The organism is Croceitalea rosinachiae, from assembly GCF_031846445.1.
Classification (GTDB): domain Bacteria; phylum Bacteroidota; class Bacteroidia; order Flavobacteriales; family Flavobacteriaceae; genus Croceitalea; species Croceitalea rosinachiae.
This window is the reverse complement of sequence record NZ_JAVRHR010000001.1, coordinates 1-57671: the sequence shown is the minus strand read 5'-3', so window position 1 is coordinate 57671 and position 57671 is coordinate 1. Positions and strand designations below refer to the sequence as shown.

Genomic DNA, 57671 nt, shown 5'->3' with positions numbered 1-57671 from the left:
AAATTAAACAACCAATCATGAGTGATAAAGAAATAGTATGGCATAAGGTATTAGATAATAAAAAGGATTTGCCTGAAGGTAGGGTCAAAACAGTAACGGCAGCACATAAAGGTATTTGTCTAACTCATTTTGAAGGTAAATTTTCGGCTTTGGACAACAGATGCCCGCACCAGGGAGGGCCATTAGGTGAAGGTTCCATTGAAAATGGAATGCTTCGTTGTCCTTGGCATGGTTGGGATTTTCACCCTTGCACAGGATTGCCTCCTGGAGGCTATAATGATGGTATCGAAACTTTTGAAGTTAAAGAAGATAGAGATTCAATATATGTAGGTGTTGAAAAAGAGAATGCCCATCAAACCACGATTTCCGATATTATGGCTGAAACCATGGTGAATTGGGGGGTGACCAAAGTTTTTGGAATGGTAGGACATTCTAATTTGGGCTTTGCCGATGCCATGAAACGCCAAGAAGAAAAAGGAAACCTCAATTTCTATGGTATCCGTCATGAAGGTGCAGCAGCATTTGCTGCTTCAGCATATGGTAAGTTAACAGGGAAACCTGCTGCATGCTTTTCTATTGCAGGCCCAGGGGCAACCAATATGTATACCGGGATGTGGGATGCTAAAGTTGATAGGGCACCGCTTTTGGCGCTAACAGGTCAAGTGGCTACGCAAGTGGTTGGTACGGGTAATTTTCAAGAAGTTGATTTGGTAAGAGGTTTTAGTACGGTTGCAGAGTTTAACCAGCGTGTTCAAAGTGATAGTAAACACGCTGAATTAATGTCCTTAGCAGTAAAAAGTGCTATTTTAAAACGTGATGTATCACATTTGACGTTTCCCGATGAGGTTCAAGAGAAAATAGCAAAACCCAACTCATCGGCACAAACCCCTGATAAGCGAATTACCGCTATGGAAATAGCTCCGCCCAAAGAAGCGGTTGATGATGCGGTTCGATTGCTTAAAAACGCTAAACGCCCAGTAATTATAATGGGTCATGGAGCAAGGGCACATAAAAAAGCAATAGTAGCGTTTGCAGAAAATTTAAATGCTGCGGTAGTAACTACTTTTAAAGGGAAAGGACTTATTGCCGATAGCCATCGTTTAGGTGGTGGAGTATTGGGACGCAGCGGCACCCCAATTGCATCTTGGTTTATGAATGAAGCTGATTTGCTGCTAGTATTTGGAGCATCTTTTTCTAACCATACAGGCATAACTCCTAAAAAACCTATTATTCAAATTGATTTTGACCCAATGGCATTGAGCAAGTTTCATAAAGTGGAAGTTGCTGTTTGGGGCGAAATTTCAAGAACACTTGAAATTTTCAATAATGAGCTCAAAGGGAAAATAAATACCGAAGATCAAACGAGTGAAATTGCTGAACGATGGAAAATATGGAAAGAAGAAAAAGCAAAGCGATTGTTAGAAACCTCTAACCAAGGCGTTAGTTCCATAGCTGTTTTTGAAACTATGAATGCGTTAACTCCTGAAAATGCAGTGATGTGTGTAGATGTTGGTAATAATGCCTATTCTTTTGGGCGTTATTTCGAACCCACAAATCAAGATTTTTTAATGTCTGGTTATTTAGGTTCTATTGGGTTTGCTTTACCCGCTGCTATAGGAGCTTGGACTGCTGTTGGTGATTCCAGACCAGTCGTTGCTGTTGCCGGTGACGGTGGCTTATGTCAATATTTAGCTGAAATCACAACATTGGTAAAATATAAGATGCCTATTAAATTGATAGTTTTGAATAATCACGAACTGGGGAAGATTTCTAAAGAACAGCGCGCTGGTGAATTTGATGTTTGGAAAACGTCGCTCTCTAATCCAAATTTTGCAGATTTTGCAAAATCGTGTGGCGCATGGGGCAAACGTGTTGAAAATCACGAGCATTTAGAAGTAGAGATGAAAAATTTATTCGATCAAGAGGGGCCAAGCGTGTTGGAAATAATGACCGATGTAAACTTAATTTAATATGGAATCGATAATTATCATTTTTCTTATGGTATTTACCATATATGCTATAATTGGACTCCTTTTCGGACTATATTTTGTTTTTGTTGGTGCTGTTAAAATAGACCCCTTGCTAAAAGATAGCAAAAAAAAGGTACGCTTGTTGTTGTTGCCAGGTACCATAGCTACATGGCCCTTTTTGATTGGAAAACTTTTTAAATCAAAATAACAATGATTGCAAGTCAAAGAAAATCACATAAATATGTTTGGCTGATCATTGCCATTGTAATTCCGGTAATGTTATTTTTTGCCATAAAAGATTTGGATTTTTCTACAACTTCCAATAATTCTAAAAAAGAACAGCTAACCGCTTCTTTTAACCATAGCAAAGTTCAAATTCAATTACGTCAGCCTTTGCAAAGTCCTTCCCCTTTAGTTTATGAATTGAATGCTAATGGAAAACCAGGCAAAATCCTCGGGCAATTGAATGGGATAGGGAATTACAAATTTTCGACCTCTTCAACAGCAAAAGGAATAGTGGTTAAAGATGGAATCAAAAATGAAGAACTTTTTAAAATTGAATTTTAATGGGACTTGATTACAAATTAGTGCTATGGAACAGGCATAAGAAAATCTATGATAAGTGGATTGCTATAGCAATGGTCTTTTATTTAGTAGTGTTTTTTGTATTAAGTTTTGTGACTAATCCTGAAATGATTGCTGAGACCATTATCATTAGGGCTTTTGGGTCTTTGGCTATTATAATGCTTCACCTAATTTTGGTAATTGGGCCATTAACGAGAATAAATGCTCAGTTTTTACCATTGCTTTACAATCGTAGACATTTGGGTGTAAGCATGTTTTTAGCAGCATTAATACACGGAATTTTTGCGACAATTCAGTTTCATGCTTTAGGCATTGTGAATCCGATTTACTCCATCTTCACATCAAATATGGATTACGGCTCGTTGACCAATTTTCCATTTCAAGTACTTGGCTTTCTGGCATTACTGATCTTGTTTGTGATGGCTTCCACCAGTCATGACTTCTTTCTACATAACCTATCTGCAAAGATTTGGAAGCGATTGCATATGATGGTTTATGTAGCTTATACTTTGATAATTATGCATGTTTTTTTAGGAGCTTTTCAACAAGAGACATCTCCCTTCACTATTGGTATTTTACTTGTTGGTTTTGTTGCTGTTTGTTCGTTGCACCTGATAGCTGCTTTTAAAGAAGGCAAAATAGATAGTTATAAAGCCAGTCAAAAAGAAGGCTGGTTAGAGGTCTGTAATATCAATGAAATTGAAGAAAGTAGAGCTAAAATTTTTACCGTTGTAAATGAACGAGTCGCTATTTTTAAAAATGAGGGAAAACTCTCAGCAGTACATAATGTTTGTAAACATCAAGGAGGTCCCTTGGGAGAAGGTAAAATTGTAGATGGCTGTATTACCTGTCCTTGGCATGGGTATCAATACTTACCTCATAATGGGCAGTCACCACCACCTTTCACGGAAAAGGTAAAAACGTATGAGCTAAAAATTATGAATGATATGGTTTATATTAATCCAGCTGCATTTGCTGAAGGAACAGAAGTAACCCCAATTTCTTGCTAGTTATGAAGAAGGATGAATTTTATATTGGGTATGTAGATGAGGTTGGTATTGGTACAAAAAAAACATTAAAGCGATTTGTCATTATTGCGATATCCGTACTGATGATTGGCGCTTTGCTTTTTGGATTTTTTCAAAGACCTGCGATAAACAGTTCATTCGATTTTGGAAATCCGACCAAAGTTTCAGGTCTTTATCATGAATCGCCATATCCGATGCTGCGAGTGGCAGTTGCAGAAAATGAATTTAAGGATCTTGTTTTATTGGGCGTGGGTAAATTTGGGCCCAATCCATATTTAAAAGAGATTCGAGAAAAAGAAGGTGGCCTGAATGGAAAGCAATTGACTATTGAAGGGCAACTGGTGTACTACAACGGTAAAACGTTGCTAGAAATAGATGATAGTCAAAACGTAAGTTTAGCTAATAGTAAAGTCAATACTTTTTCTTTTACTAAAACTTTAGGGCAGTTAACGGTTGAAGGAGAAGTCATAGACCCGAAATGCTATTTTGGAGTTATGAAACCTGGTTTTGGAAAAATTCATAGAAGTTGTGCATCACTTTGTATTGCTGGTGGAGTACCGCCAGTACTGGTTTCAAATGGCGAGAATGGGGTCGAAAACTATTTTTTATTGACCGATTTGAAAGGAAATCCAATCCATAGAGACATACTACCTTATATAGGTCAGCCTTCAAAAATTTCAGGAGCGCTTAGCGCTATAGGAGATTGGAAGGTATTGAAAATCAATGTTGACCAAATTGAAAAACTTGACAAAAAGTCTTCAATTTATTAAGATGATCAGAGTAGTAGTATTAATAGTTTTTTTAGCTGGATTTAATGGTATTGGACAATCCATAGATTACAATACTAAGAAGGGGTATGTTGCCAAAGGTTATGATGTTGTTGCTTATTTTGATAATAAGGCGACGCTAGGGGATGACAAATTTACTACAGAATATGATGGGGTGAAGTTTAAATTTTCAATCCAAGAGAACCTTCAAAAATTTAAAGATAATCCTCAAAAGTACATACCAAAGTATGGTGGATACTGCGCGTATGCCGTTGCAGTTTCAGGTAAAAAAGTAAGTGTCAACCCAGAAACATTTGAAATAAGAAACGGACAGTTGCTTTTATTCTACAACTCAGGGAAAACAAATACTTTAGAACTTTGGAAAAAGGAATCTCCTGATGAACTAAAGGTAAAGGCAGATAAAAATTGGGAGGAAATTAAAAACTAGTTAATTTTCTAGTTTGCAAATCAAGTTGATGTTTAAAGCTTTGAAACTTTTTGGTGCTGGTCTTTTAATCAGTTTTTTAGGTGCACTTCCCTTAGGAAGTTTGAATATTACAGCTTTTGATATTTCTGCATCCCAAAATGTTCAAAATGCACTTTTATTTTCTTTTGCTGCAATTTTTGTTGAGTTAACCTATGTGCGATTGACATTATGGGGAAGTCAAAAAATAAACTTAGAGGGTAAATGGACTTATATTGTTCTATCTTTTGCGATAATACTCCTGCTATATTTAGGAACTTCCAGTTTAATGTCGGTTACTAATTATGTAGATACTGGAAGTACAAAAGGAGTACTTTTTCCAAAAATAACGTCACCAATACTGCTTGGATTAATGCTTAGTGCACTTAATCCATTACAGCTTCCTTTTTGGTTGACCTGGAATAAGGTTTTAGAATCAAAAGGGATGCTCGAGCATAAAACGACATCTTTTATAACCTATATGAGCGGAATAGGCTTTGGTACATTTATAGGGTTGTTAATATTTATTTTTGCAGGCAAATTAATTGTAGCCAATTATGCGGAGTACGCTAAAATAACTAGTTTTAGCATTGGCTTAATCTATATCGGTTTTTCATTTTATCTCATGTTTATTTTATTTAAAAAACGCCTCAAACTAAAAACGCAATAAATCTATGTTACAGTCTTCAATTCAGACTATAGAACAATTTAAAACTGTATTGTCACAGCTTTCGTTGAATCAGTATGTATCACCATGTAAAGTACTCTCTAATGCTACCATTGGACAACATACAAGACATATTATTGAGTTATATCAATGTTTGATAGCAGGTTATGAAGAAGCAATGGTTTCTTATGATAAGCGACAACGCAATAAAATGATTGAAGAAGATATTGATTTTGCAATCGTTCAACTTGTTCAAATACAAGAAACCATAAAAAAACCCAATAAAGAGATTCAAATAGTTTATGAAATGGGCGATAATGAAGGTTGCTTAAAATCAAATTATTTTAGAGAAGTCCTGTATAATTTAGAGCATATGATACATCATCATGCCTTAATTAAGGTGGGTATCATTGATATGACGACAATTCAACTTCCAGACTCATTTGGTGTAGCACCTTCTACGATTAAGTATAGAAAAGCATGTGTACAGTAAGTTTTATACCGGTTAAAGAGACCGTTATCATTACGTCAAATAGGGATGAGCATATTTCAAGGCCATCAGCTTACAAACCTTGTGAAGAACTAATCAATGGGCGAAGGGTGCTTTTTCCAAAAGACCCTAAAGCTGGTGGCACCTGGTTTGCCGTAAATGAAGACAATGTGATTATTGTTTTATTGAATGGTGCTTTTCAGCGCCACACTTCAAAAGGTAACTATGCAAAGAGCAGGGGACTTATTCTGTTAGATTTGGCTAGTCATCAAAACCCAAAAGCGTACTTGGAGAAAATTGACCTTGTAAATATTGAACCTTTTACAGTATTGGTATCTCAAGAAGGGACATTAAATGAATTACGATGGGACGGGTCAGAAAAATTCTTAAAAGAACTAGATAGCTCTAAAGAACATATATGGTCTTCCGCCACCCTCTATGATAAAGAAGTGATACGTACCCGTGAAACCTTATTTGCTGATTTTATTTCTAAAGGAGTGGTTACCAAAAATGATATTATAGCCTTTCACTCAGGAAGCTCAGATGATTTAGAAAACGGGTTTATCATCGAAAGAAAGAATGGTTTAAAAACATTCAGTGTTACCCAGGCAGTTTTACAAAACGATAAAATTTCATTGGAGCATCTAGACTTATTAAATCAAACTACGCATAAAATTGATATGAACGGGAATCAACTAATTCATGATTTAGGATGACCTTAAAACTAAGATGGCATAAGTTGACGCATTGGGAGTATTGGCCACTTTGGGCTATTTATTACCCTTTGTTTCCTATTTGGGTGTTTTTTTCGATAAAGGCACGGTCATTTTTCTTTTTTAACGCGGCCAATCCTAAAATGAAAAATGGGGGTATGGCCATGGAATCAAAGAATGAAATTTATGATATGATTCCCGAAGCGCATATTCCCAAAACCATTCTGATTGAAAAAGATACTCCAGCATCAGAAATAACCAAGCGGATAAATGCTAATGGTATTGCCTATCCATTTATAGTCAAGCCAGACATTGGTATGAAAGCTTTTGGTGTGGACAAAATTCATAATCGAGAAGAACTACAAGATTATATAGATAGAACACCACAAGATTATTTGATACAAGAATTCATTCCGTATGCCAATGAAGTAGGTATTTTCTATGTTCGAATGCCTAACGAAGACCGTGGAAAAATTACAGGAATAGTGGCTAAAGAGTTTCTGTCTGTGATAGGTGATGGTAAGAGCACCATTTTGCAATTGATTAAGCAAACCCCTCGAAGTCATATGCATTTGCGTACGCTTTCTAAGAAATTTGGAAATCAACTGAATGCCGTTTTAGAAAAAAATAAAGAATTTATTCTTGTGCCATTTGGTAGTCATACAAGAGGGGCAAAGTTTATTGATAAAACAAATAAAAACAATGCCCATTTAGAAAGACTTATTGATGCTATTTGCATACAGATGCCAGAGTTCTATTATGGTAGGTTAGATGTGTTGTATACTGATTTTGAAGAACTGTCAGAAGGGAAAAACTTCAAAATCATAGAGATTAATGGTGCGGGAGGGGAGGCAACACATATTTACGACCCTAAACATTCGTTGTTTTTTGCTTGGAAAGAAATTACAAGACATTGGAACTATCTATGTAAAATCAGTATGCTCAATCATAAGAGAGGCTTCCCATATTTAAGTTTTAACGACGGTAGAACGATGTTAAAACAAAATGGAGTTTTAGAAGAAGAATTAAAATTAGTATAAGATGAAGGTTCGAATTTCTGCATTGTTGATTTTATTAAGTATGTTGTACATGAATGCTCAGACTAATTCAGATAAAAGAACGGACTTGGGTCTATCGTTACAAGTATACCCTGCAGGTATTATCCCGACGGTAAACTTGGATCATTATTTTAATGAAAAATCTTCTTTATTGGTAAGAGCTGGTTTGAATATTGTGGATCGTCAAGATTTTAGTGATGTTAATGTTACTGAAAAGGGTACTGGTTTTGGTGGGTCCGTTGGTTACCGAAAACATTTTCCCTCAGGAAAAGGAAAATTTATAGCCGGTTTGAATTTAGATGTATGGAGTTTGAATATTGATTGGACGGACCTTGTGGGTGGAGATGCTTTTGTATCCGGGAGTACTTATACCTTAGTGGTACAGCCATGGTTGGAAGGCGGTTATTTTTTGCCCATTAAAAACACAAAATCGCAGCTAGGTCTGACTTTGGGCTTGGGACGTGAATTTAATGCCATTACCAGCGGTGATGAAGTGGAACAAGGTTTTATTGGTAGTGTGTCTTTGCAATGGATGTTCTCTCTATAAGTATGTTAACATACATAACCACAAAACGTTAACTGTTATCCTTGATTGATGTAGGCTTTATAAGCTTCCTGAAAGAATTGAATGGTTTTAGACTCCATAGTGCCAGTTGTATTTAAAACAGCCCCTTTAAAACCCTCATTTTTCCATTCGCCATAGGTTAATTTAGAGAAACTGTCCGTTGCTAAGCCATCATGGCCTTTATAAACACTTATATAAAAATAATGGTCATTGACCATTGTGTCTGGTATGGCCATGCCCATACCTATAGATTTTCCTGAGCTATCATTTATAACTACAAAGGCACCTGTATCTAAGTGATGGGGCCAAATACGAATATCAGATTTCAATTTTTCACTGCTTAAAAATCCCTCTAAAACCTTTTGTGCTAAAATACGCAGTAGTAGCAATTGATTTAATTCTTCACTATTAGATAATTCGAATCTAAAATCATCTGAAAGGGTATATGGCAACTCATAATGTAAGCTGTAATTGTAAGGCTTGTCAAGTTTTGAGGCTATGGCCATTTTTGAAATCCAACTCACAATTTCTTTATGGGTTTTACCTTCGAGTGCAAATGAAATTTTACTGTCTGCCGTCCCCCATTGCAATGTAAAATGATCAAAACTAAAAGCTAGATAAGTGCCAGACTCATCTAAATGCCATGTTCTCAGGCTGTGGTCTTCGATAAAAAAACCTAGATTGGTATGGCTGTCATCATCTTTTGCATCTAAAAAACTTTTACCGGCCATAGCCAAGTACTGCGCTGCCATATGCAACTGCTTGTTCATATTACTGTTCATGATGTAATTTCTTTTGTGGTTTTTTAAGTAATATAACAGCACCAATGGTGAAGAATTCATCACTAAGTTCACTAATAACGCCTTTAAACTCTGCAAATAACAAAACCCTATTAATGCTATAATGTGTCCCTAGACCATAATTGATACCCAAAGCATTGTGTTTTTCAACTTCATCACTGTGCATTAGCGAACGTTCATTTTCATTGGTGTAGTTGAATCCACTTAAAGGGTACACTCCAAATCGATGTGCCAATTCAAACACGTAATGGGCATTAAAATTAACTTCAAAAAGGTTTGTTTCATATTCATCTGAGGTGGTTTGATAAGGAAACACCGAAACTTCAGGACCAAAACAAAATGTAGGGCTCGTACCCAAATAGGCTCTTAAATTGATTCCTGTTAGAGAGGTCGAAGAGGTGACAGTAGGTCCCATAGCAACCATCAACCCTTCTTGAGCAGTAGAAATGAAGGTGAATAGAAAGACCGCAGAAATTATAAAAGAGCGAAGTGATGACATAATATAAATGTACGATTAGTTAAATAGCTTAATCAATAGATGTATTAATAAAGTACCCACAGACTAGATACTAAGTCGTAATAAACAGAAAAGAATTACCTATTCTGAAGTATTTTGAAGAATAGCGTCAACAATTACAGGAGCATGTATTCTTGAGTTTTCAATGAACCACTTGTGGGTTTCCATGCCACCACAGATGACACCTGCCAAATAAATTCCTTTCACATTTGATTCCATCGAATCAGGGTTGTAATTAGGCAATAACTTTTCGTCGTTAGAAAGTTCAATCCCTAGTTTTCTAAGAAAGTCAAAATTGGGCATATATCCTGTAAGTGCAAGGACAAAATCATTTTCTAAGGTGATTTTGCCTTCTGTAGTTTCAATGTCAATTTCGGTTTCTCGAATTTCCTTAACCGTGGCATTATAATAGGCTTTAATACTACCTTCATTGATACGGTTTATGATATCGGGGCGTACCCAGTATTTTACCCGCTGTCCAACCTCTGGTCCGCGAATTATTAAAGTGACATCGGCACCCTTTCTATAGCATTCTAGAGCAGCATCGATAGCAGAGTTACTGGCACCGACTACAGCCAATTTTTGACTAGCGTAAAAATGGGGGTCTTTGTAGTAATGTGATACTTTTGGTAAATCTTCACCTGGTATATTCAGCGTATTGGGTAAATCATAAAAACCGGTAGCCACAATAATATTTGATGCGCTATAGCTCGCTTTACTCGTAACCACATTAAATTTTTCACTCTCCTTTTTAACTTTTTCTACTTTTTCAAAAAGTTGAATATTAAGGTTGTTCGAGGTGACAATTCTACGATAATACTCTAAAGCTTCATTGCGTTTAGGTTTTGCTTCTTTGCTGATAAAGGGAATCTCATCAATCTCTAGCTTTTCTGATGAAGAAAAGAACTGCATATTGATAGGATAATTAAAAAGGGAATTGACTATAGGCCCTTTTTCGATGATTAGATAAGAAAGCCCTTTTTTCTTGGCTTCTAAACCACAGGCAATACCAATAGGCCCTCCTCCAATAATGATAACATTAAAATCTTGCATTAGGCAATGACCTGTTTTAAGTCTTGAATAGTGTTTGTCGGATTTTCACTCTTAAAAACAAAGCTTCCGGCTACCAATACATCTGCACCAGTATCAACCAGTTTTTTAGCATTACCCGAATTTACTCCACCATCAATTTCAATGAGTGTATTTGCATTCTTTTTTGTGATGAGCTCTTTTAAAACTGAAACTTTTTGATAGGTATTTTCAATAAAGGATTGTCCTCCGAAACCTGGGTTCACACTCATGATACAGACCAAATCAATATCTTGAATGGTATCTTCTAATAAATGTATTGATGTGTGCGGATTTAAAGCTACGCCAGCTTTCATTCCTACTGCCTTTATGGCTTGTAAAGTACGATGTAAGTGCGAACAGGCTTCGTAATGTACAGTGAGAATAGCTGCCCCTAATTCTTTGAATGCGTTAATATACCTGTCGGGGTCAACAATCATCAAATGAACATCTAATGGTTTGGTTGCATGTTTTTGAATGGATTTGAGTACGGGCATTCCAAAGGAAATGTTGGGTACGAAAACTCCGTCCATTATATCAATATGATGCCAATCCGCTTCACTTGCATTGACCATTTCTACATCTCGTTGTAAATTGGCAAAATCTGCTGCTAATAAGGATGGGGCAATTAACTTTTGACTCATTTTATATACTTGCTATGCTACAAAAATACTCAATATGAATTTAGTGGAATCAGCACGAAATTATAAGTGTTATCAAATTAATCGAAAAATTGCATAACGTTAAATTAATATTTAATTAACTTTGAAGAAATATTGAAAATTTGAACAATGTCTAAGAAGAATAAACTAAAGAAAGCACTAAAGAAGACAAAGAAAGATGTTGCTTCCAAAAAAAAGGCTTTCGGAAAAGCTCTTAAAGGGCTTAAGAAATTAAAAAAGAAAAAGGCTAAAAAGAAAGCAATTAAAAAGGCTATCAAGATTGCTAAAATTCAAAAACTTGCTGTCAAAAAGGCAAATAAAAAAGCTTCTATTGCTAAAAGAGCACTAAAAAAAGCAGCTTAACTAACTCAGATTTTTTGTGTTTTTAGTGGGGGTGTTTTTCATATGCCCCCTTTTTTATTTCCCTGCGGTGTTTTTTATTCTTTTTGGATGCTATCTAAAAAAGGTGCGGTAGGCTCTTTTTTAAAACTAGACAGATTTTTGGTCGTAATTCTTATGTCGCGCCACTTAATTTTTTTATTCGCATTCGTGGAGTCTGCTCCAATACTATGAACTTGAAGTCCTATAAAGCCAGAAGATGAAGCGTTATCTTTAAGGTTCGCTGTGTTAACATCATTTACCCAAATGACCAGGTTATCACCCAGAGCTTCGATGCGGTACCGGTTCCATTCACCATTCTTAAAAGCTTTTTGACCTTCTTCGTTATTTTTTAAATCATAAAGCCAACCTCTTTTTCCTTCTTCATATATTCCGCCACTCCAGGCCCTTTTACTTGGATCTATTTCAGCCTGGTAGCCATGCACTTGACCATCATTAAATTCTGGATAACTATTACTTCTAAATTGCACCCCAGAATTAATAGTAGTGTCGACCATCACTTCAAATTCAAGAATAAAATCTTCATATTTGGTAGTTGTGCAAAGAAAAGTATTTGGTGAATTAACTAAAGTAGTTCCGATAATTTCGTTGTTTTCAACAACATATTTGGCTAGCCCATTTTTTATTTCCCAACCTTTAAGGGAGTTGTCATCAATAAGATTAATCCATTCTTGATTGGGTGATTGTTTACAGCTTAAAAACCAAAGGCAAACAATAAAAATCAAGTTAATTTTGTGAATAGTTTTTTTTGAGCTCATTTTCGGTATACATTTTATCTAAGGGTCGTGGTAAATTTCTTAAGCTATCAACAAGTTGAGTTTTTAATGATTGCGGTGAAGTTGTAAAAGCATTTCTTATATAATTTCCAATGTCTTTGATATCTTCATTTGAAATTTTTTTATCCAAACCAATGCCCGGCATTGCATTTGACATATTGAATTTTTCACCGTTCACAGAAATTGGTCCTTGCAATCCATAGAGCAATATAGCAGCCAATTTTGATGGTTCTTCCGATACATATTCAGAACTTAAAAGTGGTGGTGCCAAGCCTTTATTACCTTTTCCATCTGGCCCATGACAGGTAGCGCATTGTTTAATATATAGTACTCGGCCTTTTGTTAAGCCATCACTTTCATTTATAGCAGGTTTTTGAACCTCTGCCAATTGCTTCAAAGAATCATTTTTAATTCTAATGCTACTAAGGGCCTTACTAGAAGAATTGTTTAAGGCGTCTTCACTAAAATAAATTCCTGAAAGAACAGGTTCTAGAAACCAGTCTTTATGCTGATATCTGTCTATCAGCTTACCGAGATATGTTTCAGTGGCCCCATCTAATTTCGATGAAAGATAATAGGCCAAATAATAGTCTATCATTTCGTCGTTTTTGGAAATTAAAGCTTCTACATCTTCACTTTTTAGTTTTACTCCCATTTCAACATATAATTTTATGAGATGCGCTAGAAACTTTGGTTGGTCAAGCATTTGGGATAATTTGATATCTGAAAGGGACAGCTGTTGAAGTCCTTCGAGGACATATAATGCATGTAGTTTACTCACCTGTGTTAGATTTTTTTCAATAAGGTTCTTAAGATTTTTAGCCACAGAGATATGCTTGCCTGATATGAGTAATTGTTGCGCGTGATTTCTTATCCAAATATTTTTTGATGAGAGAGAATCAACTAGTTGAGATGTGCTTAAATCAGATATGTTAATGGCTTTATGCAAATGGTTTTTATTTGAAACTTTTAAAATTCTTCCCATGCCAACAATAGTGTCCATACCCTTTTTGATATACTTATCTCGTAAATAACTCGTCATATAAGTTTTATGCTGGATAATACCTCTATGCATATCGACAATATATAAGGCCCCATCTGGTCCATTAAAAAGGTTTACAGGTCTGAAAGCTTCGTCTGACGAACTTATAAATTCCTTGTTCTCCCAGGCTTGCTTGCCACTTATCTTTAAATTTTCAAAATCTAAAATGTTGCGCTTAATAAGATTTGCTTCTGGGGCACATACGAAGACATTACCTTGATAGTCATTTGGGAATAGTAGTCCTTCAATATATACTGGTCCGCATGCACTGGTAAACCGTTTTAACTTACCATCATCATGAAGCATATTTGGCAAGTAACCTCTATTAACTGCTGTGGCCGTTTGAGGATAAACTTTTTGGTCAGTAACTAAATTATTGCCAATAGCATATTTTGGTTGAAAGGCAGAATTCTTATTAAGAATGTTCGGCACTACCCAATCTCCCCTAATTTGGTTAGAGTTGTCATTATAGAGCAATCGACCCATATTATCACTGGAAATACCCCATTGACCTCTGAAAGAAGTTTCTTCAATTAACCACTCGCCATTTTTCAGGCGATACCTTTTCGAAGCCTTGGCACTATAAATCCAATTATCAATGTTTACGAACAGGCCATTTGGTTGGTGCTCAACATTACCGCCAATTGCATATTCTGAATCTACAACAATGGTTTTGCCTGGAGTCAAGTCCGCTTTTATTTCTGTAAAGTATAAGAATGGTGGCTCGGCATATAATAAACCGCCATTTACATGTGCTAAGGCCCGTGCTAATTTTAAGTTATCTAAAAATACTTTGGTATGGTCCATAATACCGTCATTATCTTTATCTGCTAAAATGACAATGCGTCCAATAGGTGCTTCTTCGTTAATACCTTCTAACGATTGCATATATCCTATCATTTCTAGGACCCATATTCTTCCTTCATTATCAAAACTAAGTGCAATAGGTGCTTCAATTAAAGGTTCAGAAGCTATGGGGTCTAAATAAAAACCATCTTCAATTTTATAAGAGGAGAGATCAACACTAGTTTCTTGGTACTCATCTGCGCAAGAGCAGAATAATATGATAAGCAATGACCTTAATAAAAATTTCATCAAATTGATTTTATAGCCATCAATTTAAGAAACTCTATTCATTAATTTGAAAATATGTTTTTTGAGTATTGGTTATTGCGCTAGCTGTCTCAGACCTTCATATACCACAATACTCACAGCATTCGCCAAATTCAAACTGCGAATATGTTCACTGTACATGGGTATTTGATATAGACTTTTTTGGTTACTCTGTGTAATAGTCGTAGGAAGACCAACAGATTCTTTACCGAATACTAAAAACAGATTTTCTTCAAATGGAATATGCCAATGACTTTTGGCCCCATGGCTAGAAAAATAGGCAAACTTTTTGTCACTATGTTTGTTCATGAATTCAGTGAAGTCTTCATAAACAAAAACGGAAAGATATTGCCAATAATCCAATCCCGCTCTTTTAAGACGAGTATCGTTTAGTTCAAAACCAAATGGTTTTACCAAGTGCAATGTAGAGCTAGTTGCAAGACTAAGTCTACCTATATTACCTGTGTTGTTGGGTATTTCAGGTTCTACAAGAACAATATTTAAAGCCATATTATTTTTTGATGGTTCTCAAATAGAGTTGTTCTACTTTTTCTCTTGCCCAAGGGGTTCTACGAAGAAATTTTAGACTTGATTTTATGGATGGATTGCTTTTGAAGCAATTAATGTTAATCTGGTTAGCCAAGTATTCCCATGAATATGCTTCGGTCAGCTTTTCCATAATAGTGGCTAACTTAATTCCATGAAGCGGGTTGTTTGGTTGTTCCATTCTCCTTAATCAAATGTAAATAAATTGTAAAGTCTTGAAATTGCTATGCTGATTCAAAGTTCATAAAATGAAAAACTCCGGTAATCAGCCGGAGTTTATTCATCAATCAAAAAACGAACAGTCATGATAAACTGCTGTAGTGAACTAAATTACAATTTTCTTGCCAAAAAAACAATTTAAGGTTTATTTAACTGTAATTAGTTTGGGTATTACCCCAAATATGTCTTTAAAATCTTACTTCTTGAAGTATGTTTTAATCTTCGGATTGCTTTCTCTTTAATTTGACGTACGCGTTCACGTGTTAAATCAAAAGTTTCACCTATTTCTTCTAAAGTCATAGAATGCTGACCTGCAAGTCCGAAATATAGACGAATCACATCCGCTTCACGAGGTGTCAATGTTTCTAAGGCACGTTCAATTTCAGTGCGCAATGATTCATGCAATAATTCCTTATCAGGATTGGGAGACTCGCCACTACGAAGTACATCGTAAAGGTTAGAATCCTCTCCATCAATTAGTGGAGCATCCATAGATACGTGACGACCTGAGTTTTTCAAAGATTGTTTTACATCTTCTACGGTCATATCCAATTCCTTGGCTATTTCTTCTGCAGAAGGCATACGCTCATGTGCTTGCTCTAAAAATGCAAAAGTCTTATTGATTTTGTTGATAGACCCAATCTTATTCAATGGCAATCGTACAATACGTGATTGTTCCGCCAAGGCCTGTAAAATAGATTGTCTAATCCACCATACGGCATAAGAGATAAATTTAAATCCTCTTGTTTCATCAAAACGTTGTGCAGCTTTAATCAGACCAAGGTTGCCCTCATTGATTAAATCCGGTAAAGTGAGTCCTTGGTTTTGGTACTGTTTGGCTACGGATACCACGAATCGAAGATTGGCCTTTGTAAGTTTTTCAAGAGCGATTTGATCGCCTGCCTTGATGCGTTGTGCCAATTCTACTTCTTCATCAGCGGTAATCAAGTCAACTTTTCCAATTTCTTGTAAGTACTTGTCCAAAGATGCGGTCTCCCTATTGGTGACCTGTTTTGTAATCTTAAGCTGTCTCATTTATGATTTCTCCTTCAAAATTAAGTTCAGAAGCTTATGCTCATATACTTATACGTAAGAAAACGTAAAAAGTTACAATTTGATAAAATTTATTTCAATTTTTTTTCGTAAATAAAAGCCCTTGCATGAAAAATACACGCAAGGGCTTATCAAATTTAGGAGAAAATAAGACTAGTCTCTTCTGGGTTTTCTGTCACGATTTTCTCTTCCACCACGACGATCTCCGCCTCTGCGATCATTGTTTCTCGGAGGACGCTCTACATAACCCTCTGGTTTTGGTAAAAGCGCTTTTTTGGAAACTTTCTCTTTACGGGTTCTAGGATCTAAGCCAAAGTATTTTACATCAAATACATCGCCCATGTTCACCACATCTGATACATTTTCGGTGCGTTCCCATGCCAATTCAGATACGTGAAGTAAAACTTCATTGCCTGGTGCATCCTTATATTCTACTACAGCGCCAAAGTCAAGCATTTTTATGACTTTTACTTCATAAACGCTACCAACTTCTGGCTTAAACATTAAAGCATCGATCTTGGCGATTACAGCATCAATACCTTCTTGACCTGTACCCAAAATCTCGACTATTCCTTCTTCTGTATCTGGGTCTTCATTGATAACAATAGTAGTATTGGTTTCTTTCTGAAGTTCTTGGATAACTTTTCCACCAGAACCAATTACCGCGCCGATGTATTCTCCTGGAATCACCTTGGTAATAATTTTTGGGGCATAAGATTTCACGTCAGCATTAGGAGCGGCAATAGTATCGGTTAATTTTTCAAGAATATGTAACCTGCCCTCTTTAGCTTGCATTAACGCTTTTACCAAGATTTCATAAGAAAGGCCTTTAACCTTAATATCCATCTGGCAAGCGGTAATACCATCAGCGGTACCAGTCACTTTAAAATCCATATCACCTAAATGATCTTCATCTCCTAAAATATCTGAAAGAACGGCATATTTACCAGAATCTGTATCGGTAATCAAGCCCATAGCAATACCAGAAACGGGTTTCTTTAATTGCACACCTGCATCCATCAGTGCCATGGTACCAGAGCAAACAGTTGCCATAGATGAAGATCCATTAGATTCCAATACTTCAGAAACTACACGAACGGTATATGGGCAATCTTCAGGGATCATTCCTTTTAAGGCACGTTGTGCTAAATTTCCATGACCTACTTCTCTACGTGATGTTCCACGAATAGGTCGTGCCTCACCAGTTGAAAAAGGAGGGAAGTTATAATGTAAATAAAAGGTTTCTTCACCCTCATATGATGGCATATCAATTTGATTGGCTTCTCTTGAAGTACCCAATGTTACTGTAGCCAAGGCTTGTGTTTCACCTCTAGTGAAGATAGATGAACCGTGTACAGATGGTAAATAATCAATTTCACACCAGATTGGGCGGATTTCATCAGTTTTTCTACCATCTAATCGAAGCCCATCGTTTAAAGTCAAATCTCTAACGGCCGCTTTTTCTGCTTTATAAAAGTATTTTGAAACTAAATCTCCAAAATCTTCTAATTCTTCTTCAGAAAATGTTGCTTTAACTTCTTCTTTTATTGCATCAAAAGCTGCACTACGTTCATGCTTTGCAGATCCTGCTTTAGCAACAGCATAAACTTTGTCATAAGCAAGTTCATGTACCTTTTTTGCTAACTCTTCATCTTCTCGTTCTGACTCATATTCCCTAACTTCTTTCTTTCCGAAAGCTTCAGCTAATCTTATTTGAGCTGCACATTGCACTTTAATGGCTTCATGCGCGAATTTGATGGCTTCGGTCATTTCTTCTTCAGAAATCTCATCCATTTCGCCTTCTACCATCATAACCGAATCAGCAGATGCCCCAATCATCATATCAATGTCAGATTCTTTTAACTGCTCTCTTGTTGGGTTGATTATAAATTCACCGTTAACGCGACCAACCCGTGCTTCTGAAATGGCACATTCAAATGGGAAATCTGATAATTGAATGGCCGCAGATGCTGCTAAGCCAGCCATTGCATCGGGCATGACTTCATCATCGTGTGACATCAACTGAATCATTACCTGTGTTTCAGAATGATAGTCTTTTGGAAATAGAGGGCGTAAAACTCTATCTACCAAGCGCATGGTCAATACTTCACCATCGCTAGGTCTAGCTTCTCTCTTGAAAAAACCACCAGGGTAACGCCCTGCTGCTGCAAACTTTTCACGATAATCTACCGTAAGGGGCAAGAAATCAACATCTGCCTGTTTGTAATTTGATACAACTGTACATAATAACATACACTTGCCTGATTGTACAACAACAGAACCATGGGCCTGCTTTGCCAATTTTCCGGTTTCGATAGAAATTTCCCTACCGTCACCAAGGTCTATGACCTCTTTAAAAGTTTTTGGAATCATAAAATTGTGTGTTGCCTTCTATTAATGAAGGACTTGTTAAACATTTGGTCTACCGCCATCCGGACGGTCGGGTTGTGTTGTTGCGTGTGCGTTAAGCACTTGACCAATGAAAAACTAAATGTAGCTTTTTGTTCGCCCTGAACTTGTTTCAGGGTCTTTTTATTAAAATGAATACTGAAACAAGTTCAGCATAAAAGTAAGGGGAAGCAAAGCTTCCCCCAACAATTATTTTCTAATACCTAACTCTACTATTAGCTTACGGTATTTTACAATATCTTTTTTCTTTAAATAATCTAAAAGACTTCTTCTTTTACCTACTAAACGAACCAAAGAACGCTCCGTATTGTAGTCTTTGTGATTCTTTTTAAGGTGTGTTGTTAAATGATTGATGCGATGTGTGAACAACGCAATCTGTCCTTCGGTAGAACCTGTGTTCCCTTCAGAACCGCCGTGTTTCTTAAAGATTTCGGCCTTTACTTCTTTTGTTAAATACATTCCAATATTATTTTAAATGATTTTTATGTATCTGACTGTCTTTCAATCAGGATGCAAAGATAATTTTTTTTGTTCAATGGGAAAATTTTAATCATTCAATAAAAATATTAGCCATCAATTAAACCTTCTTGTTTTTGTGTAGTCATAGAATGGAGCGTTAAAAAAATTAACGTTTAAGTGCTTTCAAAATAATACTAGTCCATTTTGTTGAGCATGATTTAGCCCCATTAACAAACATTAAAAATTTTAAAGATGAAAAAGAATCTGAAACAAGTAAATTTTGCAACAATTTTTTTGTTGGCAGCTTTGGCCATTACTTCTTGTACAAAAGAAGAAGATGAAATAAGTGAAATTGTATCAAGTGAACAAGTTATTACTGTTTCTGAACTTAAAGTTAGCGATGAATCAGAAATGATTTCTGAAGAAGTAACCGCTATTGCAGAAGATGTATATACCACCGATGAGAATTCGCTTTTATCCAAAGGCACATATTTGTCTGACTTTTTACCAGAATGTGTCATAGTTACTACCGAAATCACAGATACTACAAGAGAGAAAACCATTGATTTTGGAGAGGGATGTGAATTGCCCAATGGAAATGTGCTTAGCGGAATTATTAAATTAAGTTATGCTAAAGACATGGAGCTTGCTCAAAAGACCATCACCTTAAGTTTAGAGAATTTTACTTTTAATAGTGTTATTGTAGAAGGTGGAGCAGATATTCTAAGGGTTCGCTCCAATGAGAACGGTAACCCGCAGGGAACAGCAAATGCCTCTTTCAATGCTACTTGGCCTGAGGGTGAAACAGCTTCATTTACAGGAACAAGAACTCGAGAATGGATTGAAGGATATGGCAGTGGATTTTGGGGTGATAACGTCTTTTTGATTAAAGGAAAAAGAACATTCATAAATAAAGCTGGAAATACTTTTGAAAAAGAAGTGATTTCACCTTTACGCCGAGAACTTTCTTGTAGGTTTATAGTGAGCGGAGTACTAAATATTTCAAGAAATGATGCTACGGCTAGTTTAGATTTTGGTGATGGTACTTGTGATGCAAAGGGTATACTTACCCATCCTGATGGAACAAATGATGAAGTATTCTTAAGAAGATTTTTGAAAAACTAGGAAAGTCGTCGTAATAGTTGATTAAAAAAAGAGCTTGTTTTAAACAAGCTCTTTTTCTTTTCTTATTGGCAGATTTTGAATTAAATCAATGTAAAGATTGACTTTTTTCTTTAACTCCCTTCGATGCGTAATAAAATCTAAAAAACCATGTTCTTTTACAAATTCAGAAGTTTGAAAGCCCTCTGGTAACTCTTTGCCTGTAGTATCTTTAACTACTCTTGGTCCTGCAAAACCAATTAAAGCACCAGGTTCAGAGATGTTGATGTCGCCAAGCATAGCGTAAGACGCTGTCGTCCCTCCTGTAGTTGGGTCTGTACATAACGAGATGTAAGGAAGTTTAGCTTCCGCTAGTTGCGCTAATTTTGCTGAGGTTTTAGCCAGTTGCATTAGGGACAAAGCTGCTTCCATCATTCTGGCACCACCAGATTTTGAAATCATCAGAAAAGGAGTCTTTTTCTTTATTGCCATGTCTATTCCCCTCGATATTTTTTCACCAACAACACTGCCCATTGACCCACCAATAAAACTGAAATCCATACAAGCTATAACCAAATCTTTACCCATCGATTTGCCGATTGCGGTTCTTACGGCATCATTCAAACCAGTTTTGGCCTTTGCAGCTTTAAGGCGATCAGCATATTTTTTGGTATCCTCAAATTTCAAAGGGTCTTTTGAGCTTAATTTTTCGTCAAACTCTTCGTATGTATTGATATCAAATAGAATTTCAAAATATTCTTTACTTCCAATACGAACGTGATAGTCATCTTCGGGGCTTACATAGAAATTCTTGGCTAAATCTTCTGATTCTACAATTTTTCCTGTTGGAGATTTATACCATAACCCTTTAGGAGTATCTTTTTTTTCCTCAGTTGCGGTCTGAATTCCCTTTTCTTTTCTTTTAAACCAAGCTGTCATAAAACGGGGTTTTGATTAAAGCGTATTGATGTTGTTTAAATCTTCAAAAGCCTTTTTTAAGCGCTCACTAAATAACTTTTCACCTTCACGTAACCAAACCCTTGGGTCATAAAATTTCTTGTTAGGAGAATCGGCACCATCTGGGTTGCCAATTTGCGATTGCAAGTAACCAGATTTATCCTGAACATAATCACGTATTCCTGCCATAAAAGCATATTGCAAATCTGTGTCAATATTCATTTTTATGACACCATATCCAATTGCCTCACGAATTTCTTCAAGCGTAGAACCCGACCCACCATGGAAAACAAAATCAATATGATTATGCTCAACACCGTATTTTTCAGAAACAAATTCTTGGGAGTTCTTTAAGATTTTTGGTGTCAAGCTCACATTTCCTGGTTTGTATACTCCATGAACATTTCCAAAGGCTGCAGCAACGGTAAATCTAGGACTTACTTTTGAAAGTTCTTCATATGCATAAGCCACTTCTTCAGGCTGTGTGTATAATTTTGAGCTATCTACATCGGTATTATCTACACCATCTTCTTCGCCACCAGTCACACCAAGTTCAATTTCTAGTGTCATATCCATTTTGGACATGCGCTCTAAATATTTTTTGCAAATCTCAATATTCTCTTCAATCGGTTCCTCAGATAGATCAATCATGTGCGAGCTGTAAAGCGGTTTTCCGGTTTCCTTAAAATGGATTTCACTTGCATCCAGAAGGCCGTCAATCCATGGTAATAATTTTTTGGCACAATGGTCAGTATGCAAAATTACAGTTGCACCATAAGCTTCAGCCATTTCATGGACATGTTTAGCACCAGCCACTGCACCTTTGATTGCTGCCTGCTGGTTTTCATTTGAAAGTCCTTTACCTGCATTAAATTGAGCCCCGCCATTTGAAAATTGAACAATTACGGGTGAGTTTAATAATGCGGCAGTCTCTAAAACACCATTAATGGTGTTTGAACCAATTACATTCACGGCCGGTAACGCAAATGCTTTTTCTTTTGCATATTTGAAAATTGCTTGTACTTCATCTCCGGTGGCTACACCAGGCTTTATATTATGAGACATAGTATTCTTTCGTTGGTTAAGGGTTAAATCAAACAACAAAAGTAATAAAAATATTAGGCTTAAAAAGGATAATTGATACCGATATTATAGACGGCCTGATTAGGCCGAAAATTGGTAAACCATCGCTCAGAACCACTTAAGGCCGGATTGTATGTTTTGAGCCCCATATCTAATCGGATGACAAAATAGGTGAAATCATAGCGGAGTCCAAGTCCGGTACCCAATGCAATGTCTCCTAAAGATTCAAAACCATTAAAAGTCGCATCTTCATCTTCTACATTATCAAAGACGTTCCAAATGTTTCCGGCATCAGCAAAAAGGGCCCCTTTAATGTCACCAACAATTGGAAATCTATATTCTAGATTAAAAGCTAATTTGAAATTTGCTTCGTTAAAATCATTGAGGTTTTCGGTACGCCCTGGTCCTAATGTATAAACATTCCATGCCCTATTGTCATTTGCTCCTCCGCCAAAGTAACTTCGCACAAATGGAATGTTGTCGGCATTGCCATAGGGTACGGCCAGTCCAACAAAACCATGAAAAGCCAATACCTGTTGGTTCCCTGCACGCCAATGTTTAATAAAATCGAAATCAGTTTTAAAATATTGGGAATAAGGAACGCCATAAACAAGTTGTTGCCCATCGCTATTTTTTTCAAAAGGAATAATATTAGATATAGCTGACAAAAGATTACCGGCACTTTCAAATCTTATGCGATATTGATAAAAACTATTGTCGTTGATGTCTTGACGATTATTCTTTTGATAGGTGAAATTTGAAGTGAAAATAAGATTGTTTTGGGTCAACCGTTGCCTGCGTTCTTCAATACTTCTAACAAGCCTTATAGTGTCATTACTAGTTTGAATAGCACCAGTCAATATTGCATTGGTAAAATCGGCTGTGCCATTTGGAGCATCTGAATTTTTAATAGGGATAATAAGTCTTGGATCTTCAGAATTATCTGGGTCAGGTACCTCAAAAGCATCACTCAATTCTGGATATTGTATGGTATTGTCCAGAGGGTCGGAAGGGTCACGAAAACCATCAAAACGATTTGCAATATTATCAAGTCTTTGGTAGGTATTGTCAAATACTCGAAAAAAATCAAAAGTATCCGTATTTCTTACAAATTCAATGTTGAACAACTCAAGTGTATTTTTTTGAAAATTGGTTGGTGACCAATTATAACCGAGAACAGAATTGACCGATTGCCTGTCTAATCCCAAGTTTTGCTGAAAGTTGGTACCTATTGATAGTCTGGTTTGGGGCAACATGTAATAGGGAATTATTTTTTCGGTATTTAGAGGAAACCAAATTCTAGGAAAAGTAAGATTGATATCCCCTCCAATTTCAGATGTAAAACTTTCTTCAGATATTTCATCGTCCAAGAGGCCTATTGACCCTCTGGCTGATAGACTTAAGGTTTCAGCTCCCCCAAAAACATTTCTTGTAATTACCGAAGCTCCAAAAGAAGTACCTACCAACTGAAAATTGGATCGCGAAAGTTCTAATGATGTGTCTAAAGAATATTTTGATCTAGGGGCTAAAAAAACATTCGCAACCAAGGTGGCATTTTCATTGTTTTCATCAAACTTGATTGATGGATATTTAAAAGTATTCAGGTTGGTAATCTGTCTATTGGTGCGAACGTAATCCAAATCTCTATAAATACTATCTTTTTCAAAGAAAATGGCATCAGTGAGGGCTTTTGGCTTGTACTTTAATTTTTCCTTGAAATATATGGTATAATTCTGGTAGTTAATGGAATCTAAGGTGCTTATGTCATTATTAAATTGATAATCTGCAAAAATGTTTATTCTTTCAAAACGACTTACTTTATATTCTTTTTTTGGAATGCTGTCATTTGGATTTCCTGGATTTTTTATATTCAATTGAATATCCATTTTCTGGTCATCGGCAATTATAGTAGTATCTCTTGAGATGGAATAATTTATAGAGCTTTCTTGGAAGTTGTGAACTCCGGAGTTTCTAAAAAGTGTAGTCAAACGCTGACGTTCATTAGTAAAAGTGGCTAAGTCAAATTGCTGGTCTTTTTTTAGCAATACTTCGTCAAGTTTGTTATGATAAATGGAATCTAACTGTTTTGACGTAATGTTCTTTGTTATAGAATCAATAAAGTATGGTTTTCCTAAAGTGACATTAAAGTTGATTTCCGCTCTTTTTTTTCTTTTGGATGGTGCTATGGAATAGCTTGCTGAATTATTAAAATAGCCTTTGCTGCCGTAATACCCTTCTAAGCGTTCAATGGTTTTTTTAGTTCTTGCGCTGTCAATAATGGCTGGTGGTTCGCCGATTCTTTTAAACAGATTGCTATATCCTCTTACTACGAAAGATTCTCCCAATCGTTTTACCTGCTTTTCCGATAGAATCCGATTTAGTCTATTTTGGCGACCTTCTTTTCTTGTAAGCCAATCTTGGTATAAGGAATCTGGACTCTCTTTAGCCAGATTATATAGATTAAGTCGTAAGGGATAACCTAAAAGTGTACTATTGGGTTTTTGGGCCATTAACCCTTTTACTTCTTCGCTTCTCGTTTTTTCGCCATCTGCATAAACGGTGTTTTTGGTTAGAAGTAATTGTTGTTCTCCAACTTTTTTAATGGCGTTACATGAAGCTAAGGCAATCATTGCTAATAATAAACCTATTTTTGCCCTATATTTTTTAAGCACGAAATGTAACTTCATAAAAATCAAAATTACATGATTTCATATGGTTAGCAAAAACCAATTAAAACTCATCAAAAGCTTACATCAAAAAAAGTACCGAAATCAATATGGGCTTTTTTTTGTCGAAGGCTTGAAAACTGTTAAAGAACTCTTGGCTTCTGATTTTGAGTTAGAATATGTTCTGGTGACTAAATCGATGATAGCAAATTTTGAAGAAGCTGAAGTATTATCTATATCTGAAATTGACTTAAAAAAAATAAGTGCTTTTCAGTCGCCTAGTGGAGTTTTAGCGGTTTTTAAAATACCTCAGACTAAATTGCCCACTAATGAAGATTGGATTTTGGCATTGGATTCTATTAGGGACCCTGGTAATTTAGGAACTGTAATAAGGCTTTGTGATTGGTTCGGTGTTCAAAATTTAGTTTGCTCACCGACTACAGTAGATTGTTACAACCCAAAAGTATTGCAGGCTACTATGGGTTCTATCACAAGGGTAAATATTGTCTATCAAGATTTAATGGAGTTGATAACTCAATCAAATTTACCGACGTATGGGGCTTTTATGGACGGAAATTCAATTTATGAAGAAAAGTTTTCTGAATCTGGAATATTGATTATGGGCAATGAGGCAAATGGAATTTCATCTGATTTAGAAAAGATGATGGAAAGTAAAGTAAGTATTCCACAATTCGGGATTTCAACCACAGAAAGTTTAAATGTGGCAACGGCTACAGCTATTCTTTTGAATGAAATTAGAAGAACTTGGTAGTTCAAAAACTATTCAAAAGTAAAGTTTACGAAAATACCTCTTGTGCGCATAGCAGCTATATTTCCCGTCCAGGGGCTGTTAGGATCATCATCCCGAACCAATTCGTCGTTTAATGCAAATACACCTCTAATTGATGGTGTGAATTTGAAGTATTCAGTGTAAAAATCTATTCCAAACCCTAGTTCGTACCCATAGACACTCTTTTTCATTCTGAACTCTCCGCTACTATTATCATCAAGACTATCTTCTTTTGCACCTAAATTTAATGAAGTATAAACTCCACCGATAATGAAGGGCTTAATATTATTAAATCTTCTAGTGCTCACTTTAAGCAATAACGGAAAACGGATATAAGTAGACCTTACTTCTCTTAAGGCATCGGCTTCTGATGTAAAACCTGGAAACCCTAGGTTTCTAGAGGTGTATAAGAGACCCGGTTCAAATCGAACATCTAAAAATTCATTGAGTCTAACTTCACTTAAAACACCCACATTAAAACCAAAACTCTTCTCTACCAAAATATCTTGTCCGATATCATTCTCGTATTCAAATTGAAAATCATACTGGTTAAAACCAAGGTAGTAGCCAAAATTGATGAATTTTTTATCCTCGTTCTGAATATTTAGAATGGGGTCCTTTCCAAATTGGGCGACAAGATTATTACTAGCCAGAATTAATACGGCTAATAGAAATAGGGTGTTTTTCATTTAATTACTTTGTAGCTACATAAATTGTTGCAACCCCAAATGTTTGGGGTTTGTGTTCTATAGCTATAAACCCAATTTTGTCTAAAATATTGTTGAACTCCTCTCCATAAGGAAATACTGCCGCAGATTCTGAGAGATAAGTATATGCTGAACGATCTTTTGAGAATACTTTTCCAACAAGGGGTAGAATGAATTTGGTGTAGAATTTATATCCTTGTTTATAAGGTGTTGCTGTCGGGATCGAGGTTTCAAGAACAGCAAATGTTCCGGTAGGTTTTAATACACGATAAATTTCTGATAATCCTTTTTCTAAATTTTCAAAATTTCGTACGCCGAATGCAACCGTTATGGCATCAAAACTATTGGCTTCGAAAGGCAGATTTTCACTATCTCCAACGACCATATCAATAGTGTTGTCCAAGTTTTTGTTAAATATCTTTTCTTTTCCTACTTCTAACATTCCTGTTGAAATGTCTAGACCAATGATTTTTTCCGCTCCAGTTTTTACCATAGCAATGGCCAAATCTCCTGTTCCGGTAGCGATATCTAAAATACTTTTTGGTTTTGAGGCACCAATTAGTTTTACGACACGTTTACGCCATTTAATATCAATACCTAAAGAAATAACCCTATTTAATCCATCATAATTACCAGATATGGTATCAAACATTTTGGTAACCTGAGCCTTCTTACCTAAATCAGAATCTTTATAAGGTCTAACAATTTTAGACATTCATGAAATTTTCGGGCAAAGATACAATAACCCCAAATAGTGTAATTGGCAAGGTGAATAAAATAATGTGTAATTTTGCACGGTAAATACTTTATATGTTATGGGATACGGTCAAATAAAGACAGGCCCAAAAATTCTTTCCGTTGACGATTTTAATTATAAACGACTTTTTAAGTAATGAAGATAATCATTGCAGGAGCCGGTGAAGTTGGTTTTCATTTAGCCAAGTTATTATCTTACGAGGCACAAGAAATTACCTTAATAGATACCGATAAGGAAAGTCTTTCATATGCTGACAACCATTTAGACATTAGGGTTTTAAGAGGTGATGCGACCTCTGTTGAGGTTTTGCAAGATGCTAAGGTTGAGAATGCAGACCTTGTAATAGGTGTTACAGCCTCAGAAACCACAAACCTGACCCTTTGCCTTTTGGCCAAGCAGTTAGGAAGCAAAAAGACCATTGCACGGATTTCCAACACAGAGTTTGTGGACCACAAAGAGTTGATCAAATTTGACGAGCTTGGTATTGATGAACTTATATCCCCCGAAGAACTTGCAGCTACTGAAATACAATTGTTATTAAATCAGTCTGCTTTTAACGATACTTATGAGTTTGAAGAAGGTTTGTTGACTATGGTAGGCGTGTTTTTACCTAAGTCGGCCCCTTTTGTAGGTAAGATGGTTAAAGAAGCAGCCAATATTTTTCCTGAACTACACTTCATGCCCATTGCTTTGCAACGTAAGGGTACCCAATATACCTTGATTCCTCGTGGTGATACCGTATTTAAAGAAGGCGATCAAGTATATTTTATAACATCACCAGGTGGAGTTGATGAATTATATAAATTAACAGGGGTTGAAAAAAAGCAAATCAAAAATGTCATGATTCTTGGTGGCAGTAAAGTAGGGTTTAAGACCGCTCGTGATCTTTGCGCTAATAAATTCAATGTTAAACTTATAGAAAAGAACAAAGAAAAAGCCTTTGATATAGCCGATGATTTGCCTAATGCGTTGGTTATCAATGGTGATGGTCGCAATGTGGAATTGTTAGATGAAGAAAGTTTAGAGTCCATGGACGCTTTTATTGCGGTAACCGGTAACTCTGAGACCAATATCATGTCTTGTTTGGTGGCAAAATCAAAAAAGATAAAGAAAACGATTGCTTTGGTTGAAAACATGGATTATTTTCAACTTTCACAATCTATAGGTATTGATACACTGATTAATAAAAAATTACTGGCCGCAAACAACATTTTCAGATATATCCGTAGGGGCGAGGTATTGGCCTTAACACGTTTAAACAATTTGAATGCTGAAATTTTAGAATTTGAGGTGAAAGAATTGTCAGCAGTAAACGGAGAAATTATTAAAGAGCTTAATTTTCCAAGGGAAGCTATAATAGGGGGTGTTATCAGAAACGGAAAAGGAATAATTGCTTTGGGTGATTTTAAAATCGCTCAAGGTGACAAAGTGGTGGTGTGCAGTTTGCCTAAGGCTATACCAAGAATTGAAAAGCTGTTCTTATAATGTGGCTTAATTTTCGAATAATCATCCATATCATGGGGCTTTTATTGCTTTGCAATGGAGGTTTTATGCTTTTAGCTGCATTTGTAAGTGGTATTTACAAAGATGCTGCCACTCTTGACATTTCCATGGCGGCTATTGTGACGATGTTGGTGGGGGTAATGGCCATGTTTTATACCCGAGGACATAGAAAAGAGGTCAAACGAAAGGAAGGGTATATCATAGTTACTTTTGGATGGTTGATTATGTCATTATCAGGGGTTTTGCCCTATCTTTTTTCTGGTGCGATACCCAATATCACAGATGCATTTTTTGAAACCATATCCGGTTACACTACAACCGGGGCCTCCATTTTAAATGATATTGAGTCATTACCCAAGGGAATTCTATTTTGGCGCAGTCTTACCCATTGGATTGGTGGAATGGGTATTATTGTTCTGGCCATCGCAATTCTTCCGCTTTTGGGAATAGGAGGGATGCAACTTTTTGCTGCAGAAGCCCCTGGCCCTGGAGGAGACAAACTTCATCCAAGAATAACAGACACGGCAAAAAGACTTTGGTTGATTTATGTAGGGTATACAGTTGCTGAAACTTTATTGTTAAAATTGGCTGGGATGTCATTTTTTGATGCTGCTAACCATGCTTTGGCAACCTTGTCAACAGGCGGATTCTCAACTAAAAATGCTAGTGTTGCTTATTGGAACAACGAACCGCTGATCCAATATATTATCATGCTATTTATGTTTTTGGCAGGAACCAATTTTGTGTTGAGCTATTTTGCTTTTACGGGCAAAGCACAACGTATTTTTAAAGATGAAGAGTTTAAGGTATATACCTTTTTTATCATAATTTTCACTATAGTCGCTAGTTTAATTGTTTGGTTGCAAGCCGATGTTCCCGTTTCAGAATATCATCCTAAAGTGTTTGGTGAACTTGAAAGTTCTTTTCGTCATTCGCTATTTCAGGTCATCGCTATTGTTACTACTACCGGCTTTGTTACTGCGGATTTTACCAATTGGACACCCTTTTTGACCGTATTTTTCTTCGGATTGATGTTTTTGGGTGGGTCTGCAGGTTCAACCTCTGGTGGAATTAAAGTAATGAGACATCTTTTGATTATCAAAAATGGGATATTGGAGTTCAAAAGAACACTGCATACTAATGCCATTATTCCGGTGCGATATAACAACAAAACAGTTACTGAACATATCGTTTATAACATCATTGCATTTTTCGTTTTGTATATGCTTCTTTTTATAATAGGAGCTTTGGTGCTTGGTTTTTTAGGACTTGATTTTGAATCCGCCGTAGGTGGGGCAGCATCTTCTCTAGGAAATGTAGGCCCTGCACTTGGAGAATTGAATCCGGTGGTTAATTTTAGTAAACTCCCTGATTTTGGTAAGTGGTGGTGTGGTTTCTTGATGCTTTTGGGTCGTCTTGAACTCTTTACCGTACTTATCATTATAACACCCTATTTCTGGAAAAGGGTGTAACTAGATTAAATTATGAAAAGATTGGTATTTTTTTTTAAGTGTTTATTGATTGCTTTAATTTCTTCATGTAGTAATGATGATGATGATGATGATAGCCCAGAAAGAAATTCATTTAGTTATGGTGGGGATACTTATGAAGTGGATAAGGCATATTATGTATTCGAGGGAACTGATTTTACTTATCAGGAGTTTCTTATTGTTCTTACCGATGGTTCAATAGAATCTTTCTCTATACCTACCAACGATTTTGTCTTTGGTCCTGAGACTAAAAATGTCATCCTTATTCGGGCTAGAACATTCGATGATAAGCAAGCTTCAATTGGTCGACTTCCAACAGGAAACTTTGTATACAGTGTTCCTTTTGGAATGGATTCCTTAGATTTTTTGCGCCTCCAACATAGTTGTGAGACCTTTGGAAATCAAGATTCGGAAAGTTGTTTAGAAATTAAAAGCCTACCCTTTATTGAAAATAGTTCAGGAAAGGTTGAAATTAACTCTAATACCTCTAACAATAGTTATGAGATAAAACTAGAAATCATTTTTTCCGAGGAATTATTTCTCTCGGGTACATATTCGGGTCCTATTTTAACTTTTAACAAGTAGCATATTAAATTATCGATACCTTTTTTATTCTTTCTATTGCCTCAATAATTTCATCTTCAGAAGCTGCATAAGAAATCCGAATGCACTTTGGGTTTCCAAATGCATCGCCTGTTACCGTAGCAACATTTGCATTTTCTAAAATATACATAGCAAAATCCGAAGCATTGTTGATTAGAGTTCCGTTCAAGCTCTTGCCAAAATATGCAGATACATCTGGGAAGACGTAGAATGCCCCTTCAGGTTCATTGCACTTAAATCCATCAATATCGTTTAGCAGTTCTAAAATTAACTTTCTTCGTTCTTTGAACTCATCAACCATATATTTAATACGAGTTGGAGATTCTAAAAGAGCTGTGATAACGGCTCGTTGTGCGATACAATTGGCACCACTAGTCACTTGACCTTGAAGTTTATTGCAAGCTCTAGCAATGTAAGCTGGAGCTCCAATATAACCAATACGCCATCCGGTCATGGCAAAAGCTTTTGCAACTCCATTAACAGTCACGGTTCGGTCATACATATCATCGAATCCTGCCATGGATGCATGTGCCGTCACGCCATAATTGATATGTTCATAAATTTCATCACTAACCACAATAATCTGAGGATGTTTTTGTAAAACATCTGCCAAAGCTCTCAATTCTTTTTTGCTGTATATAGAACCACTAGGGTTACATGGAGAGCTGTACCATAGCATTTTTGTGTTCGGAGTAATTGCTGCTGCTAACTGCTCGGCAGTCATTTTAAAATCATTTTCGATTGAAGTGGGCACTTCTACTGGAACGCCATCAGCAAGCTTAACTATATCGCTATAACTTACCCAATACGGACAAGGTAAAATCACTTCATCTCCTTTATTCAAGCAAACTTGAGCTACATTATACAATGCTTGTTTTGCACCAGTGGAGACAACTAATTGTGATCGGTCGTAGTTAAGATTGTTATCCCTTTTGAATTTGGTGATAATGGCATCTTTTAACTCCATATAGCCATCTACGGGGGTATAGGAATTATATCCATCATTAACGGCCTGTATAGCGGCATCTTTAATATAATCTGGTGTATTAAAGTCTGGTTCACCCAAACTCAATCCAATAATATCTTTGCCTTCAGCTCTTAATTCACGTGCCTTTGCGGCCATTTCAAGGGTGGCAGATGGAGTAACATTGTTAATCCTATCCGAAAGTTGGTTGCTCATTTTTAAGTAAAATTTCTAGTACTGTAGTATGGGTTGTCGACCCAATTCTCTTAAATGTTTGAAGTGCGAAATTATAGCTTTTCTAGTCGTCTTATATTCATTGTAAGGCAAATTAAATTCCTTTGCTGTTTGTTTCACAATTTTTGAAATTTTTGTGTAATGAACATGACTGATATTTGGAAAGATATGGTGTTCAACTTGATGGTTCAATCCGCCTGTAAACCAATTGACGATTTTATTTTTCGTTCCAAAGTTAACGGTAGTGAATAATTGGTGAATTGCCCAAGTATTTTTCATTGTACCCGTTTCATCAGGTAATGGTGTTTGGGCATCATCGACAATATGTGCTAATTGAAAGACAACACTTAAAATCACTCCAGCTACATAATGCATGATGAAGAAGCCTAATAGTATTTGCCACCATGGAATGTCAATAAAAAGCAGTGGTAAGACAATCCAAATAGTAATATACAATGTTTTTGTGATAACCAAGGTACTCCAGTTTATTGCAGCGCTTGGTAGTTTCCCGTAAGATAACTTACGCTTCATGTAGCGATACATCTGTTGAAAATCTGTAGTAATTGCCCAGTTGAAAGTCAATAAGCCGTATAAGAAAATGGAATAAAAATGCTGAAATTTATGATGCTTTTTCCATTCGGCATGTTTTGAAAAACGAAGTACACGACCGGCTTCCATATCTTCATCATGCTCATGAATATTAGTGTAGGTATGGTGCAGTACATTATGCTGTACTTGCCAGTTGTATACATTTCCCGCAAGAATGTAAATGCTGCCGCCCATAAACTTATTCACCCATTTTTTATTGGAATATGAACCATGGTTACCGTCATGCATTACATTCATGCCAACACCGGCCATACCAACACCCATTACCATTGATAAAAGAACATAGGCCCAAAAAGGTAAATTAAGGGTCAAAATCAAAAAATATGGTGCGAGAAAAATGGCAAACATAACTATAGTCTTCAAATGAAGCTTCCAATTACCTGTTTTCTTAATTTTATTGTCGTTAAAGTATTCGTTGACTCTTTTATTTAAAGTCTTAAAGAATTGTGCAGAATCTTTTCTTGAAAAACGAATGGTGTCCATGCCCATAAATAATTTTTTACAAAGGTAATTAATTTCAATCCCTCAAAAGTTAGGGTTTACTTAAAACGTTTTTAAGGTAGGTAAAAGTATTATTTTTGATCAAATTAACAGAATGCCGAATGAATACTGAAATTGTCTTTAATTATTTTACGACACTCACCCAGGAACAGAAGCATCATTTTTCTCAACTAGAGGCTTTGTATCAAGATTGGAATCAGAAAATTAATGTGGTATCGAGAAAGGATATAGACGAATTATATCTACGTCATGTGTTGCATTCATTGGGTATTGCCAAGGTTCAAAAATTTAATGAAGGAGCTCAAATATTAGATGTTGGTACTGGCGGTGGTTTTCCTGGAATTCCTCTTGCTATTTTATTCCCGCAAACGCAATTCACTTTAGTTGATGCTATCGGAAAAAAGATTAAAGTGGTTCAAGAAGTGATAGATGGGTTGAAACTCGAGAACATAACTACCCATCATAGTAGGGTTGAAGATTTGCCTGGACAGTTTGACTTTATTGTTAGTAGGGCAGTAGCCGCAATGCCCACATTTGTACATTGGACAAAAGGTAAAATCAAGAAAGATGCTGCTCATGAGCGAGTGAACGGTATTCTATATTTAAAGGGTGGTGATTTGACTGAGGAACTACAGGGTTATCGCAATGCGGAAGTTTTTGAATTGAAAGACTACTTTAAAGAGGAGTTCTTCGAAACAAAAAAGGTGGTATACTTGCCAAGTAAGTATAGAAGTTAGAACAAAAAAGGCACTTTAAAGTGCCTTATTAACTAATTATTTGATTACTTACTCCATGGCGGAACGACGCCGTTTGAGCGCGCATAAGCAATCAATTGACCCTTGTGCTCTCCATTATGTTCCATCATAGCCAAAAGACCGCCCATTTTGTTCATTTTGGCAAAACCAAAATCAACTTCTGTGCTTAAGTCATCATTTTCGACCATCATGATTTTACTTAAAACAAATTCATTTGATTTTTTTAAGGCAGCAATAATATTGTCTTTTCCCGTAATTTTACCAATAGCCATCATATCAACATCTTCTGGTGGTGGGAATCCCATTTTCATTGCTAGGTAATAGTTGGCACCTGCAACATGCAAAAGAGCTTCGCCTACTGAATTAACACCTTCTGATGGTCTCCAGTCATATTGATCTTCAGAAAAAGCTTCTGCCAATTGTACGACTTGGCCTTGGTTACCTGTTAATACCCCTTTAATAGTGGCTTGGGCCAAATTGTCTTGTGCGCATGTAATGACTGTTGTCAATAACATAAACAAAATCGCTAATTTTTTCATTTTGAATAGATTAAAATTGTTATACTACGATGAGATATTCCCAAAGTGCGCAATAAATGTAATGAAAAACGATATGATATATCAAATAAGTTAAATTCTCAATGTAAAGTTTGTTTTATCTTTTTGAACAGTTCACCATCTTCACTGAGTGAATAGTCGATAAGATGAACTTCTGATGGAAATATAAAAAAAGCCCTATTCTTAGTTCTTGATGGTATGGTTATTCGTAAAGATTTTCAATATCTACCTCAGTAAGATCTACGAATAATTGACTCATTTTACCGCAAACAGCTTTGAAGAACTTTTTGCCCTTTTCTTTTGTTGCTGCATGTGGATTGCCCACACCAGTATCTTCACTGATTTTTGACCATGGGCGTTCTGTCCAGGCCCAACCTTCAGAAAATGCTTTGATTTTGTTTTTTAATTCTTTTCCATTGCCCCATTCTTTTTTTGATAAAACCAATTCTGGTGCAAGATGCAGTATCAAACTTGTTTCCATTTCATCAGCATGGTCTCCGACAATATCAAAATATTCTGTTCTATCAACAATTAAAGGCCAATGGGTAACACAGATAAACATTTTTGGGAACAGCAGACCTAATTCTCTTACAATAGATTTCCAGTTATTACCTCCGTGACTATTTAGGATTATAAATTTATGAATACCTTGTCTATTCAACACTTCAATAATATCTTTTAAAATAGCGAATTGTGTACTTGGATTCAGGTTCATATCCAAGTAGATATCAGACTGACCTGTATTTACGCCAAAAGGTATTGTTGGTAATACGGTTATTTTAGCACCCTGCTCCCATGCTATCTTGGCAGACTCTTCGGCGATAGCGCTACCTTCAATAATATCTGTGGCATAAGGAAGGTGATAATTATGGGCCTCAGTAGCTGCCCAGGGTAAAACCGCCAACTCAAATTGCTCTTCTTTTAAGTGTTTCCAATTGGTCTCCGCTAATACATAAGGTCTAGGCATAGATAGTTTAATTAGAGTCTTAGCCAATAAAAATAGCCGTTATTCCTAAAAATTCTTGGAATAACGGCTAGATTTTTGAATTCTTAAGTATTTATCCTAAAAACGGATAACGATAATCTTCAGGAGTAACGAAAGTCTCTTTAATCAATCTTGGAGATATCCAGCGTAATAAATTTTGGGCGGAACCTGCTTTATCATTGGTGCCTGATGCTCTTGCACCACCAAAAGGCTGTTGCCCTACCACAGCACCTGTCGGTTTATCATTAATATAAAAGTTACCCGCACAGTTTTGCAAAGCTTTTGTTGCTTCATCAATAGCATATCTATCTTGTGAAAGTACAGCACCTGTCAATGCATATTCAGATGTACCATCAACAAGTTCTAGCGTTTCTGACCATGCTGCATCTTCATATACATAAACTGTTACTACAGGACCGAAGAGTTCAGTGCACATGGTGGTATATTTCGGATCTTTTGCTACAATCACAGTTGGCTCGATAAAGTAACCTTTTGATTTGTCATAATTACCCCCTGCAAAAACTATTGCGTCAGAATCAGCTTTTGCTTGATCGATGAATTTTGCCAATTTATTAAAAGAACCTTCATGTATCACAGCAGTGATAAAGTTGCTCATATCTTCTGGCGAACCTGGTTTATTGAGGCTTTCAATATCTTTTTTAACCAGTTCTAAAATTTCATCTGCCGTTGACTTTGGTAAATAAACTCTAGAGGCAGCACTGCATTTCTGTCCCTGAAATTCAAAAGCTCCTCTTACAATGGCCGTTGCAACTTGTGCTGGTTTAGCTGTTGGATGCGCAATGATAAAATCTTTGCCCCCAGTTTCGCCAACTATTCTTGGGTAGGTTTTATAAGTATGAATATTCGTGCCGATTTGTTTCCATAATTCTTTAAAAACATGGGTCGAACCTGTAAAATGAAGTCCTGAAAAGTCAGGGCTTTTCAAAATGGTATCTGTAATCATAACCGGGTCTCCCATGACCATATTAATGACTCCGTCAGGTAATCCAGCTTCTTTAAATACATCCATAATAACTTTAGCTGAGTACACTTGACTGTCGCTTGGTTTCCATACAACTACATTGCCCATCATAGCCGCACTTGCTGGCAAATTTCCTGCAATCGCGGTAAAGTTGAATGGTGTAATTGCATATACAAAACCTTCGAGCGGACGGTATTCAACACGGTTCCAGATACCTTCAGCAGAATCAGGTTGCTCTTCATAAATCTGAGACATATATTCTACATTAAAACGAAGAAAATCGATAAACTCACAGGCGGCATCGATTTCGGCTTGATGAATCGTTTTTGATTGTGCCATCATTGTGGCTGCGTTAATTTTTGCTCGGTATGGTCCAGCGATTAATTCGGCTGCCTTTAAAAAAATTGCCGCACGTTGTTCCCATGTTAAATCCGCCCAAGCTTTTCTTGAATTCAAACAGCTGGCAATTGCCTTCTCAACATGTTCTTTCTGTGCGGTATGGTAGTGACCAACAAGATGTTTGTGGTCATGTGGCGGAGACATGGGTTTTGTATCCCCAGTCTTGATTTCTTCAGATCCGATATATAGTGGAACGTCTACTTTGCTATTGTAATATGCTTTGTATTGTTTGAGGACTTCCTCACGCTCAGGAGTGCCTGGAGCATAACTTTTTATAGGTTCATTAATTGCAGTTGGAACTTGAAAAAAACCTTTGCCCATTGTGGAAATTTTTTAAATGTTATGAATTTCCGCAAAGGTAACGAAAGCGATTTCGAAAGAAAAACAAACTAAGGTTTAGTTCATCGCAAAAGGAGCAGCAAATTTAAAGGTAGGTACCTCAACTTCAAATTCTTCAATTGAGGTTAAATCCACCATTTCATAGAAGCCACGCATGGCGCCAATGGGCGAAGCCAAAAGACACCCAGAACTATAGGTGTGTGACTTTCCTGGTTGAATCACTGGTTTTTTTCCGATTACGCCCTCACCATCTACAGTCTCCATTTCTTTTAGAGAATCAAAAATATCCCAGTGCCTAGCAGTAAGCTGTACCGCATTTTTACTCTGGTTTTCTATGGTAATGGTGTAACCAAATGCATAGTGCATTTTATAGTTTTTGAAGAAGGTACCCTCAAATGTGGTTTGAACCGATACTTTAATCCCTTTGGTGACTTGAGTAATCATATTTAGTAGGTAAAAATGCTTCCAACACCCAGTAACAAAACCGTAATTATCGCTAAAAAGGTAAATACTGAATTAAGAAACAAGTATTTGATACTAGTTTTTAAAAATCCTTGGCTGTAAAACTTTCTCATGGATTGAAACAGATAAATTCCAAAAATAAACAAGAATAAACCTGCCGTTGACCAGCCCAAAATAGTGTCTATTATCCAGCTAAGAATGAGCAAGATAAATAATAATGATTGGTTGTGAAAACTGAAGATCAAATGATCGGTATAGGTGAATTTTTTTCGGATGTACACCATATAAATGAAAATCGTAAAGACAGGTAAAAAGAAAAATATGACAAAAGGAAGCTTGGCCATGGTGTCATTTAACCAGCTTCCGGGTTGTCTCCAAGCTCGCAAAGTACTCTTTGAAGTGTTAAAGGCTAATCTGTTCCTCCAAGAACCTGTGATATGATACTTTTCTTTAGCTTCGGTATAATCGCTGATAGAATCATTTCTAAGCATAATAAAAAAGAATTCGGCTTTATCATAAAAATTACTATTAGTATCTGATTCAAGCTTTTGAAAATAGGCTTTGGGATTAGCTGCCATCAAAGAATCGGTTTGCTTTTCTTTAATCTCCCATTCCTTAATATTGTGCTCCAAAGAATCTAAGCCTTTTAAACTTTCAGTAAGTATGGGGTCAGTGGTTTTTAATGAATCTAATTCTTTAAAAACATTATTTATTTGATTGACTACTATGGTACTATCGGTTTCTTTACCATTGTCCTTATCAGTGTTTATAGAGAATGACATTGGACCAGATTGTTCTATTTTTTCATCTAAATTAAGCTCATCCAAATTTGAAAACGCCCCTCCATAACTGACCATTAAAAAATATAAGAAAGCTAAACTCAACAAAAATCGGAAGGGGTTGGTGTATGATACTCTTTTTCCATTTATATAATCTCTTGTAATGGAACCAGGCTTTACAAGCATAGTATATAGCGTGGTAAGTAGCTTTGAATCATAATTAATCAAACTGGAGAAGAACTCGTCAAAAAAGTCTTTTAAGACTAGCCTTTTGGTACTATTAGCTTGAGAACAATTAGGGCAGTATTTGTCGTTAATATCTAAAATATGACCACAATTCAAACATTCGGTTCCCCTAAATTTGAGTTCGTAGCGCCCCTTTGATATTAGACTCGTTTCTTTTTTTTCTGGCAAATCTTCCACTTGCCTCAAATATAATTAATTGCTGATAGTTTGAGAATTTGCTGAACCAATACCAATTATACTATCATAAAAATCTCCAAAATCACGATAGTAGACCAAGATAAGATAGTTATTTTCAGTAAAGTGAAAATCGCCACTAACCTTGTTATTAGCTAAGGTGCCATCGCCTTTTTCAACGACAAACTTGTAGTTATAGAAGCCTTGTTTGATGGGGTATTCTAATTCAAGATTTCCTGTTTCATCATTGTAACTCATCAGATTTTCTTCGCTTAGCTCATAGTTGTTGAACTTGCCAAATACATAAACATTGTCTAAACCAAGTTGTGGTTCGTATGGTAGATAAAAATGTACTTTGCTGTATTCGGCTTCTCTAGAAACATCGTCGCCTTGTAAAGTGCGTACTACAAAATCTCCATTGATATCCGGGAAAAAAGTATAGGGTCTATCTTTTCTATATTGATTTGCAAAAAGATAGTGATGATATACCTCTTTAAATTCAATTCGGGAAATGGCAAAAGTGGGGGATCGTAAATCTTTGGTGTCAAAATTTAAAAACTCATTTCCACCATAAAAACTGGTTTCTTGATCATATTTGTAAACGAGCTCGTTGCCCAATGTAAATTGCGGTTTTAAGTTGTACAATGCAGTTGGCCAATAATGATTTTGAATGATGGCAACTTTTACCTCTTGTTTAGGATTTACAATAGGAAAACCAGCCGTATTAATATTGAATTGTACTACCTGTTTTGTATTTAGAAACTCAAAATCACGTGAGCGTTTTACAACTCCACCAACCTTAACCACATCTTTATAGACTACAAAACGTCTTGTGAATTGAAGTTCTTGATATGTATTATAAACTTCAAGAACATAATTTCCTGTAACTTTCAATTGCACCTCAGTATTAGGGATGGTCAAGCGATAATTAGAGTAAGGCTGTAGCGTATTATAACTATTTTCATAATCAATGATACGTTGATTGTCCATACCATTCAAATATTGCGATTTTAACAGCTGTGAAGGGGTCCAATCGTAATCGCAATGGATGATTTTGTAATAGTAATCTTGTTCGCTGGCGGTAAGGTCATCAAATTCTAAATTAATGGTTTCATTTAATTGGACTACTGGAAATTGATCTTCCGTGGGCCCCTTAAAAATTATGGTTTTGATATTTGAGGGAGGATTGATTTCTTCTTGAACTTGAGCTAGAAGGTTGGTAGAAAGCAAAAAGAAAAAAATCTGTTTAAGTAAAAAACGCATTTATTGGCAATTTTTGGGGTAAAGGTAAACAAAAAGCGTGCCCAACAAATTAAGCTCGTTGTAATCCCAAATTTCTAGACAATAATTGTATTTTTTATTGTTTAAGTAGTAAATTTGCTTGCAATTTTGTTAACGAAAGGTCTACACTAATATGTCTAAAGACATCCGAATTAAGAAAGGGTTAAACATCAACCTTGTCGGGGCTGCTGAACAGACTACCTCCAAAGCCGTTTTAAGTAACGTTTATGCGTTAAACCTAAATGATTTTCACGGAATCACACCCAAGATGTTGGTGAAAGAAGGTGCGGAAGTCAAGGCCGGAGAGCCCCTATTTTACAATAAGAATATTGAAGAAATGAAATTTGTTTCACCAGTTAGTGGTGAAGTCGTTGAGATTGTCAGAGGTGCTAGAAGACGCATTTTGACCGTTAAGATCTTGGCCGATAAAGAACAAGTATTTCATTCTTCAAAAACAGCTGAATTAGATGCTGCAGATGCAGAATCAGTTAAGTCGGCATTACTGCAATCTGGTTGTTGGCCTTTTATTAAACAAAGACCTTATGATATTGTAGCTAACCCAGATGCAACACCGAAATCAATTTTTATATCAGGTTGCACTACGGCTCCCTTAGCAGCTGATACTGATTATATTTTAAGTGGAAAAGAAGCAGAATTGCAAGCAGCAATTACAGCTTTAAGTAAAATGACCCCAGGCAAAGTTCATGTTTCTGTAGGGAATAGTGCAAGTTCTCCATTTGCAAATATTAATGATATTGCTATACACAAGGTTTCTGGACCGCACCCTGCTGGATTGGTCGGTACACAAATCAATAAAATAGACCCAATTAATAAGGGCGAGGTAGTTTGGACTGTTTCTCCTCAAGATTTGGTCATTATAGGGGAATTTTTGCTAACTGGTAAGTTTAATGCTGAACGAACCATTGCATTGGCTGGTTCTTCTGTAAAAGCCCCGAAGTATTATACTACTAAAATAGGGGCTGAGGTTTCTACTTTTTTATATGCCAGTGGCGTAAACGGGGATAATTTCAGATTGATAAATGGCGATGTTCTAACGGGTTCTAAAGTGAGTCCTGATGGATATTTAGGTTTTTATAACAATACGGTTACTGCAATTCCCGAAGGCGATGACTACGAGCTTTTTGGATGGAACAAACCAGTTTTCAATAAGATTTCTTCAACCAGGGCGTTAACTTTTTCATGGTTGAACAAGAAAAAGAAATACGATTTAGACACGAATACCAATGGAGAGCACAGAGCTTTTGTGGTGACTGGTAAATATGAAGAGGTTTTTCCGTTAGACATTTACCCATTGCAACTTCTAAAAGCGTGTATGGTTAAAGATTTAGACGAAATGGAGCAATTAGGAATGTACGAAGTAGCTCCTGAAGATTTTGCGTTGACTGAATTTATATGCATTTCAAAGCAGCCCCACCAGCAAATTATTAGAGAAGGGCTTGATTTAATGTACCAAGAAATAGGATAAAAATGGGCATGAAAGAAAAATTACACCAACTTAAATTGAAGTATCAGGGCAAAAAGATGGCTCCTGCCTTTAATGCTATTCATACTTTTTTATACTCTCCAAATGAAACTACCCACTCAGGTAGCCATGTTAGGGCAGTAGATGATTTAAAGAGAACAATGAACACGGTCATCATGGCTTTGGTTCCTTGTTTACTATTCGGAATCTTTAATGCAGGTTATCAGCATTATTCTGCCATAAATGGCTTTCCTGTAGATTTCTCGGTTATGGAACATTTTATTACATGGGATAATTTTTGGTTGGGAGCTATAACAGTACTGCCTTTAGTGATTGTTTCTTATGGTGTAGGACTTTTAATAGAGTTTATTTTTGCAGTAATCAAAGGTCATGAAGTTGAAGAGGGCTATTTGGTAACAGGTATGTTAGTGCCACTGATTGTTCCTGTCGATACGCCACTTTGGATGTTGGCTGTTGCTGTGGCTTTTGGTGTGGTAATTGGCAAAGAGGTTTTTGGGGGTACAGGAATGAATATTTTGAACCCAGCACTGACGATTAGAGCATTCTTATTCTTTGCTTATCCTACTTGGATGAGTGGTGATAAGGTTTGGGTTCATGGTGCAAAAGAAGGAGTTACCCAAGCAGGTTCTACGGATGCCATATCTGGAGAAACTGTTTTAGGGTATTTAGCTCAAGGAAATACTAGTGAGTTCTCTTATTCATTATCTGATATGTTTTTTGGATTCATTCCCGGTTCGGTTGGAGAAACATCTACATTCTTAATCCTTCTAGGAGCTTTATTTTTGATTTTCACCAAGATTGCCAGTTGGAGAATTATGGTAAGTGCTGTATTGGGTTCTCTGGCCATGGGGTTGATTTTTAACGGTATTGTGGATGCTGGATGGATTCCTTCATATAGCAAATTTTATGGATTGATGCAGTTCGAGTTCTGGCAACATTTACTTGTTGGTGGTCTGGCCTTTGGAATCGTCTACATGGCCACAGATCCCGTAACGGGCTCACAGACCAATAAAGGAAAATGGATTTATGGGTTTTTAATAGGGTTTCTTTCGGTAATGATTCGAGTTTTTAACCCAGGGTATCCAGAAGGAGTTTTCTTGGCCATTTTATTGATGAACGTTTTTGCTCCGACCATTGATCATTACGTGGTTCAAGGAAACATCAAAAAAAGAATGAAACGATTAAAAAATGCAACAATCTTGCCAAAGCCAAGTGATGGTAAGGCAGAAGAACTTAAAGTAGAAACTGTTTAGTATGGCAATTAATACAGAAAAGAACTCATATACAGTCATTTTTGCAATAATAATGGTTGTAGTTGTTGGTACAATTTTGGCATTTCTAGCGTCTGGACTTAGACCGCAGATTGATGAAAATGAGCGTTTTGCAAAGCAGCAAAACATCTTATATGCAATGGGGGTAAATCGAAATGAAGGAGAAGGAGACGTAAGCTTTATTCCAACAAATGAAGTAGAAAATGAGTTTTCAAAATACATTACTGAACAGTTGGTAATTGTAGATGGTGATGCTCAAGCCCAAGAAGAGGCTTACTTGATTGATTTAAAAAGGCAGTTGAATGCCTTAAAGAAAGGGGAGGAAGCGAAGCTTCCATTATTTATTGGTGAAAAAGATTCAAAGAAATTCTATATAGTACCGATGTACGGCAAAGGACTTTGGGATGCTATTTGGGGGTATCTTTCCCTAGATGAAAACATGGTAGTTCAAGGGGTATATTTTGACCATAAGGGAGAGACGGCAGGCCTTGGGGCTAACATTAAGATGCGCTTTTTTATGGATGACTTTTCTGGGGAGTCATTGTTGAAAGGAAATTCTCTTTCTGGTATTAACGTGGTTAAGGGAAATGGCGATCCATTGAATAATGATAAAATTGATAACGAAGTAGATGCCATTGCTGGTGCTACTATTACAGGAAATGGGGTTACAGCCATGATTAAAGAAACTTTGAAGATTTATAAACCTTATTTAGAAACGATTAGAACGAATTAATATGGCGCTACTTTCAAAAAAAGATGCAAACTTAATTTTAGATCCATTAGCAGATAATAACCCTATTACCATTCAGGTTTTAGGAATTTGCTCAGCATTAGCTATTACTGCTGAATTAGAGGCTTCTTTGGTAATGGCTATTTCTGTAATTTTTGTTTTAGGGGTGGGAAATGTAGTTATTTCGTTAATGCGAAATATAATACCATCGAAAGTTAGGATTATTGTTCAGTTGATTGTTGTTGCGACCCTAGTTATTATCGTAGATCAGGTTCTTAAGGCTTTTGCTTACGAATTAAGCAAAACTCTAGGAGCATTTATTGGACTAATAATTACAAATTGTATCATTATGGGTCGCTTCGAGGCTTTTGCACTGGGTAATGGACCATGGAAATCGTTCTTAGATGGCATTGGTAATGCGTTAGGTTATGGTGTGATTTTAGTTATCGTAGGATTCTTCAGAGAGTTATTGGGATCAGGGACTTTATTTGGGATACCGGTCTTAGGAGACCCAATTACAAAAACAGGACTATATTCCATAGGGTATGAAAACAATGGTTTTATGATAATACCGCCAGCTGCACTTATTGTAGTGGGTATTATCATTTGGATTCAGCGTTCTAGAAACAAAGCATTAATTGAAGAAGCATAAATAAAAGATTATGTTAGAGCATTTAGAATTATTTTTTAAATCCATTTTTATAGATAACATGGTGTTTGCCGTATTCTTAGGAATGTGTTCTTATTTAGCGGTTTCTAAAAAAGTAGCGACGGCAGTTGGTTTAGGAGCGGCAGTAATCTTTGTATTAGCTGTAACAGTGCCTTTGAATTGGTTGTTAGATCAGTATTTGCTTCGTGATGGGGCATTAGCATGGTTAGGCCCTGAGTATGCCGATTATAACCTTAGCTTTTTATCGTTCATTCTATTTATTGCAACGATTGCTACCATGGTACAATTAGTTGAGATTGTAGTCGAAAAATTTTCGCCATCCTTGTATAATTCATTAGGTATTTTCTTACCCCTAATTGCGGTGAACTGTGCTATTTTAGGTGGGTCTCTATTTATGCAAGCACGTGAAATACCGACCTTAGGTTTGGCTTTGAATTATGGGGTTAGTTCAGGTATCGGATGGTTTTTGGCCATTTTGGCTATTGCAGCTATTCGTGAGAAAATTAGGTATTCAAACGTGCCAGCACCTTTAAGAGGTCTTGGGATTACTTTTATTATTACCGGTTTGATGGGTATAGGCTTTCAGAGTTTTGGTGGTATGTTGACAGGTGATAATGAACCGCCAGAAACAGAAGAAGCTATTACTGCTGAGAAAATTGAAGAAAAAGAAATTAAAAAAGAGATTGAAGAAGATGAAAAAGCAGTCTCTTATAACGAAGTTATAAACGAATAAAGATGATTCTAGCTACAAGCACAGGTGGTACCATATTAATTACCGTAGTTGCATTTCTAATTTTGTTATTGCTTTTGGTGGCACTGTTGTTATTTACGAAAGAGAAACTTTCACCTTCCGGTCCGGTAACTTTGACGATTAACGGTGAAAAGAAGATAGAAGTAGCCTCAGGCGGAACATTATTGTCCACTCTTGGTAACCAAAAAGTATTTTTGCCATCGGCCTGTGGTGGTGGTGGAACTTGCATTCAATGTGAGTGTCATGTGCTTTCCGGTGGTGGAGAAGCACTACCTACGGAGACCCCGCATTTCTCAAGAAAAGAATTACAGCATGGAGCGCGTTTAGCTTGTCAAGTTAAGGTCAAGCAAGATATGGACATTACCATTCCTGAAGAGGTATTTGGTATTAAAAAGTGGCCTGCAAAAGTAGTGCGTAATTATAATGTTGCTTCTTTTATTAAGGAATTCGTAGTTGAAATTCCGGAAGATATGGGCTACAAGGCGGGTGGTTATATTCAAATTGAAGTTCCGCAATGTGAGGTGAAGTTTGCAGATATGGATATTACAGCACATCCTGAAGAACATGAGACACCTGATAAATTTCAAGCAGAATGGGATAAATTTAATCTTTGGCCTTTGGTAATGAAAAACCCAGAATTGGTTGAAAGAGCCTATTCCATGGCATCTTTCCCTGCTGAAGGAAGAGAGATTATGCTAAACGTTCGTATTGCGACCCCACCATGGGATCGTTCTAAAAATGGATGGATGGATGTTAACCCAGGGGTGGCATCATCCTATATTTTTGGATTAAAACCTGGTGATGATGTTATTATCTCAGGACCTTATGGTGAATTCTTTATCAATGAGTCTGAGTCTGAAATGCTTTATGTTGGTGGCGGTGCAGGTATGGCGCCAATGCGTTCACATTTGTATCATTTGTTCAAAACTTTGAAAACTAACCGAAAAGTAACCTATTGGTATGGCGGTCGGTCTAAAAGAGAGTTATTCTATTTAGATCACTTTTATCAATTGGAAAAAGATTTTCCAAACTTTAAATTCTATTTGGCGCTTTCGGAACCAATGGAAGAAGATAATTGGAAGGTAAAAGAGAATATTGATGCACCTGGTGATGGTTTCGTTGGTTTTATTCATAATTGCGTAATAGATAACTATTTAAATCATCATGAATCTCCAGAAGATATTGAATTGTATTTCTGTGGACCACCATTAATGAACAAAGCCGTTCAGAAAATGGGCGAAGACTTCGGAATTCCTGATGAGCATATTAGATTCGATGATTTCGGCGGATAAGAAATAATCATTTTCTTGTGAAAACAGAAACCTAAAATATGAGCCGATACAATTTGTATCGGCTTTTTTGTAATTATGGCGCAGCGTAAATTGACGGAACAAGAATTACACAATCTCGCAATGAATATTGTTGGAAAACAACTTGAAGAAAAAGGATATGAGTTTCTAGCTGTTAATAGTGAACTTAAAAAGAATCCCCAGTTCGTTTGCACTAAGCATAAGAAAATGAGCTTTGTTGTGGTCAAAAGTATCGAGTACCCTGGTGACCCTAGCGATATTGATTTCTTTAGAGCCGATTTGAACAAAATGAGGGATCATGCCCTAAAATTTGATGCCCGAACATTTTATGCCGCTGTGGGTTTGGTCAATGCTAAAGACTATAACCTTCCTGTTTATTTAAATGAGGACTATTTGGTTGATTATGAAGGTATGATTGAAATTAAGTAGATAATAAATAGAAATGAAGAATTTAGTTTTAGTTTCTTTAGGAGTTTTGTTATTGGGCTGTAACTCCAAACCTCAATGGGTTAAAAATCAGAATATTGGCAATGCTTTAGGTACTACCTATTCCATTATTTACTTAAGTGATGAAGAACTGGATTTTCAACGGCAGATTGATTCTGTTTTTCAAGTGGTGAATTTATCCATGTCCACTTATATTCCCAATTCTGACATCTCTAAAATAAATGATGGAGATTCAACTGTTATTGTAGATCAAATGTTCAAAGAAGTTTTTGAACTATCTAGCAAGGTCTATAAAGCTTCTGAAGGTTATTTTGATCCAAGTATTGGTGTTTTGGCAAATGCTTGGGGTTTTGGTCCTGGAGAACCGCTTGAGTTGGATAGCTTAAAATTGGACAGTTTATTGAATTATGTTGGTTGGGATAAAGTAAGTCTCAATACAAATGGTACAATTTCAAAACTGAACCCTAATATTCGTTTTGACTTTAATGCTATTGCTAAAGGGTACGCTATTGACCGTTTAGGTGCTATGTTGCAATTAAAGGGAATTGAAAATTATTTGGTCGAAGTAGGAGGTGAGGTTCTAGCAAAAGGCATGAATACAGTTTCTAAAAAAGAATGGACAGTCGGTATTGATAGCCCAAATGATATGATGAATAGGGGAGTCGCTGCGATAATAAATTTAAAAGATAGGGCATTAGCCTCCTCAGGTAATTATAGAAAGTTTCGAATTGACCTAGAAACAGGAGCCAAATATGTGCATACCATTAATCCTTTAACAGGGTATACCAAAAATTCGAAAGTATTGGCAGCAAGTGTTGTGGCAGCTGATTGTGCGACTGCTGATGCCTATGCAACAGCTTTTATGGCAATGGATTTAGAGAATTCTATAAGCTTACTAGAAAGTAAAAAAGATTTAGAAGCTTATATTGTCTATTTAGGTGAAAAAGATAGTATTCAAACCTTCCTTACTCCAGGTTTTGAAGAGGTTTTGGTAAAATAAGCTATTTACGAACTACAGGGATAATTTCCCCTTTGGCCAATCGATATTTTTCAACGTCAGTTAGTTTGAGTTCATTGGTATAATCCACTTCTTCTACCTTAAAACCAATACTCCTCAGTTTATCGAAATAATCTCGCCCATAGACTCGAACATGATCATATTGTCCAAAAATTTTGGCTCTTTCTTTTTTGTCAGTTATGCTATCATCTTCAAAAGTAGTAGCACGTTTTAAATCCTGTGGAATTTGAAATATGCCCCATCCATTGGGTTTTAATATGCGATGCAACTCTTGCATTGCCTTTGTGTCGTCTTCAATATGTTCCAGTACGTGGTTGCATAAAATGACATCAAAAGAAGCATCTTCAAATGGAAGACTACAGATGTCAGCTTTTACATCTGCCAAAGGTGAGTTTAAATCAGTTGTTAGATATTCTAAGTTTTCCTGTTTCCGAAATCGTTTGTGAAAGGCTTGCTCAGGTGCAAAGTGTAATACCTTGAGTTTATCCTTAAAAAAATTGGTTTCATTTTTTAGATAAATCCATAGCAGCCTATGTCTTTCCAAAGAAAGCGTCGATGGGGATAAAACCCCCTCTCTTGGATTTTCATAGCCATAGGGGAGAAACTTCCGAAAACCTTTTCCATCTATTGGATCTTCATGAGTTGATCCTTTTAGGTACAATGCCAAAAAGGGTCTTACCCAATAACTTAACTTGATAAGCCAAGGGCGAGGTATTAAATTGAGAAAATATTTAAAAACTTTTGACATCATGAAGGTCTAAACTCATCCTCTTCATCAGACTTGGTTCCCAATGCTTCATTTACATATTTAAATGTGGAAAGTAGCTGTGGTTTTCCATCAATAAGTGCGACATCATGTTCAAAATGTGCACTTGGTTTTCCATCAGCAGTCAAAACGGTCCACCCGTCATTAAGTTGTTTTATTCTTCTGGTACCCATATTAATCATAGGTTCAATGGCAACTACCATACCGTCAACGAACTTTTTACCACGGCCTCTTTTACCATAATTGGGCATTTGTGGGTCTTCGTGAAGCTCTTTTCCAAGACCATGCCCTACTAATTCTCGTACAACTCCATAACCATGGTTTTCAGTATATTGTTGAATTGCAAAACCTACATCTCCGACACGATTACCAAGTTTGAATTCCCTGATGCCTATATAGAGCGATTCTTTGGTGATTCTAAGTAGTTTTTTGGTTTCTTCTGCAACTTCGCCAACTTCAAAAGTGTAGGCATGATCTCCGTAATAACCATTTTTTAGCGCACCACAATCAACCGAAATAATATCGCCATCTTTTAGAACTTCATTATTTGGTATTCCATGTACTACTTGAGCATTAGGACTCCAATTTAACGTATTTGGAAAATCGTACATACCAAGGAAACCAGGCTCAGCACTTTGGTCGCGAATAAATTCTTCAGCCATTTTATCTAGCTTCAATGGATTTGCCCCTGGTTTAATTTCTGATGCTAACATGCCCAGGGTTTTAGATACTACTAAAGCACTTTCGCGCATCAATTCAATTTCTTCTTCTGTCTTTATTTTGACCATAAGTGCAAAGATACATGGAATTGAAAAATCTTGGATTATTTCAGATAGTTCGATTGTTGGGTTTACAATCGTTTAACTCCCTTTAATTGACTGTTATCAGTAACTTCAAAAATACTAATGGCATAACCGCCACCAGGAGCACAATATTGCGATAGTTTTGATGAATCGCTCACACGATACTTTTTGATGGTATAGGCTTTCGGGTTCTTCTTGTAATGAGCATCTTTAGCATCGGCATAGATGGTTGCAATATATTTCTTGTCCTTATCCAAAAAGTCAAAAGCAATTTTTGAGGTCCTTGGTTCTTCATCATTGGTACGACCAACGAACCAATGGTTACTTCCTTTTTCTTTTCGTGCATAAGTAATAAAATCACCAGGTTCTGCCTCTAGTACCAACGATTCTTCCCAATCTAGGGCGACATCTTTTATAAATTGAAATGCATCAAGATGTTTATTATAGGTTTCTGGCAAATCTGCCGCCATCTGCAGTGGGCTGTACATGGTCACATACAAAGCTAATTGTCGTGCAATGGTGGTGTTTACCCAAGAATTGTTCTGCGGATTGTATTTACTTACGTCAGGCTCGAAGATACCTGGTGTATAATCCATAGGGCCTCCAATCAATCGTGTAAACGGAAGTATGGTAGTATGGTCTGGATTGTTACCACCAAACGCCTCATATTCTGTGCCGCGAGCAGATTCATTGCCGATTAAGTTTGGATAGGTTCTGCTCAACCCTGTTGGCCGAACTGCTTCATGGGCGTTGACCATAATTTTATATGCTGCTGCTTTTTTGACAGCATACAGGTAATGGTTAACTGCCCATTGCCCATAATGGTATTCACCTCTTGGAATGATGTCACCTACATAACCACTTTTAACAGAATTATAATTGTTATCGACCATAAACTGATATGCCTTGTCCATATACCTTTCATAATTGCGAACTGAACCCGAGGTTTCATGGTGCATCATTAGTTTTACGTTTTTTGATTTTGCATATTCACGCAATTCAATTACATCAAAATCAGGATAAGGGGTTAAAAAATCAAAGACATAGTCTTTTGATTTTCCGAACCAATCTTCCCAACCTTGGTTCCACCCTTCGACCAAGACTTGTTCAAAACCGTGTTGAGCGGCAAAATCAATATAAGATTTCACATGTTCGGTATTTGCAGCGTGACGACCGTTAGGTTCGGTATTTGAATAGTCGGTTTCACCCAATTTTACACTTGGTATGTCGGTATATGCCCAAGAGCTTTTACCGGTTATCATTTCCCACCAAACTCCGATATACTTGACGGGCTTGATCCATGATGTATCTTCATATGTCGTGGGCTCATTCAAATTAAGTGTGATATTTGAAAGTAAGATGTCTCCTGCATTTTTGCTCGCAATTATAGTGCGCCATGGCGTGTTTCTAGGAGCTTGCATATACCCTTTGTTTCCGACGGCATCCGGGGTTAGATGTGAGGTCAATGTAAAATTTGATGCATCAACGTCAAGGTGCATAGCGGCATATTCTATAAGCGCAGCTTCATGAAGGTTAATATAAGTTCCAGTATTGCTCTTTAACATCAAGGCCGTTTGAACTCCGGTCTTTGAAGAAGGTGTTTGAGAAGCGTTTGGAGTAATCGCTTGCTCCATAAGGCTTGATACTTCCGATAACTTAGAGGTGGTATAATTGTATTCTTGTGTATCATAATCACCCGGAATCCAGAATGCTATGTGGTCGCCGGTCATAGCAAATTGCGTCTTTTCTTCAGAAATGATGAAGTAAGACAAATTGGGTTGTTCAGGAAATTCGTAACGAAACCCTAGACCATCATCAAATAGACGAAAACGAATGTTCAAGAACCGTTGTGTTGACTCTTGTTCTAATAGCACAAGAAGTTCATTATACTGGTTTCTTATACTTCCGACTTCGCCCCATACCGGCTCCCATGTTTCATCAAAAGAGCTGGTTTTTTCGCCTTTTAAGGTAAAACCAGACAGCAACGATTCCATGTCTTTTAGTTCAAAACCGAGGCTGCTTTTTGCAACGATTGTTTCTTCATTATAATCTAATTGATAGGTTGGAACGCCATTTTCAACTTGAAATTGAAGCTCGAAACTTCCGTTTGGAGATTGCAGTTGTTGCGCTATCGCCAATACTGGAAATAGGATAAGTATGAGCAGTATTCTTTTCATAAGAGTGATATTATACAAGTGAGTTTTGAGTCATAGCTTCAGGTTGCTTAACCCCCATCAGCTTCAATATCGTAGGAGAGATATCCCCCAATACACCGTCTTTAATTTCTTTGACTTCATTGTCAATTAAGATAAGGGGAACCGGGTTGGTGGTATGTGCTGTATTTGGGCTTCCATCTGGGTTTATCATGGTATCACAATTACCATGATCAGCAATTAAAATAGTAGAATACCCATGTTCCAAACCAGTTGTGATAACATTGCCTGCACATTCGTCTACCACTTCGCAAGCTTTAATTGCCGCAGGCATACTTCCAGTATGGCCCACCATATCTGGATTTGCAAAGTTTAAACAGACAAAATCTACTTCTCCTTTTTGCAACTCGGGAACGATGGCATCACGAATGTCATAGGCACTCATTTCTGGTTGAAGGTCATATGTGGCCACTTTCGGTGAGGGACATAAAATTCTGCTTTCGCCTTTAAAGGGTTCTTCCCTACCTCCATTAAAAAAAAAGGTAACATGAGGGTATTTTTCAGTTTCGGCAATTCGAATCTGTTTTTTGCTGGCCTTTTCTAATATTTCACCTAGGGTGTCTTTTATGTTGTCCTTATCATAGACTACCTTAATTCCTTTAAAAGAATCGTCATAATTGGTCATGGTCACATAGTACAAATCCAGTTTTTTCATATCAAAATCAGGAAAATCCTCCTGATTTAAAACTTGCGTAAGTTCGCGGCCGCGATCCGTTCTAAAATTGAAAAAGATGATGACATCTCCTTCGGTTATTTTTCCTGCATCGTTTAAAATAATAGGTTCAATAAACTCATCTGTTTTGCCATTATCATAACTATTTTGAAGTGCTTCATTGGCCGATTCAAATTTTATGCCCTTGCCGTTAACTAATAAATCATAAGCTTTTTTTACGCGTTCCCATCGTTTATCACGATCCATGGCAAAATAACGACCTATAACAGATGCCAATTTTGTTTTTTTATCAGTGCAAAACTTTTCTAGATCTATTAAAAATTCTCTCCCGCTTTTAGGGTCTACATCTCGACCATCTGTAAAAGCATGAACATATGACTCCTTTACACCGCTATTTTCAGAAGCATTAATCAAAGCCTTAAGATGGTTAATATGGCTATGCACCCCGCCATCACTAACTAAGCCTAGAAAATGAACAGGCTTGTTATGAGCATTGGCATATTCAAAAGCTTCCTTAAGGGCGATCTCATCTTTAAGAGTATCTTCTTGAACTGCTTTGTTGATTTTTGCAAAATCTTGGTAAACAATTCGCCCTGCGCCCAGATTCATATGTCCCACTTCACTATTTCCCATTTGTCCTTCTGGCAGACCTACATTCATGCCATCAGTTCGTAAATCAGCATTTGCATATTTTGAGTATAATGAATCAACAAAAGGTGTCTTTGCATTCTCTATAGCAGAAACTTTTGGGTCTGGAGATTTACCCCACCCATCTAAAATCATCAATATTACTTTCTTGTTCATGGTCTAAAGTTGTATATCAAAAATAGAGTCTTTTGTTATTAAGCCCTAGCTTTTGATATGTTTTTAAACTATGAATTTGTTAATTATTTAGATTAAAAATTTAGGTATTGTTAAAGTTTAGTTAGATAACTGTTAATAGCGTAACATTTAAGAGCGTGTGTAGTCTATAATAGTATCAATTAATTCTATAATCAAAAAATTATTTATCATGAAAAAAACAATTTCAACAACGTGCGCAGTATTTCTATTATTCCTTTCTGGGTCAATCGCCCATGCTACTGAAGATCAACCAGAAGTAAAACTAGAATCAAAAGTAATTGCTGCTTTTGAGATTAACTCTTTTTGCAAAGCTATAGTGAAGGGTGATATTGAGACTGTAAAGAAACTTATTGCCTTAGGTGAAGATGTCAATCAAAAATCATTGGGAAGAACACCGGCACATTATGCAGCCCGCTATAATAAGCCCGAGATTTTACAATTATTAATAGATAATGGGGCAAATTTAAAAACTCGCTGTGATAAAGGGTATACAGTAAAAAGGCATGCGAAACTTTCAAACGCTAAAGAAGCTCTTGCGGTTTTAGAACAACTATGAAAAGATAGAACAAGTTTATTCATCTATCAAAAAAACCCACTGCATTCGCAATGGGTTTTTTTCTTACCTAATAGTGTTCAAGTAAAAGAGTAAGGTAGATATATACTAAAATTCAAAACCAGTAAACGCTCGGTAAAAGAAAGCATAAATGGCCATTGAAATCATTAATGCACAAAAAATAGAATATGCTTTTAACAATGTAACCAAAAACTTTGGCTGGCTGTCGTCAAATGCATCAAAATATAAATTCTTAAAATTCAATAGCGTTCCCATATTGTATACTTTTAAATAGCAACAAGGGATTAAATTAGGGCAATCGATTTGGGAACAATAAAGATAAGTAATTTAGATGGACGACAATAATATATCGATGAAGCAACAATAATCATCGACCTTGATACTTTACAATAGATTCTTTGATTTTTTCAATTCTGTTTTCTGGGTCAGGGTGGGTACTTTGAAATTCAGGGACTCTATTAGGTCCTGCTGCTGCTTTAAGTACTTTCATGACTTCTATCATCTGATAAGGGTCATATCCCGATTGAATCATAAAAAGTACGCCTAGATCATCACTTTCTAACTCATCACCGCGACCATTGGTCAACAGAGTATTTTGGCCAATTCCTTGAACCAGACCGCCCATATCACCACCAACAGAAGCGCCCATTGTCAAAGTTTGCCAAAAGCTACTTTCAGCAATGCGTTCGGCAGAATGCCGACCGATTACATGGGCAATTTCATGACCTAAAACCCCAGCTAGCTGATCTTCGTTAAGTTGGGAAAATAAGGCATATGTGATGAAGCATTGCCCCCCTGGTAAAGCAAAAGCATTAATGGTGCGATCATCAGCTAATAAGTGAAAATCATATTTATATGGTGTTTCTCTTGCAATGCTGTTATTCACTAGGCGATTGCCAACTGCATCCACAAAAGCTTGCATTCGTTCATCAGGATAAAGGCCGCCATGTTGTTGGGCCATTTCAGGCGCACTTTGTAAACCAATTGCGATTTCTTGCTCTGCACTCATGTTAATGGTTTGAACACGACCTGTATATGGATTCTCTTCTTTATTGTTACAACGTTGTATAAATGCAAAAGCAACAATTGCAAGACCAATAAAAATTCGAATTTTCCAACTTCCTCTACTTCTCATTGTTAGCAAATTAAAGGTCTTTCAATATACAAAAAATGTGCTACAGCAAATCTGGATTTACTCCCAAAATATTATCTTGAATGTAGCTTTTAAGAAAACCAGTGGTGAAATGCTCTGAACCTTCAAACGTCTCATTTTGAATTAGTTTGAAAATGTTCTTTTTTCGAAATTGTGCCAACATTGGTTTTGAAATAGGGGCATAGCTATAATGCCAAGGTTCGTATTTGAACCCCCTTCTTAAGATGCTGTCGGTGTAAACCAAATAAAACCCAAACTTTTCAGAGTTCTCATCTAGCCACTTTTTAAAAGCCTCAAAAGGACCGCCTTCTTCAAACTTTTCAGGCACCAAAACATCACCAGAGGTCTTTGGATAACCATCAATAATATCGATATCGGTACCCCAATGGTGTCTGCTGGTACCAGGAATGGTAGAATATTCTATTATTTTGTCGATGGCATCAATAGGTCTCATACCATCTTCTTCAGTAAAGCGAATGTATTTTCTTTCCCATATGGCCTCTTGACGATAGAAATCGCGGAAGCTTGATACTATTTTGATGTCGAACCCTGCGCTGTAAGCAGCTTTTTTCATTAGTAAGAAAGCGTTATGAGCTTCTTCTCGTAGATTGATTCCTTCGCCAAAAAGTTTAATGTCCGTTTTGCCCATTAACTCTACGATGGAATATTCTACTTCTTGAGAAAATGAAAGTAACGGTAAAGAGACCAATGCTAAACCACTGGCACTAGTTTTCTTTATAAAATTTCTTCTTTGCATGATTCAGTTTTTGTGGCAATTAATACAAATTATGGGTATTCAAAATATATGCCATACTGCATGTATAGCATAAAGGTACTAACTAAAAAGAAAAAAATTAACGGTCTAAGTAAAGAAAGCCTTGATATTCTAAATCTAAATCAAGAAGGGAAACTGTATAATAATAGATGCCTTCGGGTAAGCCAATCTCTCTATTTAAAACAAAGTTATTTTGATTTGAAATACCTGTAAACTCATTGGTATAATTCGTCATCTCAAATACTCTTTGTCCCTGTCGGTTATAAATATTCAAGATATTATTTGGGGACTGTTCCATACCCTCAATAACCAAAGTATCATTAATGCCATCAGCGTTTGGTGATAAGAAGTAATTGTCCAATTCGAGTAATTCTTGAGCTTCAATAGTTGAACCAAAAGTTAAGGCACCATATTCGTTTGGTAAAAAGTTGTCTGTTGTTATAAACCCTTCATTGATATCACCTCCTTTTTCTGTTTCCCCTAAAATTACCCATCGGCTGGTGGCAATATTCCAAGCTACGACCCTAATATTAGTAATATCTTCAGTCAATTGTCCCAAGTTGCTATTAAGATTCCAGCTTATGGTAATGCTTGAGGTAACATTACCTCGTAAAATCCAAAATTCATTATTACTTACAGCTCCGATATCTCTTGCTCTAGACGCTCTATCAAAACTATCATCTATTGAAGGGGCATCGTTAGGGTCTTCAAAAAAATAGGCGCATTGCGCAAATTCATTTGATGAAACCGAATTTAAAACTAAACTTCTCAATTGATTCTGATCACCAACCGGAAAAGTAAATGAGCTTTTATTTGTAATAGCTGCGAAACCAAAAACTTTGGCTGTATTGGTTTCTCCAACATAAAAAGCATCGGTTAAATAGTTTAAAAAAGAAAATTCGAAGTTTCGAGTTGTAATAACGTTTCCTGAAATAAAGTTGGTATTGTTTACAACGTTAATACTACCTTGTAAAAATGTGCCTACCAGGTTACCAAATTCAATATCATAAAATGTGGGGGCGATAGCGCCTGATACAATATTGGGCCGGTTTCCATAAAAGCCCGCTAAACCAATTGTATTATCAAAAACACCATCATTAATAAAATCGCCGTGAAAGCCAATTGCTGACTCGTCATGCAATTGAATAACCCCGGCGTTATAAAGCCCCGATTGCCCACAAAGTAGGTTCACAATAAAAAAGACCAGTACAAAAACATATTTTTTCACTATTTGCTTTTTTGTTGTTGAGATAGCATTGCTTTTATGAGCTCCATATCTGCTTTTATCGCTTTAAGCTCTTTTGATAGCGTTTCATTTTCTGCTTTTAACTGATCAATTTTTTTTTCTTGCTCTATGGTGTGAAGAAATAACTCTTCTATTTTTTCAAGATTTTTGATATTGGATTTGCTTAGATTCCAGTACCCATCTTCCTCAACTTGAGTCGCAGATTTTATACCCGGTAGGTGATTGTTCGATTTTACAAAAGCTTCAATATTTTTTAAAGACATAAATTGATAGTCATCGCTAATTTTGGATTGTCCTGAAAAATATTTTTGGAATACGTAATCGGGTATAACATTATTTCCATTTAGAAGAATGTCAGCTCCAACACTTAGACCTCCGGTAGTTATAATAGTTTGACCACCAAAATCTGGATTGATTTTTGATCCATCAATTGCAGCACCCGCAGCAATATCAATGTTCACTATACTTTCGTCATCGATTTCATCAGAAGATACCGCATCAGATTGAATTTCACCAGGACCAATAGCATTATTCCCAATGTCACCTTGTGAAATACTATTTGCTGGGATATCTAAAATAAACTCCGTTCCTGTCAGGGTAAGCCCCGCACCTGCGGTATACTGTGTGTCGT

60 protein-coding genes and 1 pseudogene (1 of these 61 running past the window's edge) are annotated in these 57671 nt (G+C 36.5%); 28 read left to right on the top strand and 33 right to left on the bottom strand.

Features of this window, described 5'->3' with window-relative positions:
* The 12 genes in view from RM706_RS00305 to RM706_RS00250 are tightly spaced (at most 28 nt apart) and all read left to right on the top strand, a layout consistent with a single transcriptional unit that may run on beyond the window.
* Window positions 1–7: the 3' end of a glutamate synthase-related protein gene (locus RM706_RS00305; RefSeq protein ID WP_311349019.1), read on the top strand. Its footprint begins 1607 nt before the window's first position; 7 of the gene's 1614 nt are visible here — the last part of the coding sequence; its start codon lies off the left edge, out of view; its stop codon occupies window positions 5–7.
* A 10-nt stretch (window positions 8–17) separates the two neighbouring features.
* Window positions 18–1970: a thiamine pyrophosphate-binding protein gene (locus tag RM706_RS00300; protein ID WP_311349018.1), complete on the top strand. Its 1953-nt coding sequence runs from the start codon at window positions 18–20 to the stop codon at window positions 1968–1970.
* A 1-nt stretch (window position 1971) separates the two neighbouring features.
* Window positions 1972–2178: a hypothetical protein gene (locus RM706_RS00295; protein ID WP_311349017.1), complete on the top strand. Its 207-nt coding sequence runs from the start codon at window positions 1972–1974 to the stop codon at window positions 2176–2178.
* Between the two features lie 2 nt (window positions 2179–2180).
* On the top strand, window positions 2181–2537 hold the full coding sequence (locus RM706_RS00290) for a hypothetical protein (RefSeq protein WP_311349016.1): 357 nt from the start codon (window positions 2181–2183) through the stop codon (window positions 2535–2537).
* Window positions 2537–3565 carry a Rieske 2Fe-2S domain-containing protein gene (locus RM706_RS00285; protein ID WP_311349015.1) on the top strand — a complete coding sequence of 343 codons (1029 nt, stop codon included), beginning with the start codon at window positions 2537–2539 and terminating at the stop codon, window positions 3563–3565. The genes RM706_RS00290 and RM706_RS00285 overlap by 1 nt, the downstream gene beginning before the upstream one ends.
* A 2-nt stretch (window positions 3566–3567) precedes the next feature.
* Window positions 3568–4353: a hypothetical protein gene (locus tag RM706_RS00280; RefSeq protein WP_311349014.1), complete on the top strand. Its 786-nt coding sequence runs from the start codon at window positions 3568–3570 to the stop codon at window positions 4351–4353.
* Between the two features lies 1 nt (window position 4354).
* Window positions 4355–4798, top strand: coding sequence for a YHS domain-containing (seleno)protein (locus tag RM706_RS00275; RefSeq protein WP_311349013.1), 444 nt, complete (start codon window positions 4355–4357; stop codon window positions 4796–4798).
* Window positions 4799–4826: 28 nt separating this feature from the next.
* The gene (locus tag RM706_RS00270; RefSeq protein ID WP_311349012.1) at window positions 4827–5483 is read left to right on the top strand and encodes a LysE family transporter; all 657 of its coding nucleotides are present in this window, start codon (window positions 4827–4829) and stop codon (window positions 5481–5483) included.
* A gap of 4 nt (window positions 5484–5487) precedes the next feature.
* Complete coding sequence (locus RM706_RS00265; RefSeq protein WP_311349011.1) at window positions 5488–5973, top strand: DinB family protein; 486 nt, start codon at window positions 5488–5490, stop codon at window positions 5971–5973.
* On the top strand, window positions 5961–6686 hold the full coding sequence (locus RM706_RS00260; RefSeq protein WP_311349010.1) for an NRDE family protein: 726 nt from the start codon (window positions 5961–5963) through the stop codon (window positions 6684–6686). The genes RM706_RS00265 and RM706_RS00260 overlap by 13 nt, the downstream gene beginning before the upstream one ends.
* Window positions 6683–7723, top strand: coding sequence for an ATP-grasp domain-containing protein (locus RM706_RS00255; protein ID WP_311349009.1), 1041 nt, complete (start codon window positions 6683–6685; stop codon window positions 7721–7723). The genes RM706_RS00260 and RM706_RS00255 overlap by 4 nt, the downstream gene beginning before the upstream one ends.
* Window position 7724: 1 nt before the next feature.
* Window positions 7725–8288 carry a hypothetical protein gene (locus RM706_RS00250; RefSeq protein ID WP_311349008.1) on the top strand — a complete coding sequence of 188 codons (564 nt, stop codon included), beginning with the start codon at window positions 7725–7727 and terminating at the stop codon, window positions 8286–8288.
* Between the two features lie 35 nt (window positions 8289–8323).
* Here the strand turns inward: RM706_RS00250 and RM706_RS00245 are convergent, their stop codons facing one another.
* The 4 genes from RM706_RS00245 to rpe all read right to left on the bottom strand — a co-directional run bounded on the left by RM706_RS00245 (window position 8324) and on the right by rpe (window position 11335).
* A complete protein-coding gene (locus RM706_RS00245) occupies window positions 8324–9088 on the bottom strand; it encodes a hypothetical protein (protein WP_311349007.1) in 765 nt (254 codons plus the stop codon).
* Complete coding sequence (locus tag RM706_RS00240; RefSeq protein WP_311349006.1) at window positions 9078–9605, bottom strand: hypothetical protein; 528 nt, start codon at window positions 9603–9605, stop codon at window positions 9078–9080. Before RM706_RS00240 ends, RM706_RS00245 begins: the two co-directional genes overlap by 11 nt.
* Before the next feature lie 99 nt (window positions 9606–9704).
* Window positions 9705–10676 carry a YpdA family putative bacillithiol disulfide reductase gene (locus RM706_RS00235; RefSeq protein ID WP_311349005.1) on the bottom strand — a complete coding sequence of 324 codons (972 nt, stop codon included), beginning with the start codon at window positions 10674–10676 and terminating at the stop codon, window positions 9705–9707.
* Window positions 10676–11335 (bottom strand): ribulose-phosphate 3-epimerase, encoded by a 660-nt coding sequence (gene rpe / locus RM706_RS00230; RefSeq protein WP_311349004.1) that lies wholly within the window; start codon window positions 11333–11335, stop codon window positions 10676–10678. The genes RM706_RS00235 and rpe overlap by 1 nt, the downstream gene beginning before the upstream one ends.
* Before the next feature lie 147 nt (window positions 11336–11482).
* Between rpe and RM706_RS00225 the strand changes: the two genes are divergently transcribed.
* The gene (locus tag RM706_RS00225; RefSeq protein ID WP_311349003.1) at window positions 11483–11716 is read left to right on the top strand and encodes a hypothetical protein; all 234 of its coding nucleotides are present in this window, start codon (window positions 11483–11485) and stop codon (window positions 11714–11716) included.
* A gap of 74 nt (window positions 11717–11790) precedes the next feature.
* Here the strand turns inward: RM706_RS00225 and RM706_RS00220 are convergent, their stop codons facing one another.
* The 7 genes from RM706_RS00220 to rpsO form a co-directional block, all read right to left on the bottom strand.
* Window positions 11791–12510, bottom strand: a complete 720-nt coding sequence (locus RM706_RS00220) for a 3-keto-disaccharide hydrolase (protein ID WP_311349002.1) — start codon at window positions 12508–12510, stop codon at window positions 11791–11793.
* Window positions 12479–14665 carry a DUF7133 domain-containing protein gene (locus RM706_RS00215; RefSeq protein ID WP_311349001.1) on the bottom strand — a complete coding sequence of 729 codons (2187 nt, stop codon included), beginning with the start codon at window positions 14663–14665 and terminating at the stop codon, window positions 12479–12481. The genes RM706_RS00220 and RM706_RS00215 overlap by 32 nt, the downstream gene beginning before the upstream one ends.
* Window positions 14666–14737: 72 nt before the next feature.
* On the bottom strand, window positions 14738–15193 hold the full coding sequence (locus RM706_RS00210; RefSeq protein ID WP_311349000.1) for a tRNA (cytidine(34)-2'-O)-methyltransferase: 456 nt from the start codon (window positions 15191–15193) through the stop codon (window positions 14738–14740).
* 1 nt (window position 15194) lies between these two features.
* Entirely contained in the window at window positions 15195–15410 is a 216-nt protein-coding gene (locus tag RM706_RS00205) for a VF530 family protein (protein ID WP_311348999.1), read from the bottom strand.
* A 209-nt stretch (window positions 15411–15619) separates the two neighbouring features.
* Window positions 15620–16483 carry a sigma-70 family RNA polymerase sigma factor gene (locus RM706_RS00200; RefSeq protein WP_149277351.1) on the bottom strand — a complete coding sequence of 288 codons (864 nt, stop codon included), beginning with the start codon at window positions 16481–16483 and terminating at the stop codon, window positions 15620–15622.
* A gap of 171 nt (window positions 16484–16654) precedes the next feature.
* Window positions 16655–18874 carry a polyribonucleotide nucleotidyltransferase gene (locus RM706_RS00195; protein ID WP_311348998.1) on the bottom strand — a complete coding sequence of 740 codons (2220 nt, stop codon included), beginning with the start codon at window positions 18872–18874 and terminating at the stop codon, window positions 16655–16657.
* 225 nt (window positions 18875–19099) lie between these two features.
* The gene (gene rpsO / locus RM706_RS00190) at window positions 19100–19369 is read right to left on the bottom strand and encodes a 30S ribosomal protein S15 (protein ID WP_311348997.1); all 270 of its coding nucleotides are present in this window, start codon (window positions 19367–19369) and stop codon (window positions 19100–19102) included.
* Between the two features lie 252 nt (window positions 19370–19621).
* Here rpsO and RM706_RS00185 point away from each other — a divergent pair, with 252 nt between their 5' ends.
* Window positions 19622–20494 carry a hypothetical protein gene (locus RM706_RS00185; RefSeq protein ID WP_311348996.1) on the top strand — a complete coding sequence of 291 codons (873 nt, stop codon included), beginning with the start codon at window positions 19622–19624 and terminating at the stop codon, window positions 20492–20494.
* A 39-nt stretch (window positions 20495–20533) separates the two neighbouring features.
* On the opposite strand, the gene accD is transcribed toward RM706_RS00185, so the two are convergent.
* The 3 genes from accD to tamL are packed head-to-tail and all read right to left on the bottom strand — an operon-like array spanning window position 20534 to window position 25197.
* Entirely contained in the window at window positions 20534–21409 is an 876-nt protein-coding gene (gene accD, locus RM706_RS00180) for an acetyl-CoA carboxylase, carboxyltransferase subunit beta (protein ID WP_311348995.1), read from the bottom strand.
* Window positions 21410–21424: 15 nt separating this feature from the next.
* The gene (gene fbaA / locus RM706_RS00175; protein ID WP_311348994.1) at window positions 21425–22492 is read right to left on the bottom strand and encodes a class II fructose-bisphosphate aldolase; all 1068 of its coding nucleotides are present in this window, start codon (window positions 22490–22492) and stop codon (window positions 21425–21427) included.
* Between the two features lie 59 nt (window positions 22493–22551).
* Window positions 22552–25197 carry a translocation and assembly module lipoprotein TamL gene (gene tamL / locus RM706_RS00170; protein WP_311348993.1) on the bottom strand — a complete coding sequence of 882 codons (2646 nt, stop codon included), beginning with the start codon at window positions 25195–25197 and terminating at the stop codon, window positions 22552–22554.
* Between the two features lie 25 nt (window positions 25198–25222).
* Between tamL and RM706_RS00165 the strand changes: the two genes are divergently transcribed.
* Entirely contained in the window at window positions 25223–25948 is a 726-nt protein-coding gene (locus RM706_RS00165; protein ID WP_311348992.1) for a TrmH family RNA methyltransferase, read from the top strand.
* Between the two features lie 8 nt (window positions 25949–25956).
* Here RM706_RS00165 and porT read toward each other — a convergent pair whose 3' ends face one another.
* Together porT and ubiE are read right to left on the bottom strand one after the other, a co-directional pair.
* Window positions 25957–26655, bottom strand: coding sequence for a type IX secretion/gliding motility protein PorT/SprT (porT, locus tag RM706_RS00160; protein WP_311348991.1), 699 nt, complete (start codon window positions 26653–26655; stop codon window positions 25957–25959).
* Between the two features lie 4 nt (window positions 26656–26659).
* Entirely contained in the window at window positions 26660–27388 is a 729-nt protein-coding gene (gene ubiE / locus RM706_RS00155; protein WP_311348990.1) for a bifunctional demethylmenaquinone methyltransferase/2-methoxy-6-polyprenyl-1,4-benzoquinol methylase UbiE, read from the bottom strand.
* 177 nt (window positions 27389–27565) lie between these two features.
* Here ubiE and trkA point away from each other — a divergent pair, with 177 nt between their 5' ends.
* From trkA to RM706_RS00140, 3 genes are read left to right on the top strand one after another with little or no spacing between them, the layout of a single operon-like run.
* Entirely contained in the window at window positions 27566–28915 is a 1350-nt protein-coding gene (gene trkA / locus RM706_RS00150) for a Trk system potassium transporter TrkA (protein WP_311348989.1), read from the top strand.
* Complete coding sequence (locus RM706_RS00145; protein ID WP_432264955.1) at window positions 28915–30405, top strand: TrkH family potassium uptake protein; 1491 nt, start codon at window positions 28915–28917, stop codon at window positions 30403–30405. Before trkA ends, RM706_RS00145 begins: the two co-directional genes overlap by 1 nt.
* Before the next feature lie 12 nt (window positions 30406–30417).
* Complete coding sequence (locus RM706_RS00140; protein ID WP_311348987.1) at window positions 30418–31008, top strand: hypothetical protein; 591 nt, start codon at window positions 30418–30420, stop codon at window positions 31006–31008.
* Window positions 31009–31012: 4 nt separating this feature from the next.
* Here the strand turns inward: RM706_RS00140 and RM706_RS00135 are convergent, their stop codons facing one another.
* Both RM706_RS00135 and RM706_RS00130 read right to left on the bottom strand, forming a co-directional pair.
* Window positions 31013–32206, bottom strand: coding sequence for a pyridoxal phosphate-dependent aminotransferase (locus tag RM706_RS00135; RefSeq protein ID WP_311348986.1), 1194 nt, complete (start codon window positions 32204–32206; stop codon window positions 31013–31015).
* Window positions 32207–32221: 15 nt separating this feature from the next.
* Complete coding sequence (locus tag RM706_RS00130; RefSeq protein WP_311348985.1) at window positions 32222–33322, bottom strand: fatty acid desaturase family protein; 1101 nt, start codon at window positions 33320–33322, stop codon at window positions 32222–32224.
* Between the two features lie 113 nt (window positions 33323–33435).
* Here RM706_RS00130 and rsmG point away from each other — a divergent pair, with 113 nt between their 5' ends.
* Complete coding sequence (gene rsmG / locus RM706_RS00125; protein ID WP_311348984.1) at window positions 33436–34071, top strand: 16S rRNA (guanine(527)-N(7))-methyltransferase RsmG; 636 nt, start codon at window positions 33436–33438, stop codon at window positions 34069–34071.
* Between the two features lie 44 nt (window positions 34072–34115).
* On the opposite strand, the gene RM706_RS00120 is transcribed toward rsmG, so the two are convergent.
* From RM706_RS00120 to RM706_RS00095, 6 genes are all read right to left on the bottom strand, one after another.
* Window positions 34116–34628 (bottom strand): DinB family protein, encoded by a 513-nt coding sequence (locus RM706_RS00120; protein WP_311348983.1) that lies wholly within the window; start codon window positions 34626–34628, stop codon window positions 34116–34118.
* Window positions 34629–34848: 220 nt separating this feature from the next.
* The gene (locus RM706_RS00115; protein ID WP_311348982.1) at window positions 34849–35613 is read right to left on the bottom strand and encodes a creatininase family protein; all 765 of its coding nucleotides are present in this window, start codon (window positions 35611–35613) and stop codon (window positions 34849–34851) included.
* A 91-nt stretch (window positions 35614–35704) separates the two neighbouring features.
* Entirely contained in the window at window positions 35705–37333 is a 1629-nt protein-coding gene (gene pruA, locus RM706_RS00110) for an L-glutamate gamma-semialdehyde dehydrogenase (RefSeq protein ID WP_311348981.1), read from the bottom strand.
* Between the two features lie 75 nt (window positions 37334–37408).
* Entirely contained in the window at window positions 37409–37795 is a 387-nt protein-coding gene (gene apaG, locus RM706_RS00105; protein ID WP_311348980.1) for a Co2+/Mg2+ efflux protein ApaG, read from the bottom strand.
* 2 nt (window positions 37796–37797) lie between these two features.
* A complete protein-coding gene (locus RM706_RS00100) occupies window positions 37798–39015 on the bottom strand; it encodes a DUF3667 domain-containing protein (RefSeq protein WP_311350439.1) in 1218 nt (405 codons plus the stop codon).
* Window positions 39016–39030: 15 nt separating this feature from the next.
* Complete coding sequence (locus RM706_RS00095) at window positions 39031–40275, bottom strand: type IX secretion system plug protein (protein WP_311348979.1); 1245 nt, start codon at window positions 40273–40275, stop codon at window positions 39031–39033.
* Between the two features lie 151 nt (window positions 40276–40426).
* Between RM706_RS00095 and RM706_RS00090 the strand changes: the two genes are divergently transcribed.
* From RM706_RS00090 to RM706_RS00055, 8 genes are all read left to right on the top strand, one after another.
* Window positions 40427–41779 carry a Na(+)-translocating NADH-quinone reductase subunit A gene (locus RM706_RS00090; RefSeq protein WP_311348978.1) on the top strand — a complete coding sequence of 451 codons (1353 nt, stop codon included), beginning with the start codon at window positions 40427–40429 and terminating at the stop codon, window positions 41777–41779.
* Between the two features lie 2 nt (window positions 41780–41781).
* Window positions 41782–43050 (top strand): NADH:ubiquinone reductase (Na(+)-transporting) subunit B, encoded by a 1269-nt coding sequence (locus RM706_RS00085; protein ID WP_311348977.1) that lies wholly within the window; start codon window positions 41782–41784, stop codon window positions 43048–43050.
* 1 nt (window position 43051) lies between these two features.
* Window positions 43052–43801 (top strand): Na(+)-translocating NADH-quinone reductase subunit C, encoded by a 750-nt coding sequence (locus RM706_RS00080; protein ID WP_311348976.1) that lies wholly within the window; start codon window positions 43052–43054, stop codon window positions 43799–43801.
* 1 nt (window position 43802) lies between these two features.
* On the top strand, window positions 43803–44450 hold the full coding sequence (locus tag RM706_RS00075; protein ID WP_311348975.1) for an NADH:ubiquinone reductase (Na(+)-transporting) subunit D: 648 nt from the start codon (window positions 43803–43805) through the stop codon (window positions 44448–44450).
* A 10-nt stretch (window positions 44451–44460) separates the two neighbouring features.
* The gene (nqrE, locus tag RM706_RS00070; RefSeq protein ID WP_311348974.1) at window positions 44461–45201 is read left to right on the top strand and encodes an NADH:ubiquinone reductase (Na(+)-transporting) subunit E; all 741 of its coding nucleotides are present in this window, start codon (window positions 44461–44463) and stop codon (window positions 45199–45201) included.
* A 2-nt stretch (window positions 45202–45203) separates the two neighbouring features.
* Window positions 45204–46511, top strand: coding sequence for an NADH:ubiquinone reductase (Na(+)-transporting) subunit F (nqrF, locus tag RM706_RS00065; protein ID WP_311348973.1), 1308 nt, complete (start codon window positions 45204–45206; stop codon window positions 46509–46511).
* 75 nt (window positions 46512–46586) lie between these two features.
* On the top strand, window positions 46587–46958 hold the full coding sequence (locus tag RM706_RS00060; RefSeq protein WP_311348972.1) for a DUF8840 domain-containing protein: 372 nt from the start codon (window positions 46587–46589) through the stop codon (window positions 46956–46958).
* 13 nt (window positions 46959–46971) lie between these two features.
* Window positions 46972–47976 carry an FAD:protein FMN transferase gene (locus RM706_RS00055; RefSeq protein ID WP_311348971.1) on the top strand — a complete coding sequence of 335 codons (1005 nt, stop codon included), beginning with the start codon at window positions 46972–46974 and terminating at the stop codon, window positions 47974–47976.
* A 1-nt stretch (window position 47977) separates the two neighbouring features.
* Here RM706_RS00055 and RM706_RS00050 read toward each other — a convergent pair whose 3' ends face one another.
* The 4 genes from RM706_RS00050 to gpmI all read right to left on the bottom strand — a co-directional run bounded on the left by RM706_RS00050 (window position 47978) and on the right by gpmI (window position 53253).
* A complete protein-coding gene (locus tag RM706_RS00050; protein WP_311348970.1) occupies window positions 47978–48742 on the bottom strand; it encodes a class I SAM-dependent methyltransferase in 765 nt (254 codons plus the stop codon).
* Window positions 48742–49548, bottom strand: a complete 807-nt coding sequence (map, locus tag RM706_RS00045; protein WP_311348969.1) for a type I methionyl aminopeptidase — start codon at window positions 49546–49548, stop codon at window positions 48742–48744. The genes RM706_RS00050 and map overlap by 1 nt, the downstream gene beginning before the upstream one ends.
* Before the next feature lie 62 nt (window positions 49549–49610).
* The gene (locus tag RM706_RS00040; RefSeq protein WP_311348968.1) at window positions 49611–51740 is read right to left on the bottom strand and encodes a glycoside hydrolase family 97 protein; all 2130 of its coding nucleotides are present in this window, start codon (window positions 51738–51740) and stop codon (window positions 49611–49613) included.
* Window positions 51741–51750: 10 nt separating this feature from the next.
* On the bottom strand, window positions 51751–53253 hold the full coding sequence (gpmI, locus tag RM706_RS00035; protein WP_311348967.1) for a 2,3-bisphosphoglycerate-independent phosphoglycerate mutase: 1503 nt from the start codon (window positions 53251–53253) through the stop codon (window positions 51751–51753).
* A gap of 208 nt (window positions 53254–53461) precedes the next feature.
* Between gpmI and RM706_RS00030 the strand changes: the two genes are divergently transcribed.
* Window positions 53462–53848 carry an ankyrin repeat domain-containing protein gene (locus RM706_RS00030; RefSeq protein WP_311348966.1) on the top strand — a complete coding sequence of 129 codons (387 nt, stop codon included), beginning with the start codon at window positions 53462–53464 and terminating at the stop codon, window positions 53846–53848.
* Window positions 53849–53953: 105 nt separating this feature from the next.
* On the opposite strand, the gene RM706_RS00025 is transcribed toward RM706_RS00030, so the two are convergent.
* The 5 genes and pseudogenes from RM706_RS00025 to RM706_RS00005 all read right to left on the bottom strand — a co-directional run.
* Window positions 53954–54121 (bottom strand): DUF6747 family protein, encoded by a 168-nt coding sequence (locus tag RM706_RS00025; RefSeq protein WP_311348965.1) that lies wholly within the window; start codon window positions 54119–54121, stop codon window positions 53954–53956.
* A 112-nt stretch (window positions 54122–54233) separates the two neighbouring features.
* A complete protein-coding gene (locus tag RM706_RS00020) occupies window positions 54234–55001 on the bottom strand; it encodes a M48 family metalloprotease (RefSeq protein WP_311348964.1) in 768 nt (255 codons plus the stop codon).
* 40 nt (window positions 55002–55041) lie between these two features.
* Complete coding sequence (locus tag RM706_RS00015) at window positions 55042–55776, bottom strand: M15 family metallopeptidase (protein ID WP_311348963.1); 735 nt, start codon at window positions 55774–55776, stop codon at window positions 55042–55044.
* A 97-nt stretch (window positions 55777–55873) separates the two neighbouring features.
* The gene (locus tag RM706_RS00010; RefSeq protein WP_311348962.1) at window positions 55874–57022 is read right to left on the bottom strand and encodes a T9SS type B sorting domain-containing protein; all 1149 of its coding nucleotides are present in this window, start codon (window positions 57020–57022) and stop codon (window positions 55874–55876) included.
* Window positions 57022–57671, bottom strand: a pseudogene (locus RM706_RS00005) (bZIP transcription factor); the annotation flags it as partial. The pseudogene RM706_RS00005 and the gene RM706_RS00010, both read right to left, overlap by 1 nt.

Excerpts from the sequence above, each read along its gene's own strand:
- RM706_RS00300 (WP_311349018.1), top strand. The coding sequence starts at position 18 with ATGAGTGATAAAGAAATAGTATGGCATAAGGTATTAGATAATAAAAAG.
- RM706_RS00295 (WP_311349017.1), top strand. The coding sequence starts at position 1,972 with ATGGAATCGATAATTATCATTTTTCTTATGGTATTTACCATATATGCT.
- RM706_RS00290 (WP_311349016.1), top strand. The coding sequence starts at position 2,181 with ATGATTGCAAGTCAAAGAAAATCACATAAATATGTTTGGCTGATCATT.
- RM706_RS00285 (WP_311349015.1), top strand. The coding sequence starts at position 2,537 with ATGGGACTTGATTACAAATTAGTGCTATGGAACAGGCATAAGAAAATC.
- RM706_RS00280 (WP_311349014.1), top strand. The coding sequence starts at position 3,568 with ATGAAGAAGGATGAATTTTATATTGGGTATGTAGATGAGGTTGGTATT.
- RM706_RS00275 (WP_311349013.1), top strand. The coding sequence starts at position 4,355 with ATGATCAGAGTAGTAGTATTAATAGTTTTTTTAGCTGGATTTAATGGT.
- RM706_RS00270 (WP_311349012.1), top strand. The coding sequence starts at position 4,827 with ATGTTTAAAGCTTTGAAACTTTTTGGTGCTGGTCTTTTAATCAGTTTT.
- RM706_RS00265 (WP_311349011.1), top strand. The coding sequence starts at position 5,488 with ATGTTACAGTCTTCAATTCAGACTATAGAACAATTTAAAACTGTATTG.
- RM706_RS00260 (WP_311349010.1), top strand. The coding sequence starts at position 5,961 with ATGTGTACAGTAAGTTTTATACCGGTTAAAGAGACCGTTATCATTACG.
- RM706_RS00255 (WP_311349009.1), top strand. The coding sequence starts at position 6,683 with ATGACCTTAAAACTAAGATGGCATAAGTTGACGCATTGGGAGTATTGG.
- RM706_RS00250 (WP_311349008.1), top strand. The coding sequence starts at position 7,725 with ATGAAGGTTCGAATTTCTGCATTGTTGATTTTATTAAGTATGTTGTAC.
- RM706_RS00245 (WP_311349007.1), bottom strand. The coding sequence starts at position 9,088 with ATGAACAGTAATATGAACAAGCAGTTGCATATGGCAGCGCAGTACTTG.
- RM706_RS00240 (WP_311349006.1), bottom strand. The coding sequence starts at position 9,605 with ATGTCATCACTTCGCTCTTTTATAATTTCTGCGGTCTTTCTATTCACC.
- RM706_RS00235 (WP_311349005.1), bottom strand. The coding sequence starts at position 10,676 with ATGCAAGATTTTAATGTTATCATTATTGGAGGAGGGCCTATTGGTATT.
- rpe (WP_311349004.1), bottom strand. The coding sequence starts at position 11,335 with ATGAGTCAAAAGTTAATTGCCCCATCCTTATTAGCAGCAGATTTTGCC.
- RM706_RS00225 (WP_311349003.1), top strand. The coding sequence starts at position 11,483 with ATGTCTAAGAAGAATAAACTAAAGAAAGCACTAAAGAAGACAAAGAAA.
- RM706_RS00220 (WP_311349002.1), bottom strand. The coding sequence starts at position 12,510 with ATGAGCTCAAAAAAAACTATTCACAAAATTAACTTGATTTTTATTGTT.
- RM706_RS00215 (WP_311349001.1), bottom strand. The coding sequence starts at position 14,665 with ATGAAATTTTTATTAAGGTCATTGCTTATCATATTATTCTGCTCTTGC.
- RM706_RS00210 (WP_311349000.1), bottom strand. The coding sequence starts at position 15,193 with ATGGCTTTAAATATTGTTCTTGTAGAACCTGAAATACCCAACAACACA.
- RM706_RS00205 (WP_311348999.1), bottom strand. The coding sequence starts at position 15,410 with ATGGAACAACCAAACAACCCGCTTCATGGAATTAAGTTAGCCACTATT.
- RM706_RS00200 (WP_149277351.1), bottom strand. The coding sequence starts at position 16,483 with ATGAGACAGCTTAAGATTACAAAACAGGTCACCAATAGGGAGACCGCA.
- RM706_RS00195 (WP_311348998.1), bottom strand. The coding sequence starts at position 18,874 with ATGATTCCAAAAACTTTTAAAGAGGTCATAGACCTTGGTGACGGTAGG.
- rpsO (WP_311348997.1), bottom strand. The coding sequence starts at position 19,369 with ATGTATTTAACAAAAGAAGTAAAGGCCGAAATCTTTAAGAAACACGGC.
- RM706_RS00185 (WP_311348996.1), top strand. The coding sequence starts at position 19,622 with ATGAAAAAGAATCTGAAACAAGTAAATTTTGCAACAATTTTTTTGTTG.
- accD (WP_311348995.1), bottom strand. The coding sequence starts at position 21,409 with ATGACAGCTTGGTTTAAAAGAAAAGAAAAGGGAATTCAGACCGCAACT.
- fbaA (WP_311348994.1), bottom strand. The coding sequence starts at position 22,492 with ATGTCTCATAATATAAAGCCTGGTGTAGCCACCGGAGATGAAGTACAA.
- tamL (WP_311348993.1), bottom strand. The coding sequence starts at position 25,197 with ATGAAGTTACATTTCGTGCTTAAAAAATATAGGGCAAAAATAGGTTTA.
- RM706_RS00165 (WP_311348992.1), top strand. The coding sequence starts at position 25,223 with ATGGTTAGCAAAAACCAATTAAAACTCATCAAAAGCTTACATCAAAAA.
- porT (WP_311348991.1), bottom strand. The coding sequence starts at position 26,655 with ATGAAAAACACCCTATTTCTATTAGCCGTATTAATTCTGGCTAGTAAT.
- ubiE (WP_311348990.1), bottom strand. The coding sequence starts at position 27,388 with ATGTCTAAAATTGTTAGACCTTATAAAGATTCTGATTTAGGTAAGAAG.
- trkA (WP_311348989.1), top strand. The coding sequence starts at position 27,566 with ATGAAGATAATCATTGCAGGAGCCGGTGAAGTTGGTTTTCATTTAGCC.
- RM706_RS00145 (WP_432264955.1), top strand. The coding sequence starts at position 28,915 with ATGTGGCTTAATTTTCGAATAATCATCCATATCATGGGGCTTTTATTG.
- RM706_RS00140 (WP_311348987.1), top strand. The coding sequence starts at position 30,418 with ATGAAAAGATTGGTATTTTTTTTTAAGTGTTTATTGATTGCTTTAATT.
- RM706_RS00135 (WP_311348986.1), bottom strand. The coding sequence starts at position 32,206 with ATGAGCAACCAACTTTCGGATAGGATTAACAATGTTACTCCATCTGCC.
- RM706_RS00130 (WP_311348985.1), bottom strand. The coding sequence starts at position 33,322 with ATGGGCATGGACACCATTCGTTTTTCAAGAAAAGATTCTGCACAATTC.
- rsmG (WP_311348984.1), top strand. The coding sequence starts at position 33,436 with ATGAATACTGAAATTGTCTTTAATTATTTTACGACACTCACCCAGGAA.
- RM706_RS00120 (WP_311348983.1), bottom strand. The coding sequence starts at position 34,628 with ATGAAAAAATTAGCGATTTTGTTTATGTTATTGACAACAGTCATTACA.
- RM706_RS00115 (WP_311348982.1), bottom strand. The coding sequence starts at position 35,613 with ATGCCTAGACCTTATGTATTAGCGGAGACCAATTGGAAACACTTAAAA.
- pruA (WP_311348981.1), bottom strand. The coding sequence starts at position 37,333 with ATGGGCAAAGGTTTTTTTCAAGTTCCAACTGCAATTAATGAACCTATA.
- apaG (WP_311348980.1), bottom strand. The coding sequence starts at position 37,795 with ATGATTACTCAAGTCACCAAAGGGATTAAAGTATCGGTTCAAACCACA.
- RM706_RS00095 (WP_311348979.1), bottom strand. The coding sequence starts at position 40,275 with ATGCGTTTTTTACTTAAACAGATTTTTTTCTTTTTGCTTTCTACCAAC.
- RM706_RS00090 (WP_311348978.1), top strand. The coding sequence starts at position 40,427 with ATGTCTAAAGACATCCGAATTAAGAAAGGGTTAAACATCAACCTTGTC.
- RM706_RS00085 (WP_311348977.1), top strand. The coding sequence starts at position 41,782 with ATGGGCATGAAAGAAAAATTACACCAACTTAAATTGAAGTATCAGGGC.
- RM706_RS00080 (WP_311348976.1), top strand. The coding sequence starts at position 43,052 with ATGGCAATTAATACAGAAAAGAACTCATATACAGTCATTTTTGCAATA.
- RM706_RS00075 (WP_311348975.1), top strand. The coding sequence starts at position 43,803 with ATGGCGCTACTTTCAAAAAAAGATGCAAACTTAATTTTAGATCCATTA.
- nqrE (WP_311348974.1), top strand. The coding sequence starts at position 44,461 with ATGTTAGAGCATTTAGAATTATTTTTTAAATCCATTTTTATAGATAAC.
- nqrF (WP_311348973.1), top strand. The coding sequence starts at position 45,204 with ATGATTCTAGCTACAAGCACAGGTGGTACCATATTAATTACCGTAGTT.
- RM706_RS00060 (WP_311348972.1), top strand. The coding sequence starts at position 46,587 with ATGGCGCAGCGTAAATTGACGGAACAAGAATTACACAATCTCGCAATG.
- RM706_RS00055 (WP_311348971.1), top strand. The coding sequence starts at position 46,972 with ATGAAGAATTTAGTTTTAGTTTCTTTAGGAGTTTTGTTATTGGGCTGT.
- RM706_RS00050 (WP_311348970.1), bottom strand. The coding sequence starts at position 48,742 with ATGTCAAAAGTTTTTAAATATTTTCTCAATTTAATACCTCGCCCTTGG.
- map (WP_311348969.1), bottom strand. The coding sequence starts at position 49,548 with ATGGTCAAAATAAAGACAGAAGAAGAAATTGAATTGATGCGCGAAAGT.
- RM706_RS00040 (WP_311348968.1), bottom strand. The coding sequence starts at position 51,740 with ATGAAAAGAATACTGCTCATACTTATCCTATTTCCAGTATTGGCGATA.
- gpmI (WP_311348967.1), bottom strand. The coding sequence starts at position 53,253 with ATGAACAAGAAAGTAATATTGATGATTTTAGATGGGTGGGGTAAATCT.
- RM706_RS00030 (WP_311348966.1), top strand. The coding sequence starts at position 53,462 with ATGAAAAAAACAATTTCAACAACGTGCGCAGTATTTCTATTATTCCTT.
- RM706_RS00025 (WP_311348965.1), bottom strand. The coding sequence starts at position 54,121 with ATGGGAACGCTATTGAATTTTAAGAATTTATATTTTGATGCATTTGAC.
- RM706_RS00020 (WP_311348964.1), bottom strand. The coding sequence starts at position 55,001 with ATGAGAAGTAGAGGAAGTTGGAAAATTCGAATTTTTATTGGTCTTGCA.
- RM706_RS00015 (WP_311348963.1), bottom strand. The coding sequence starts at position 55,776 with ATGCAAAGAAGAAATTTTATAAAGAAAACTAGTGCCAGTGGTTTAGCA.